Source organism: Pseudarthrobacter sp. efr-133-R2A-89 (assembly GCF_030209315.1).
Lineage (GTDB): Bacteria > Actinomycetota > Actinomycetes > Actinomycetales > Micrococcaceae > Arthrobacter.
The window spans coordinates 1-57,671 of record NZ_JARVSE010000014.1 but is presented as its reverse complement, the minus strand read 5'-3'; the positions used below and the strand labels follow the sequence as shown (position 1 = coordinate 57,671).

Annotated in this window: 51 protein-coding genes and 3 pseudogenes (1 of these 54 running past the window's edge); 35 read left to right on the top strand and 19 right to left on the bottom strand. The window is 65.6% G+C overall.

The window, feature by feature from the left end:
* The 6 genes from QRM95_RS20575 to QRM95_RS20550 all read left to right on the top strand — a co-directional run.
* Nucleotides 1-80, top strand: partial view of a DUF3427 domain-containing protein gene (locus QRM95_RS20575; protein ID WP_285249275.1) — the 3' portion only. 589 nt of this gene lie to the left of the window's left edge; only the last 80 of its 669 coding nucleotides appear in the window; its start codon lies beyond the left edge, outside the window; it ends in the stop codon at nt 78-80.
* A gap of 421 nt (nt 81-501) precedes the next feature.
* Complete coding sequence (locus tag QRM95_RS20570; protein ID WP_285249274.1) at nt 502-1,131, top strand: hypothetical protein; 630 nt, start codon at nt 502-504, stop codon at nt 1,129-1,131.
* A 55-nt stretch (nt 1,132-1,186) separates the two neighbouring features.
* Entirely contained in the window at nt 1,187-3,943 is a 2,757-nt protein-coding gene (locus tag QRM95_RS20565; RefSeq protein ID WP_285249273.1) for a type I restriction endonuclease subunit R, read from the top strand.
* Nucleotides 3,940-5,211, top strand: coding sequence for a restriction endonuclease subunit S (locus QRM95_RS20560; RefSeq protein ID WP_285249272.1), 1,272 nt, complete (start codon nt 3,940-3,942; stop codon nt 5,209-5,211). Before QRM95_RS20565 ends, QRM95_RS20560 begins: the two co-directional genes overlap by 4 nt.
* A 139-nt stretch (nt 5,212-5,350) precedes the next feature.
* Complete coding sequence (locus tag QRM95_RS20555; RefSeq protein ID WP_285249271.1) at nt 5,351-6,835, top strand: class I SAM-dependent DNA methyltransferase; 1,485 nt, start codon at nt 5,351-5,353, stop codon at nt 6,833-6,835.
* Between the two features lie 204 nt (nt 6,836-7,039).
* Nucleotides 7,040-7,720 carry a hypothetical protein gene (locus QRM95_RS20550; RefSeq protein WP_285249270.1) on the top strand — a complete coding sequence of 227 codons (681 nt, stop codon included), beginning with the start codon at nt 7,040-7,042 and terminating at the stop codon, nt 7,718-7,720.
* Between the two features lie 234 nt (nt 7,721-7,954).
* On the opposite strand, the pseudogene QRM95_RS20545 reads toward QRM95_RS20550, so the two are convergent.
* From QRM95_RS20545 to QRM95_RS21180, 3 genes and pseudogenes are all read right to left on the bottom strand, one after another.
* Nucleotides 7,955-8,044, bottom strand: a pseudogene (locus tag QRM95_RS20545) (DeoR/GlpR family DNA-binding transcription regulator); the annotation flags it as partial.
* Between the two features lie 61 nt (nt 8,045-8,105).
* On the bottom strand, nt 8,106-8,600 hold the full coding sequence (locus QRM95_RS20540; RefSeq protein ID WP_285249269.1) for a GNAT family N-acetyltransferase: 495 nt from the start codon (nt 8,598-8,600) through the stop codon (nt 8,106-8,108).
* 2 nt (nt 8,601-8,602) lie between these two features.
* A pseudogene (locus tag QRM95_RS21180) lies at nt 8,603-9,481 on the bottom strand (PfkB family carbohydrate kinase).
* A 56-nt stretch (nt 9,482-9,537) separates the two neighbouring features.
* On the opposite strand from QRM95_RS21180, the gene QRM95_RS20530 reads away from it, so the two are divergent.
* A complete protein-coding gene (locus QRM95_RS20530; protein WP_285249267.1) occupies nt 9,538-10,971 on the top strand; it encodes an MFS transporter in 1,434 nt (477 codons plus the stop codon).
* A 29-nt stretch (nt 10,972-11,000) separates the two neighbouring features.
* Nucleotides 11,001-11,285 (top strand): annotated as a pseudogene (locus QRM95_RS20525) (nucleoside hydrolase); the annotation flags it as partial.
* A gap of 213 nt (nt 11,286-11,498) precedes the next feature.
* Here QRM95_RS20525 and QRM95_RS20520 read toward each other — a convergent pair.
* A complete protein-coding gene (locus QRM95_RS20520; protein ID WP_285249266.1) occupies nt 11,499-12,191 on the bottom strand; it encodes an RloB family protein in 693 nt (230 codons plus the stop codon).
* 2 nt (nt 12,192-12,193) lie between these two features.
* The gene (locus tag QRM95_RS20515) at nt 12,194-13,531 is read right to left on the bottom strand and encodes an AAA family ATPase (RefSeq protein WP_285249265.1); all 1,338 of its coding nucleotides are present in this window, start codon (nt 13,529-13,531) and stop codon (nt 12,194-12,196) included.
* Nucleotides 13,532-13,840: 309 nt separating this feature from the next.
* Here QRM95_RS20515 and QRM95_RS20510 point away from each other — a divergent pair, with 309 nt between their 5' ends.
* From QRM95_RS20510 to QRM95_RS20490, 5 genes are all read left to right on the top strand, one after another.
* The gene (locus QRM95_RS20510; protein ID WP_285249264.1) at nt 13,841-13,981 is read left to right on the top strand and encodes a hypothetical protein; all 141 of its coding nucleotides are present in this window, start codon (nt 13,841-13,843) and stop codon (nt 13,979-13,981) included.
* 85 nt (nt 13,982-14,066) lie between these two features.
* Nucleotides 14,067-14,459: a hypothetical protein gene (locus QRM95_RS20505; RefSeq protein WP_285249263.1), complete on the top strand. Its 393-nt coding sequence runs from the start codon at nt 14,067-14,069 to the stop codon at nt 14,457-14,459.
* Nucleotides 14,434-15,276, top strand: coding sequence for a nucleoside hydrolase (locus tag QRM95_RS20500; protein WP_285249262.1), 843 nt, complete (start codon nt 14,434-14,436; stop codon nt 15,274-15,276). The genes QRM95_RS20505 and QRM95_RS20500 overlap by 26 nt, the downstream gene beginning before the upstream one ends.
* A 142-nt stretch (nt 15,277-15,418) precedes the next feature.
* Nucleotides 15,419-15,622 carry an antitoxin MazE-like protein gene (locus QRM95_RS20495; RefSeq protein WP_285249261.1) on the top strand — a complete coding sequence of 68 codons (204 nt, stop codon included), beginning with the start codon at nt 15,419-15,421 and terminating at the stop codon, nt 15,620-15,622.
* A complete protein-coding gene (locus QRM95_RS20490; RefSeq protein WP_285249260.1) occupies nt 15,619-15,945 on the top strand; it encodes a type II toxin-antitoxin system PemK/MazF family toxin in 327 nt (108 codons plus the stop codon). The genes QRM95_RS20495 and QRM95_RS20490 overlap by 4 nt, the downstream gene beginning before the upstream one ends.
* Before the next feature lie 147 nt (nt 15,946-16,092).
* Here QRM95_RS20490 and QRM95_RS20485 read toward each other — a convergent pair whose 3' ends face one another.
* The 5 genes from QRM95_RS20485 to QRM95_RS20465 all read right to left on the bottom strand — a co-directional run bounded on the left by QRM95_RS20485 (nt 16,093) and on the right by QRM95_RS20465 (nt 23,787).
* Nucleotides 16,093-16,875 carry a GntR family transcriptional regulator gene (locus QRM95_RS20485; protein ID WP_285249259.1) on the bottom strand — a complete coding sequence of 261 codons (783 nt, stop codon included), beginning with the start codon at nt 16,873-16,875 and terminating at the stop codon, nt 16,093-16,095.
* A 181-nt stretch (nt 16,876-17,056) separates the two neighbouring features.
* On the bottom strand, nt 17,057-18,292 hold the full coding sequence (locus tag QRM95_RS20480) for a Wadjet anti-phage system protein JetD domain-containing protein (RefSeq protein WP_285249258.1): 1,236 nt from the start codon (nt 18,290-18,292) through the stop codon (nt 17,057-17,059).
* Nucleotides 18,282-21,689, bottom strand: a complete 3,408-nt coding sequence (locus QRM95_RS20475) for an ATP-binding protein (RefSeq protein ID WP_285249257.1) — start codon at nt 21,687-21,689, stop codon at nt 18,282-18,284. The genes QRM95_RS20480 and QRM95_RS20475 overlap by 11 nt, the downstream gene beginning before the upstream one ends.
* Entirely contained in the window at nt 21,686-22,348 is a 663-nt protein-coding gene (locus QRM95_RS20470) for a DUF4194 domain-containing protein (protein ID WP_285249256.1), read from the bottom strand. Before QRM95_RS20470 ends, QRM95_RS20475 begins: the two co-directional genes overlap by 4 nt.
* Nucleotides 22,345-23,787, bottom strand: coding sequence for a DUF3375 domain-containing protein (locus QRM95_RS20465; protein WP_285249255.1), 1,443 nt, complete (start codon nt 23,785-23,787; stop codon nt 22,345-22,347). Before QRM95_RS20465 ends, QRM95_RS20470 begins: the two co-directional genes overlap by 4 nt.
* A 184-nt stretch (nt 23,788-23,971) precedes the next feature.
* Between QRM95_RS20465 and QRM95_RS20460 the strand changes: the two genes are divergently transcribed.
* The 3 genes from QRM95_RS20460 (at nt 23,972) to QRM95_RS20450 (ending at nt 26,029) form a co-directional block, all read left to right on the top strand.
* Nucleotides 23,972-24,853: a class I SAM-dependent methyltransferase gene (locus tag QRM95_RS20460; RefSeq protein WP_285249254.1), complete on the top strand. Its 882-nt coding sequence runs from the start codon at nt 23,972-23,974 to the stop codon at nt 24,851-24,853.
* 193 nt (nt 24,854-25,046) lie between these two features.
* Complete coding sequence (locus QRM95_RS20455) at nt 25,047-25,553, top strand: SRPBCC family protein (protein ID WP_285249253.1); 507 nt, start codon at nt 25,047-25,049, stop codon at nt 25,551-25,553.
* Entirely contained in the window at nt 25,550-26,029 is a 480-nt protein-coding gene (locus QRM95_RS20450; protein ID WP_285249252.1) for a nucleoside deaminase, read from the top strand. Before QRM95_RS20455 ends, QRM95_RS20450 begins: the two co-directional genes overlap by 4 nt.
* 30 nt (nt 26,030-26,059) lie before the next feature.
* On the opposite strand, the gene QRM95_RS20445 is transcribed toward QRM95_RS20450, so the two are convergent.
* The 3 genes from QRM95_RS20445 to pdxA all read right to left on the bottom strand — a co-directional run bounded on the left by QRM95_RS20445 (nt 26,060) and on the right by pdxA (nt 29,637).
* On the bottom strand, nt 26,060-26,362 hold the full coding sequence (locus QRM95_RS20445; protein WP_141180965.1) for a YciI-like protein: 303 nt from the start codon (nt 26,360-26,362) through the stop codon (nt 26,060-26,062).
* A gap of 53 nt (nt 26,363-26,415) precedes the next feature.
* A complete protein-coding gene (locus QRM95_RS20440; protein WP_285249251.1) occupies nt 26,416-27,189 on the bottom strand; it encodes a DeoR/GlpR family DNA-binding transcription regulator in 774 nt (257 codons plus the stop codon).
* Between the two features lie 72 nt (nt 27,190-27,261).
* Entirely contained in the window at nt 27,262-29,637 is a 2,376-nt protein-coding gene (pdxA, locus tag QRM95_RS20435; RefSeq protein WP_285249250.1) for a 4-hydroxythreonine-4-phosphate dehydrogenase PdxA, read from the bottom strand.
* Between the two features lie 188 nt (nt 29,638-29,825).
* Here pdxA and QRM95_RS20430 point away from each other — a divergent pair, with 188 nt between their 5' ends.
* The 14 genes from QRM95_RS20430 (at nt 29,826) to QRM95_RS20365 (ending at nt 46,814) form a co-directional block, all read left to right on the top strand.
* Nucleotides 29,826-31,400 (top strand): ABC transporter substrate-binding protein, encoded by a 1,575-nt coding sequence (locus tag QRM95_RS20430; protein ID WP_285249249.1) that lies wholly within the window; start codon nt 29,826-29,828, stop codon nt 31,398-31,400.
* 3 nt (nt 31,401-31,403) lie between these two features.
* Nucleotides 31,404-32,339 carry an ABC transporter permease gene (locus QRM95_RS20425; protein WP_285249248.1) on the top strand — a complete coding sequence of 312 codons (936 nt, stop codon included), beginning with the start codon at nt 31,404-31,406 and terminating at the stop codon, nt 32,337-32,339.
* Nucleotides 32,336-33,265, top strand: coding sequence for an ABC transporter permease (locus QRM95_RS20420; RefSeq protein WP_285249247.1), 930 nt, complete (start codon nt 32,336-32,338; stop codon nt 33,263-33,265). The genes QRM95_RS20425 and QRM95_RS20420 overlap by 4 nt, the downstream gene beginning before the upstream one ends.
* A gap of 1 nt (nt 33,266) precedes the next feature.
* Complete coding sequence (locus tag QRM95_RS20415; RefSeq protein ID WP_285249246.1) at nt 33,267-34,220, top strand: ABC transporter ATP-binding protein; 954 nt, start codon at nt 33,267-33,269, stop codon at nt 34,218-34,220.
* Nucleotides 34,213-35,040: an ATP-binding cassette domain-containing protein gene (locus tag QRM95_RS20410; protein ID WP_285249245.1), complete on the top strand. Its 828-nt coding sequence runs from the start codon at nt 34,213-34,215 to the stop codon at nt 35,038-35,040. Before QRM95_RS20415 ends, QRM95_RS20410 begins: the two co-directional genes overlap by 8 nt.
* Nucleotides 35,041-35,075: 35 nt before the next feature.
* Nucleotides 35,076-36,065 carry an aldo/keto reductase gene (locus QRM95_RS20405; RefSeq protein ID WP_285249244.1) on the top strand — a complete coding sequence of 330 codons (990 nt, stop codon included), beginning with the start codon at nt 35,076-35,078 and terminating at the stop codon, nt 36,063-36,065.
* Nucleotides 36,066-36,116: 51 nt separating this feature from the next.
* Complete coding sequence (locus QRM95_RS20400; RefSeq protein WP_285249243.1) at nt 36,117-36,908, top strand: HpcH/HpaI aldolase family protein; 792 nt, start codon at nt 36,117-36,119, stop codon at nt 36,906-36,908.
* 5 nt (nt 36,909-36,913) lie between these two features.
* The gene (locus tag QRM95_RS20395; protein WP_285249242.1) at nt 36,914-38,158 is read left to right on the top strand and encodes a sialidase family protein; all 1,245 of its coding nucleotides are present in this window, start codon (nt 36,914-36,916) and stop codon (nt 38,156-38,158) included.
* Nucleotides 38,155-38,829, top strand: coding sequence for an SDR family NAD(P)-dependent oxidoreductase (locus tag QRM95_RS20390; protein ID WP_285249241.1), 675 nt, complete (start codon nt 38,155-38,157; stop codon nt 38,827-38,829). The genes QRM95_RS20395 and QRM95_RS20390 overlap by 4 nt, the downstream gene beginning before the upstream one ends.
* 156 nt (nt 38,830-38,985) lie before the next feature.
* Nucleotides 38,986-40,017 carry an AAA family ATPase gene (locus QRM95_RS20385; RefSeq protein ID WP_285249240.1) on the top strand — a complete coding sequence of 344 codons (1,032 nt, stop codon included), beginning with the start codon at nt 38,986-38,988 and terminating at the stop codon, nt 40,015-40,017.
* A 418-nt stretch (nt 40,018-40,435) separates the two neighbouring features.
* Nucleotides 40,436-41,278, top strand: a complete 843-nt coding sequence (locus tag QRM95_RS20380; RefSeq protein WP_285249239.1) for an esterase/lipase family protein — start codon at nt 40,436-40,438, stop codon at nt 41,276-41,278.
* 203 nt (nt 41,279-41,481) lie between these two features.
* The gene (locus QRM95_RS20375; protein ID WP_285249238.1) at nt 41,482-42,189 is read left to right on the top strand and encodes a hypothetical protein; all 708 of its coding nucleotides are present in this window, start codon (nt 41,482-41,484) and stop codon (nt 42,187-42,189) included.
* 108 nt (nt 42,190-42,297) lie between these two features.
* Nucleotides 42,298-45,042 (top strand): magnesium-translocating P-type ATPase, encoded by a 2,745-nt coding sequence (gene mgtA, locus QRM95_RS20370; RefSeq protein WP_285249237.1) that lies wholly within the window; start codon nt 42,298-42,300, stop codon nt 45,040-45,042.
* 95 nt (nt 45,043-45,137) lie between these two features.
* Nucleotides 45,138-46,814: a GAF domain-containing sensor histidine kinase gene (locus QRM95_RS20365; protein ID WP_285249236.1), complete on the top strand. Its 1,677-nt coding sequence runs from the start codon at nt 45,138-45,140 to the stop codon at nt 46,812-46,814.
* A gap of 20 nt (nt 46,815-46,834) precedes the next feature.
* On the opposite strand, the gene QRM95_RS20360 is transcribed toward QRM95_RS20365, so the two are convergent.
* Nucleotides 46,835-47,518, bottom strand: a complete 684-nt coding sequence (locus QRM95_RS20360) for a response regulator (RefSeq protein ID WP_285249235.1) — start codon at nt 47,516-47,518, stop codon at nt 46,835-46,837.
* A 253-nt stretch (nt 47,519-47,771) separates the two neighbouring features.
* Between QRM95_RS20360 and QRM95_RS20355 the strand changes: the two genes are divergently transcribed.
* Nucleotides 47,772-48,476, top strand: coding sequence for a hypothetical protein (locus QRM95_RS20355; protein WP_285249234.1), 705 nt, complete (start codon nt 47,772-47,774; stop codon nt 48,474-48,476).
* Between the two features lie 3 nt (nt 48,477-48,479).
* On the opposite strand, the gene QRM95_RS20350 is transcribed toward QRM95_RS20355, so the two are convergent.
* Genes QRM95_RS20350 through QRM95_RS20340 form a run of 3 tightly spaced genes read right to left on the bottom strand, consistent with a single transcriptional unit; the run spans nt 48,480 to nt 50,938 of the window.
* On the bottom strand, nt 48,480-49,244 hold the full coding sequence (locus tag QRM95_RS20350) for an alpha/beta fold hydrolase (protein WP_285249233.1): 765 nt from the start codon (nt 49,242-49,244) through the stop codon (nt 48,480-48,482).
* Nucleotides 49,245-49,268: 24 nt separating this feature from the next.
* Nucleotides 49,269-50,534, bottom strand: coding sequence for a flavin-containing monooxygenase (locus tag QRM95_RS20345; protein ID WP_285249232.1), 1,266 nt, complete (start codon nt 50,532-50,534; stop codon nt 49,269-49,271).
* A gap of 2 nt (nt 50,535-50,536) precedes the next feature.
* Nucleotides 50,537-50,938, bottom strand: coding sequence for a TfoX/Sxy family protein (locus QRM95_RS20340; RefSeq protein WP_285249231.1), 402 nt, complete (start codon nt 50,936-50,938; stop codon nt 50,537-50,539).
* A 353-nt stretch (nt 50,939-51,291) separates the two neighbouring features.
* On the opposite strand from QRM95_RS20340, the gene QRM95_RS20335 reads away from it, so the two are divergent.
* Nucleotides 51,292-51,495 (top strand): cold-shock protein, encoded by a 204-nt coding sequence (locus tag QRM95_RS20335; protein ID WP_009372930.1) that lies wholly within the window; start codon nt 51,292-51,294, stop codon nt 51,493-51,495.
* Nucleotides 51,496-51,680: 185 nt separating this feature from the next.
* On the opposite strand, the gene QRM95_RS20330 is transcribed toward QRM95_RS20335, so the two are convergent.
* Both QRM95_RS20330 and QRM95_RS20325 read right to left on the bottom strand, forming a co-directional pair.
* A complete protein-coding gene (locus QRM95_RS20330) occupies nt 51,681-52,115 on the bottom strand; it encodes a YdeI/OmpD-associated family protein (protein WP_285249230.1) in 435 nt (144 codons plus the stop codon).
* 135 nt (nt 52,116-52,250) lie between these two features.
* Nucleotides 52,251-53,432 carry an MFS transporter gene (locus QRM95_RS20325; RefSeq protein WP_285249324.1) on the bottom strand — a complete coding sequence of 394 codons (1,182 nt, stop codon included), beginning with the start codon at nt 53,430-53,432 and terminating at the stop codon, nt 52,251-52,253.
* A gap of 471 nt (nt 53,433-53,903) precedes the next feature.
* Here QRM95_RS20325 and QRM95_RS20320 point away from each other — a divergent pair, with 471 nt between their 5' ends.
* The 3 genes from QRM95_RS20320 (at nt 53,904) to QRM95_RS20310 (ending at nt 57,538) form a co-directional block, all read left to right on the top strand.
* Nucleotides 53,904-54,857, top strand: a complete 954-nt coding sequence (locus tag QRM95_RS20320; protein WP_285249229.1) for a plastocyanin/azurin family copper-binding protein — start codon at nt 53,904-53,906, stop codon at nt 54,855-54,857.
* A gap of 172 nt (nt 54,858-55,029) precedes the next feature.
* Nucleotides 55,030-55,854: an SDR family NAD(P)-dependent oxidoreductase gene (locus QRM95_RS20315; RefSeq protein ID WP_285249228.1), complete on the top strand. Its 825-nt coding sequence runs from the start codon at nt 55,030-55,032 to the stop codon at nt 55,852-55,854.
* A 121-nt stretch (nt 55,855-55,975) separates the two neighbouring features.
* Complete coding sequence (locus QRM95_RS20310) at nt 55,976-57,538, top strand: CehA/McbA family metallohydrolase (RefSeq protein WP_285249227.1); 1,563 nt, start codon at nt 55,976-55,978, stop codon at nt 57,536-57,538.
* Nucleotides 57,539-57,671 lie beyond the last annotated feature (133 nt).

The window sequence follows — 57,671 nt, the reverse complement described above, 5'->3', positions numbered from 1 at the left end:
GATACAGCCGACGACGAGACCGGGCTGACAGTTCCGTACACCTGCCTGGGGCAGGTGGACTACGTGCAGCACAAGGGTGAGAAGCCGATCGCCATTACCTGGAAGCTGCACCGACCGATGCCGGCGGACGTGTACGCGATGGCGGCGGCGTGAAGCATCGGTTGAGCTCTCCCACGAATAGATATGATGGACGAAATCGGCTCCGACTAGAAGAAGGTGATCTCGCTTGCACGGCTCGTTGAGGAACAAGGGCGACGACGTGGAGTTCCGTCACGGAATAACGTCTGCGAATCAAGGGAAAAAATGAAAGTAGTTGGCCGAGTGGGGGAACCGCCAACTACCTGGGAGCCTCACCGTGGTTGGTTGCTAGCCGAACGAGGCGCCTATACTCTTACGGTCGGAGCGTCACTGTCGGTACCTGTTGTTGCTCTCACTGCCGGAGATCCGGTCTCTATCCCTCTGTCGCTATTCTCTCTGGCAGTGACTTGCTTTGGGGCTGGCGTGGCGGTGACCATCTACCGCATTCAGTCTAAAAAGGCCTACTCAGATAAGCTCGCGCAGACCAAATTGCTTGGTGCCATCGGCAATGCATCGGAGCGTGCAGCATCGCACTCGGAAGCTGCCGCCGTAAGTTCGTTGAAGGCTGAACAGTTTCTCGAACAGATGCAGTCGGCCAGAGCTGCTTCAAATCTTCCTGCTCCGGAAGAGTTATCAGGAGACCCGACCGATCCTGAGTTGGCCTTGCCGGAGCCATCGACCGACGAGCCGGTAGCTGACGACGATCGACTTGAGGAAAAAGACGGCGAGTACCGGCGACCAGCCGCCGTGCCGCTGGGAGTCTTGGCGGATCTTGTTCAGTGGTGGCGTGGTCCGGGTGGTTCCAGCGGCAAATGGAATGTAGGAAACCTGGTTGGAGCGTATAGGCCTTACAACAAAGCCGGCAACCTTCAAGGTGTTCCGTGGATTCTTACCTTTCGACGCTCGAATGGGGAGCTGACCGAGTACCGAATCTCTTACAGTGGTCGGAAGCGACTCGATCAACCGAGCGCGACCCCTAGCGTCTCCAGGTATTCTGCGGACGAAAAGAAGTGGATTGACGGGGAGCCGGCAATCATGGCGGAATCCCGTTGAAACAGGTTGTGGTGGACTTTCGTTTTGGAATGACCTCTGCGAGTAAGGGCAAGAAGTGACCGATGATGATGCCAGTCGGCTAGCAGCGGAAGCCCGCGCACGGGCACTGATTGATCGTCAGCTCGACGCTGCTGGATGGAGGGTTCAGAACAAGAAAGCGATGAATCTGTTCGCAGCCCGGGGTGTAGCCGTACGCGAGATCACGCTCAAGCCCGGTCATGGGCGCGTGGACTATCTGCTCTACGTCGATCAAAAGGTTGTCGGTGTCATTGAGGCGAAGCCCGAGGGTACGCCGCTTTCCGGTGTCGAGTGGCAGTCGAGCAAATATGCCGAAGGCTTGCCTGCCGATGTGAAGCTCGCCGCCCTCACGAAGGACGGACGACTGCCGTTTGTGTTCGAGGCATCGGGCACCGAGACACACTTTACCAATGGCTACGACCCCGACCCGCGTGCGCGCCGGATCTTCAACTTCCCCAAGGCTTCGGCTCTGGCAGGTGTCCTCGAGCTCCGCGACGATGTGCATCCGACCTGGCGTGGCAAGGTCCGTGATCTTCCGACCCTGGACACCAAGCCGCTACGCCCGGCGCAGATCGAAGCGATCACCGGCGTCGAAACTTGCCTGCGTGAGCAGCGCTTCGACCGAAGCCTCGTGCAGATGGCCACCGGGGCAGGCAAGACCTACACCGCTGTTACCCTCGCATATCGGCTGCTCAAGCACGCTGGCTTCAACCGCATACTGTTCCTGGTCGACCGCAACAATCTGGGCAAACAGACGATGGCCGAGTTCGAAAATTACCAGACCCCGGACGACGGCCGGAGGTTCACCGAACTCTACAACGTCAATCGGCTGAGGCGTGGGCCGATGCCTGAGGCCACTAGCGTTGCAATTTCGACCATCCAGCGCGTCTTCAAGGCTCTTCGCAACGAGGAGACCGGCGACACGGACGACCCCGAGCTCGACGGCTGGGTCCCCGATCTGCCGGTGACGGTCGCGTACAACGATGACCTACCCCCCGAGACCTTCGATCTAATCATCGTCGATGAGGCACATCGGTCGATCTACGGCCAATGGCGAGGGGTGCTGGAATACTTCGACGCCCACGTAGTGGGACTCACCGCCACCCCGGGTAAGCAGACCTTCGGATTCTTCAAGCAGAACCTCGTATCCGAATACACCTACCCGCAGTCCGTGGCTGACAACGTCAACGTCGACTTCGACATCTTCCGGATTAAGACCAGGATTACCGAGCAGGGCTCTACAGTGGAGGCGGGCACTGTGGTGCCGAAAGTCGATCGACGCACTCGAGTCCAGCGCTACGAAGCGCTCGACGAGGACCTGGACTATGGCAAGGGCCAGCTGGATCGGGCGGTTACGGCGACTGACCAGATCCGCACGGTATTAGCAACGTTCCGCGATACTCTGTTCACTAAAGTCTTCCCCGACCGTTCGGTCGTGCCGAAGACGCTGATCTTCGCCAAGGACGATGCCCACGCCGAGGAGATCGTCACTCAGGTCCGCGAGGTGTTTGGCAGAGGCAACGACTTCGCCGCGAAAATCACCTACAACGCCCGCAACGCCGACCAGCAGCTCGCAGCTTTCCGCACCAGCGCGGCGCTGCGGATCGCCGTCACTGTCGACATGATCGCTACCGGCACCGATGTGAAGCCTTTGGAGTGCGTCTTCTTCATGCGAGATGTACGGTCGCCGCAGTACTTCGAGCAGATGAAGGGCCGTGGTGCCCGCACCATTCCCGACGCCGACTTTCAGGCAGTCACCCCTGACGCAAAGGAGAAGGTCCGTTTTGTGCTCATCGATGCCGTAGGAGTTACCGAGCACGACTTCGTTGAGCCTCCGCTCAACCGTGTGAAGTCGATCAACCTGCAGAAGTTGCTCGACAAAGTAGCCAACCTCACGATCACCGAGGATGAGACCGCGACCCTCGCTTCGCGCCTGGCCGCTCTGGAAGCGCAGGTCACGGACGACGAACGCGCCGAGCTGGACGCCGTAGCCGGAGGTCCTTTGCGTAACCTGGTCCGTGTCCTCGTGGACGCGGTCGATCCGGATGCCCAGGCCAAGGTTATCGAAGGTGCGGAGGACCCGGCCGAGGCCCGGCAGCAGCTACTCATCGACGCCGTCAAGCCGCTTGCATCCAATCCAGAATTGCGAGCACGCATCCTCGAGCTGCGGCGTGCTCACGATCGCATCGTCGATGAGGTGTCGGCTGACGTGCTGCTCGATGCCTACGGCGTCGTGGACACTGGAAAAGCCAAATCGGTCGTCGAGTCGTGGCGTGCTTATCTCGACGAGCACCGTGCCGAGATCACCGCTATCCAGCTACTCGCAGAGGCAGGTGAGCGCCGGATCTCATTCGACGACATCAAGGAACTCGCTGATCGGATAGCGAGACCGCCGCATAACTGGACCCCTGACATCATCTGGAATGCCTACGTTGCGCTCGACACGAATCGTTACCCGTCGCTGAGCACGCACCGCACTTTGACCGATCTCGTCTCACTGATCCGATTTACGATCGGCGGGGATGACCAGCTCGTGCCGTACGCCGAACGTGTGGCGGAGAAATATGCCGGGTGGCTCGCCCAGCAGAAGCAGGCGGGCCTAACGTTCTCGTCCGCCGAAAGGTGGTGGCTCGATCGGATGGTCCAAGTCATCGCATCCTCGGCCGGCTTGAGCCCCGCGGACCTAGACAACCCACCCTTCATTGAAAATGGCGGCACCGACGGAGCCATCCGCGACCTCGGCGACCGTGCTGCGGTCCTCATAGCCGAACTGAACACGGAGCTGACTGCATGACGGCCCTTCCTGCCGGATGGGACGCAATGTCCGTGGGCGATGTTCTGGGGCTTAAGTACGGCAAAGCCTTAGATCCAGCACTTCGCGATCCCACGGGTCCCGTCCCGGTCGTCGGCTCGGCCGGTCGCATGACCGGGACGCATCAACCGCTCATCAATGAACCGGTCGTTCTGATTGGCCGCAAGGGAAATGTCGGAGCTGTCCAGCTTGAGTCGCATGGTTGCTGGCCGATCGACACCACTTACTATGCGCCGATCCCTGAGCGGTTTGTGCCGAAGTTCCTGCTGCACCAGTTGGTTGCGCTCGACATGAAGAAGCTTGACAGTTCGACCACAACGCCGAGCCTCCGTAAACAGGACCTCGAAGCCCAGACCCTGGCTGTGCCTCCTCGCGACGAACAGCACCGCATTGTCAATATCCTCGAAGACCACCTCTCCCGTCTGGACGCCGCCGAGCACTGGCTTTCAGTTTGTGGCCGTTCGACCACGGCATTGGTTAGGTCTGCGCTGTTCCAGGGTCTGCGCGGGACGCTCGTCAAGAATGACCTCGGTGAGGGGACCGCGGAAGATGCTCTAGGATTCCGGCCAGGCTTCGCGACCCGCGAGGGTGATCGGGTGTGGGCGGTCCCGGATGGATGGCTGTGGACGCGACTCGGTGATGTCTTCGAGGTGAACATCGGCGCGACGCCCTCGCGTGGCGACGCATCGTTCTGGGCAGGAGACGTGCCGTGGGTCTCGAGTGGCGAGGTCGCCTTCTCTCGGATTGACCAGACGCGGGAGCACATCACTCGCGAAGCGGCGGGCAATCCCGCCAAACGTATCCATCCGCCCGGCACTGTGATGCTCGCGATGATCGGCGAGGGCAAGACACGTGGCCAAGCGGCGATCCTGGACATAGAGGCCGCTCACAACCAGAACTGCGCCTCCATCAGAGTGTCGGCAACGAGGGTGCTGCCCGAGTACGTCTATGGGTACTTGGAGGAGCGATATCTTGAAACTCGTCGGGGCGGCGCGGGCGGCGTTCAACAGGCATTGAACAAAGCTGCGATTCAGCGCTTCCCCATCCCGATCCCGCCACTCACTACTCAGCGGAGCCTTGTTGCGGCTTGGGATGATGTCCGGTCGTCTGCGGCACGTCTTGAGAGTAATATGTTGCGTGCTTCTCAGCAATCTTCATCACTCCGCCGCACACTGCTGGCGGCCGCGTTCTCGGGGCGACTAACCGATGGGCCCGATTTGCCAGAGGTGGGGAAGACGAACGACGAGTGACCATTCACACCTAGCGAGTGAGACCCGATGTGTCGCCGCCCGACCATATCAGGGCTCCAGATGCCTGCTTTGAGCGGGCTGGGACTCGGAATGACGCGCGCCTCTAAAACTTTCCCTTCTCTACTGAAAGGCTTGCCACGTGTCTGAATCGAACCGTCTCGTCGCAAAGCTTGTCGCCGGAAGCAACGTACTCCGCGACTCCGGCGTCAACATGTACGAGTACACGGAGCAGCTGACTTATTTGCTGTTCCTCAAGATGGCTGAAGAGCGGGCCACCCGGCCACTGAATGCTGAGCGCGTGGTGCCCGAGGAGTATTCGTGGCATCGGCTGAGGGGACTGTCTGGAGAGGATCTGGAGGACGCCTATAACCACATCCTGCGAGGCCTTGCCAGTCAGCCCGGCGTTCTCGGCGCTATCTATCGAGGAGCGCAGAACAAGATCTCCAACCCGTCGCACCTCAAAACTCTTATTGTCGATTACATCGACAAGGAAAACTGGTCCGCCGCCGGTGCAGACATCAACGGCGACGCCTATGAGGAATTGCTGGAACGCTCCGCGGGCGACACCAAGTCGACCGCTGGCCAGTACTTCACACCGCGAGCCCTTATTCAGGCGATCGTCGACTTGATCCAACCCACTGTCGCTGACCGGGTGGTGGACCCGGCCTGTGGAACGGGCGGGTTCCTGCTCGCGGCTCATGCGTACGCCACGCGCGAGGCGGGAAACCTGACTCCACCCGAGCGCGAGCACCTGCGGACTAAGTTTGTCCACGGTGTTGACATCGGGGCTACTACCTCACGCCTCGCTTCAATGAACCTTCTGCTGCACGGTCTTGGATCAATCACAGGGGAGTCGCTCATATCCAGCAAAGACTCCTTGATCACGGACCCGGGCGAGCGTTGGAGCGTTGTGCTGGCCAATCCGCCTTTTGGTCGAGGCTCTTCCTCGGACATTGGGGGTGAGGACGCGGACGGTGCAGAGATTTACCGCCAGGACTTCGTAGTCACGTCGTCGAACAAGCAGCTCAACTTCCTGCAGCACATCATGACGATCCTCGACATCAATGGTCGGGCCGCAGTCGTCCTGCCGGACAATGTCCTATTCGAGGGAGGCGCTGGGGAAACCCTGCGCCGCAAGCTATTGTCGGCATTCGACTTCCACACATTGCTGCGCCTGCCGACTGGAATTTTCTACAAGCCGGGTGTGAAGGCCAACGTGCTGTTTTTCGACAAGAAGCCTGCTGCCGAGAAGCCATGGACACAGAGGCTCTGGGTTTACGACCTTCGGACCAACAAGCACTTCACCCTCAAGAAGAACCCGCTCCGCCGAAGCGACCTTGACGGCTTCGTCGATGCCTACCGACCCGGCAAACCGCGCGACGAACGGGTCGAGTTCGACCGATGGAAATCATTCACCTTCGATGAGTTGATCGGCCGTGACAGGGTCAACCTCGACATCAGCTGGTTGCGCGACGATTCACTGGAGGACACCGACAGCCTTCCCGCACCGGAGATTATCGCGCGCGAGATCGTGGAGGACCTCACTGCCGCGCTCGTGGAGTTCGAAGCGGTCGCTACTGCACTAGAGATGCGCACGCTGGTTGCAGCCGATGACATCGAATAATCGCGCTATTCGTTGTTCGGCATAACCAGGGAGGGCACCGCGTTGCATCGTCGCCTTCATAGCCCCAGCAGGCATATAACCGGTGCTATGTCACGGCAGCGGTTGAGGTTCGGGTGCACGTGCGCTACCGAGTGAGAAGACGTGCTCAGCGAGGGCCATCACTCAGATTGAGTACCTTCGGCAAGCAATGTATACCCTCGATACATGTCTGTGGATTCTAACTTACCGGCCGCTATTCGGGCCGCAAGCTCACTTGCCAGTGGTCTTGTCAACCCCTCCCTGCTAGTAACCCTTCACCGCGACATAGAAAAACTTGAGGGCAAGGACGGCAAACCGCTCGGACGTTCTTCGAAGCAATACGCGCTTCGATGGGGGATTTTTACGACGACGTATGCGGCTGTCGAAGGCTTCTTTAATGAAGCGCTCTCGCTCGGCTCTGATCGGACGCGTCACCTGCCACTGAACCCGGACAAACTGCGGCAGGCCGGGCAGCGAGCCGGAGTCCAGCTTTTCACAAACGAATGGGGCATTCGCACCAGGACGCCTGGCAGGACTGGGAGCAGCCGATCCCGTTGGAGGGTCTATAGCGGGACGCAAGAACTGCAGGCATACCTCGCTGATATGAAGAATCTTCGCAACATCCTAAGCCACGGGGGAGACCCGCAGCTGACATCGAACGCCTCCGGCGCGCTTTGGCCTCTTGCCGGCGGGAAGTACTCAATGCGGCTTATGGGAGCCGAGGGCTTTATTCAAGCCTCCTGCGATCTAGCGGCGCAGACTGTACTTGCCTTCGGTGGACGAGCCAGCGATTTCCCCCATTGGCCCGAGCCCGAACGCTCTGGGCTTTCCGCAGAGCGCCGTCCTTCCTTGAAGCTGCTGCCCTGATGAGAGCCAGACGTTCTATCTACGCAAACTATTGTTGTAGAGTGCGTAGGCGTCTCGTAGACATCTCCCAGACGAGACGAGCCCCGTCCAAGGGCATTGCGGAGGTGAACTGGCCTCGGAATGTTATCCCAGAGGTTCCAGAGTTGTGTTGGGGTTGCTTGACTGCCCGAGCGTCCAACGTGGCGTCTTCGGGCTGCGACGAGCCTCGTCACGAACTTAGACGCCGTCACCTCTGAACTTGGCGGACAGCTTCTCAACGGAGGCCAGACCGGTGGTCACGGCAAGGTGGTAGATCTCCTCGCGCCGCGCGTTTGCGGTGAGCATTCACGATCTGCTTCCGGTGGCGGTCGTACCCCCTTCAAGTTCTGAGGGTGGTTAAACGGGCTCAACAATGGAGTTGACGCCGGAGCACCCACAGCAGCACGGCCTCGCCTGGGACGTACCAGTCCCGCTCCGGCGCCCGGCAGAAGCTCAGAGACTCGTATAGGCGTTGGGCGCGTTCCATGAACGTGGCGCTGGTGATGCTGATCGCCTCGATGCCGGGCAGCTGCCGGGCGTGCTCCACGATCTCCCGCACCACGGCCCGGCCCACGTTGCCGCCCTGATGCGCCGGGTCCACGGCCAGCATCCGGAACTCCAGCTCTCCGTCTCGCGCGATCTCGCTGTACGGCTGGCCGTCAAACGTTAAAGTCACCGCCGCCACCACTTGCCCCGCGGCCTCTGCCACCCATACCTGGGCACGCTCGGCCCGGTGCTCAACATCCTCCAGCACGCTCATGTTTGGGTGGTCGGCGGCGAAATGGCCGGCCCGGAGGTAGACCTCGCGGGTGATGCGCCGGACCTCGGGGAAGTCGGCCGGCACCGCTCGGCGGAACTGCACAGTTACGAGGAAGCGCCCGAATCAGTAGTAGTCCGCCCGACGTAGTGGCCCAGCTGTGCCAAATCCGGCTGAGACGAAGGATCGCCCACGGCATCAGCGCCCACTGCGTTCGCAACAGAAAGCGCCGCGGCGTAATCAAGTCCCGACCGGAGTGTGCCAGCACCAGGACGGCGCAGAACGTGTCACCCGCGCCGACGGTGTTCGCCACCGTCACCGCAACGGACGGCGCCTGGGCGATCTTCCGGCCATGCTCGAACATCGCCCAGCCGTTCTTGCCGTTTGCCGTACGTTACCGCCACGAGTTTTGACCTAAGCGAGGGCGGGGATCAGGGCGTACTCGCTCTCGTTGACGTCACGAGGTCGCCCCGCTCCAGCAGTTCCGCCGGCAGTTCCATAGCCGGCGCCGCGTTCATCACGAAGATGCCTTTCGTCCGCTGTGCTGCCTCCTCCACCACAGGAAGGCCGATCTCCAGTTGGCACAGCACCGTTTCGTCCGGGCCGAACTCCACCCCTCCAAGCGAGACGTGCGAGTTGGCGCCTGGACACACCACGATCTGGTTCTCACCGTCGCGGTCCACCACGATCAGCGCCGTCCCAGTCGGCTCGGGCAGGACGGCAACATCTGAGGTATCAACGCCGGCGCTAACCAGGGCGTCCAGCATCCGCTGCCCGGACGCGTCCCCGCCGACGCCGACCATCCGGGCACGGCCGCCGCCCAGCCTGGCAGCGGCCGCCGCCTGATTTGCGCCCTTGCCGCCGGGCTGCTCGTACAGGACCGCGCCGCCGATAGTTTCGCCCGCCGTCGGCAGCCGCTCGGCGGTGGCGATCAGGTCCAGGTTGATGCTGCCGACCACGGTGACGGCAGGAAGTGAAGTGTTCAAGGGAAACTCTCTCAGGCGGAGGGCCGGAAGCGGGTCGGGTTTTGAAAAAGTTTGGTGTGAACACCCCAACCCCCGCGGCAACCGCGCCGCCCGCGGACGCATCTGCCGCCGTCGTACTCCCGGACGACGCTGCCAGGCTCTCCGGCCGCCGCGCCGCCCTGCTGATCTCGTCGCTGCTGCTGGGCGTGCTGTCCTTCCAGCTCAACGCCATCATGGTCACCCCGACCCTGCCGCAGATCGCCGCCAGCTTCGGCAAGGGCGCCGACGCCGCAGCCCCGTCCAGTCCATGTTCTTCCCTGGCCGGCGCCATCGCCGGACCGGTGATCGGCCGGTGGAGCGACTTCATCGGCCGCCGCGCCGCGCTGCTGCTGGTCCTGGGCATCATGGCCGCCGGCACCATCCTCTGCATCACCGCGCCCACGCTGGAACTGCTGGTCACCGGCCGGTTCCTGCAGGGCGTCTCCAGCGCCGTCTTCGCGCTCGCCTACATCGTCCTCAGCGAGAACCTGCAGGCCAGGGTGTTCGGCACGTCCGTGGGCATCATCGCCGCCATCAACGGCGGCATAGGGGGAGTGGGCGGCTGGGTGGGCGGACTGATGGCCGAGACCCTGGGCTTCCGGTCCATCTTCGCGGTGGTACTGGTCCTGACGGCGGTGGCCGCCCTGTGCATCCTCCGCCTGGTCCCCGCTGGCCGTCCGCAGGGCATCCGCGGGGCAACGGACTGGTGGGGCGCCGGCTCGCTCTCGCTGTTCCTGACCTACTTCGTGTCCGACGGCTCCTCCGCCGGCTGGGCCTCGCCCACGGCCCTGGCCCTGCTGGCCGGTACTCTCGCGTCTTTCGCCGCGTTCTGGCTGATCGAGAAGCGCCGCCGCCACCCGCTCATCGCCGTGCACCACCTGCGCTCCCGCCAGGTGTGGCCGGTCATCGCCACCACCGTCCTGACCCTCGCCGGCATCTTCGCCGTCATCAACTTCACCGTTGTGCTGCTCAGCCAGGATCACGACGGCGGCTTCGGGCTGAGTGCCTCGGTTTCGGCGTTGCTGTTCCTCACGCCCGCAGCGCTGATTGGCGTATTCGCCGCGCCGTTGGCGGGGTGGCTGGCGGACCGGCGCGGGTGGATCCGGATCCTCCGGCTGGGGACCGGCCTGAGCCTGGTGTGTGCCGTGGTTGCCGCTCTGTTCTCCACTTCTTCTGTGGCGGTGCTGGTTGCCGTTGCCTGCCTGGGCATCTTCTACAACGGACTGTTTCTCACCGCCATCAACGGGCTCTCGGTGCTGCTCTCGCCCAAGGGGGCGCCGGCGGCGCTGCCCGGGATCAACGGGGCGTCCTTCGGGATCGGGGCGAGCCTCGGCGTCGTACTCGTGGCGCCGTTCGCCGCTGTTGGTACGGGCGCCGGGTACGCCACCGCCCTCTGGATCTCCGTGGGCATCACCGCCGCCGCGTTCATCGTCAGCCTCTTCGTCGCCGCCCCCAGGGGCGAGACGCTCTAACCCCTCATCCCCTTACGAAGGAACCTCCTATGACTGCCCCCATTTACCTGGACTGCAACACCGGGATCGACGACGCCCTCGCCCTGGCCTACCTGCTCGCCTCCCCCTTTGCTTCCGTGGCCGGGATCGGGACCGTGAGCGGGAACGTCAGTGCCGCCCTCGGCGCCCGCAACACCTTGGATCTACTGGCGCTCGCCGGGGCCGCCGATGTACCGGTGGCGCTGGGGGCACACGATCCTTTGGCTGCTTCCTTCCATGGCGGGGCGCCGTGGGTGCACGGGTCCAACGGGTTGGGTGAGATTCCATTGCCGCCTTTCAAGAACGCAAACAAGGAGATTGAGTACGCTGGCCGAGACAAAATCTCAGGCGTAAAGGCGGGACTTGCCCTAGCCAGTCTGGTCGTCGGCATCATAGATATTTACTATGTGGTGACCGAACAACGACGCAAGAGCCTCTCCTAAGGGCTCACCAAACAAGGAACCGCCTACCTCATCAGCAAGGTAGGCGGTTCTTTTGCTTCCAACGACTTATAGTATGTGCTCAAAACCGGGGATGCTCTTACAGGCACTATCGATCAGAGCCCGGACAACTTCGTCCACACTTGTTGACGGATTATTTTCGGGGAAGAACTTGTCGTCACGCTGGTGCTGCCGTCTGAGTTGCTGGGAAAAGACCTCGGCGCGGTCGAAGTTGCCGTAAATCTTATCAAACACAAGGTTCTTATTATTGGTCCCCGTGACCATTCCCTTTTTCTTTGCGACCGCCTGAATCTGGGTGGCATCACAGTATTTGGTGTATGACTCATCGTGGAGCACGACGAACACCTCGAAGCACGGATTACTGATAACGAACTCAACGCCAGCCTTCTGTGCTTTCGGCAACAGCCCCATGATTTCCGCTGCAAAGTCGTCAGTGTCGGTGATGACCCAAACCCGCTGATACGCGTTGGCCATATCGTTCAAGCGCTTGCAATCGCGTCGGTCCTCATCCTTCAGCCTGACGGCTTCATCAAGCAGGCGTGCGGGGTTCCTGCCATCTGGAATGAACTCCAAAGTTGCGCCCGATGCGCTCAGGGCATCTTGTACATAGCGAAAGTATTCTTTTTCGGTGGCTATGCCGCCTGAGACCAGCAGATGCCTTGCGCGCCGTTCGCGTCCTCCGACCTTGCGGTTCTGGTTTCGCCTTCCATCGAACTGGCGCTTCCGTGGCTGTACGGGCATCCTTACGAGACCTTGTTTGGGTTAGCGACAGCAAGGGCGTAATCCATGAAGTGCGGATTCGGAATACCGCCGAACCTGCCCAGCAGGTAGCCCCTTTCAATATTCTCCTCTTTGCGGGGGGTGTACTCAGTGAGCGCGATGAGGTGCGAACCACTGTTGCGGTCCTTCTCAACAAAGTAGATTTGATCCCGGTCCAACAGCGGGTTTTGCGCAGTCCCCTTGCTCAGAAGGGAGACATCATGGGTCGTAAAAATTAGCTGGGCCATGAAAGGGTTGGTGGCTCGGCTCTTGAAAAGTTCAATAATCTCAGCCGTCAGAACGCTATGGAGGCTGGCATCGATTTCATCAACGATGACCGTTCCACCCGATCCCAAGGCAACAAGGCACTTGGAAATCAGAGCAAGGAAGGACTTGGTGCCTTGGGATTCCCATGCCATCGGGAAGGGTGTTGAACCAGTCGATGACCGATGGGAAAGAACAATCTCACGCTTTACTGGTCGGGGGTTGTCGTTCGACTTCCGCTCCAGTCGGAACGGTCCAAACCTCAACCCATCCGAACCCCCGACAAGGAGTTCAGAGAAATTCATGTTGAGCGGCATGGCCGTCTCCTTGACTTCGATGCCGTTAATCCCAAGATCTGCCTTTGAGAGAACTGCCAGCAGTGTCTTCTTGAAGTCCGGGTCAGTTGCGATGTTCCTCATGACCGTCATGTGCTCGGTGTCCCAGTGCGCGGAGTCGTAGCACTGGAGCCCGTGCGTCAGCCAAAGATGGGCTGGCACCAGTTGCGATGAAGCACCGATCTGGGCTCCGGCACTCAGGGTCAAGGCATTTGGGCGGGACTTGACCGCTTCCTTCAGTTCCGCTTTTTTACCCTTAAAGGACGGGCCGAACCTGATCTCATCGATGTCATCGCCCAATCCTCGCTCAAAGAGCACAGTGCGGTGGGCGGATTTATAAACATACAGGTTCTCGGTCAGGATGCGCGTTTGGTCGCAGGAGAAGCCATAGACATATTCGAGGCCATCGGAGGCGCGGAACTCAGTCGAAAACTCCGTAGGTTCCGTGATGAACTCGGGATCCAGCAGGAAGGGCATGACAGGAACAGGGCTGTCAGGTTCCCAGCGGGTGTAACTGTCTCTCACGGCGTTCTGAACAGTTCGCACGGCCTCATAGACCGTCGACTTACCACTCGCGTTGCTGCCGAATATCGCCATGATGGAGGACACAGGATTCCAGTCCTCCGGTGCCACACCCTTGGGACGCTTGCCCACGCGGCTCAGGCTCAGTGTTGCGGGATCACGCAAACTTCTGAAGTTGCTGACCTGAAAGTTCAATAGCATCTGACGACCCTTCGTCTCATTGCTTACGGGTCCAACACTACCGTCTTAACCCCACGAAACGCTCTCCTGTGCGGAAAATTCGCAAAATCAGCCCTTTAGTTCGGCTTCTGCTCGAGCGAGCCGGGATCCTTCATATCTGTTGGCGTCGGGGCCAGTCTGACCGAGTGCCGAGCATCAGGGCTCAATCCGAGGACGGGAGCCGGGGGACCGTTCGGAGTCGGGATCGATCCGGTAGAGCGGCAGCCCGGTTAGGAATTTGTTATCCACCAACCGGGGCACAGAGCCCACAAAAAGAAAGAAACCACCGCCATGAACAAGTTCCTAGCCATCATCGCCCTCGCAGTCGTTCTCATTGTTGGCCTCAACATCGTGAGCAAGGTCTTTGAAAGTGAAAGCCACTCTGCTCACACCATCAGCAGCATCAGTGCCGAAGGACTTTCCAGCCACTAAGATATTTGCGGTATCGATTCGAGAATGTCAGTCGCTTCCGGTATGAATGCACCAAAGATTAGCCCCTATCAAGGAATGGTGCGCTTTGGAATATACGGAAGCAGAAAAACAGCGGGTTAGGTATTTCTATTCAGACCGCTTGGCAGTGATGCTGGGCGAAGCCGGTCGCTGTGGCGCAAAGGATCTGGAAGCCATCAGGGACCGGGTGATGATCCAGCAGGATTGGGCACTCTCAAACCACCTGACTGCCGAGGCTGCCAGTTTCGCGGACCTCCAGTATTGGATTCAGGCAGAAACGCTTAAAACTACTGCGGACATGGGGATCCTGACCTTCGCGGTGGAGCATCAGGAAACCGAGGTTCATCAGCAGGCCATCGCCAAGAACCCACATGCCACCCCTGAAATCTTGGAACAGATCATTCGGAAGGGGAACTGTAAAAACTTTGGTGGTCGTGGCTTCCAACCCCAACATCACTGACCAGATGCTCGAGGGTCTCATGGCAACAGCGGACAGGATTCATGGTTCGGTGGCCGGTAAGCAGATGAACCTGTGGTCGCAAAAGACCGGTGATGACCAGCGGGCGGAAGAAGCGATGAACCTGCGGACCGCCGTTCTAAGCGCCTTGGCTGCCGAGTCCGCGGCGGAGATGCTGGTGCGGCTGGCGCGGGAGTACCCGGGGGAGTTGCGGGTGGTGGCGATCGGGCCGCTGAGCAACCTCGCCCAAGCCCTGGAGCTGGATCCCTCGTTGCCGTGTCTGGTGGAGTCGGTGACCGTGATGGGCGGGGCCGCGCTGGCGCCGGGGAACATCACGCCCGTGGCAGAGGCGAACATCTGGCACGACCCCGAGGCCGCCGCCCTGGTGCTGCCCGCCGACTGGGACGTGACCCTGGTGCCGCTGGACGTGACTATGGCGTCGGTGCTGGAGGAGCCGCACCGGCAAGAGCTGCTGGCTTCCGCTGAGCCGGTGCCGCGGGCACTGGGGGAGATGCTGGGCTACTACTTCCGGTTCTACGAGGGCATTTACGGCCGGCCCTGCTCCGCGATGCACGATCCGCTGGCCGCGGCGCTCGCTGTTGGCGCCGTTAAACCTGCGCTGGCACCCGTGGTGCGTGCCGCCGTCGACACCTCCTCCGGGCTTGGCCGCGGCCAGACCGTGTGCGACATGCGCGGGCTGTACGCGGGGTACCCGCCGGTGTCCGGCGCGCGCTGCCGTGTGGTGCTCTCGCTGGAGGAGGACTTCGCCCCGCACCTGGTGGAGACGCTGCTCTCAAGCTCTCCCCGGTGCCCGAGCTGATCTAGACGCCCGCTCACCTTCGGCCGTCATCTCGCAAACCCGCGCTCACCTTTGGCGGCCCGTACACAAATCCCCGCTCACCGCATGACCTGTCTTGCCCAGACCGCTGACAGGGCAGGGCGTTACATGTAACGTTGATGCCATGAGCGTTAGGGACCGTGTAGCGAGGCACCGGATAGCCATGCGTGAGCGCGGGTTTCGCCAGATTCAAATGTGGGTACCGGATGCGCGTACAGACGAGTTCAAGCGTGAGGCAGAACGCCAGGCCCGCGCTGTCGCCGCCTCCGACCGTGTCACGGACGATCAGGATTTTGTTGAACAGATCTCCGAAGATTGGCCGGAGTGAACCGAGGAGAGCTGTGGACCGTCTCTGGCGGAACCTATGCCCAAAAGTCGCGTCCCGCGCTCATCATCCAGGACGACCTCTTCGCGGAATCAGAGTCCGTCACTCTTCTTCCACTGACGTCGCACCTCACGGACGCTCCCTTGCTGAGGCTCACCGTGGAACCCGGCCAGTTGAACGGCCTGGAGCGGGCCAGCCAGATCATGGTCGACAAGCTCACCACCGTGCGCCGATCCAACGTGGGGCAGCGAATCGGTCGGATTGATTCCGAAACGATGGTCGCTGTCGAGCAGTCGCTCGCGGTCTTCCTCGGGCTGGCACGCTGATCGCGGCTGATCATTGGCTACTCATTGGTGGACCTCAGCGGTACGGCTGAGGCGTTCCAACGCCCAGTCCCAGCTGAGCAGTCCCTGTTCAAGGCGGACGGCGGGCCCGAACGTGCCGTTGCGGAGTGCTTCGTAAAGGGAAAATCCTCAGGACTGGAACTGCTGCATCACGGACAGGTGCCCGGCGCGCGCGGACACCAAGCACTTGGCCAGGTAGAAGGGCCGGTTGGCGTGCCGCACGTACTGCGTCAACACCAGCACCGGGTCCGACGCGCGGAGGTCCAGCAGCTTTGCGCGGCTGGGGCCCACCTGGCTGAGGCTGATTTGGCACTCACCCGGCCCGGCCAGCCGGCCCAGCAGGGTGTTGAGCGTGGCAAGCAAGGTGGCGCCGCCGTCGTCCGCTATTTCCAGGGGCGCCGGGACGCTCTTGTCGAAGCTGACCGGCTGGGAGGTGACGTTCTCCTGCAGGTGGGCGATCGCCTCGCCGTCGCGGATCAGGACCGACTCCCAGAGCCAGCATTCCGTGCCAGGCTCCACGCCGATGCCGGGGGCGACGAACTCGGACGCGGCCTGGCGGATGGCCTGGGTGCGCTTGACCTCCAGGGTCTGCCCGGGGCCGGCGAGGACTTCCTCGAAGGGGCGGATGCGTTCGATGCCGATGCGGGGGAGCGTGTCCGAGACGAAGCGTCCGACGCCGCGCCGCGCCCTGATCAGGCCGTCCTCCTCCAGGAGCATCAGGGCTTCGCGGACCACGGTGCGGCTGACTTTCATGTCCGCGCCGAGTTCGGTTTCGGTGGGGATCATGGAGCCGGGGGTGAGGAGGCCGTTGCGGATGGCCTCGGCGATGCGCGAGTACACCGCCACGCGCAGCGGCGAGCCCGGCTGCGCGGCCACCGGCTGGGACAGGAACCGGGCGGCGTCCTGGTGCACGTTTTGCCTCGCTCTTCGGTTGGTTTCTCGGGGGATTCCAGCCTAAGACAAGTTGTACTTGTTTCTTCTACCAGTAGCACTCGTTTGTTGGACAAGTGGTGCTGGTGCGGTGCGTAATGGCCACGGGGATGCCACGACTGTGTTGTCCTTCCCAGCCAATCCTGCTGCCAGCGAGCAGGACTCAAGCCCCCAACTCTTGGAGCGCCCAATCCCAGTTAATCAGTTCCTGCTCCAGGCGAACATTCGAGCCATAGGTGCTCCCGAGGGATTCGTAGAGCGCCGCTTCTGCAGCCGTCATCCTCGCAAGCGCCGCCCGCGAGGGCGATTCTTCCGTACCCCAAGCATCCCTGTGTGCAAGCAGGGTGCGCTCATCCATCAGTACACTCTCCACGTGCGGATGGGCGGCCCGGAGCTGGTCGAGGATTCGGAAGCCGTGGGTGTCGATGTCACCCCAATAGCGGACCTTGCAGCGGCGCAGCCAGTCCGCGTCCCGCAGGGAAGAGAATCCATAGCCGCCCCCAAAAAGTGCCAGCGTCCCTGGGCGGTCGGGAAGCGCCAGGAAATTGACCTGGTTCTCCGTTGCGATGACGGTATCCACCGGCAGCCGCAACCCGCGGAACGCTTCGGCTGTCAATGTGATGTCCCGTGCCCCACCAAACTCGTCAATGTCAGGATCCAACAGCCGAAACCTCACTAACTCCGGAGGGTGCAGGAACCCGTGCCGGCGGGCGAATCTCGCCGCAGGTGTCCTTCCTGCGCTGTCCTCGAGCCCCGCATCATGATTCGAGGACTCCAGCTCGCCGTCACCCGCGGACATTTCCAGGTCGCCGGGCGAGGACTCGACGGAGGCCAGCATTTGGTCAATAACCTGCCGGTGCCGCTCGATGAACTTCGTGTGCACCCCGGGCAGGCCCAACTGGCGGACGTAGATACCGGGCGCAGGGTTGTCCCGCAGCCACAACGCTATGCGCGCCGCAGTCACGGCCGCCGGGCCCAGTTCGAGGAGCTTCATCGGCCGCCTCGCTGCCCAGTCCACCAGCTGGGGATCCAGTCCGGCCAGGCCCTCGGTCAGGGACCGGAAGACGCCGACCTCCCGTGCCTTCCCAACAAAGCCGATCTCGTCCTCAACAGTGGCAAATACAGCCGCGCCGGGAAGGGAATTGGCCCCCACAGTCCGCCGCCCGGTCTCTACCGTTTCCAAAGAGTAGGCACCTGCCCCGGAAAAAAGCTCACCTGCCCACGCGCGGACCGCCGCGTAATCGCTGAGCAGCTCGGCCGCCGTCGGACGCTTCAACGGACGACGGCGCGGGTACAGTCCGCTGGGCTCCAGCAGCTCCCGGAGGAGTGAACCGCTGCTCCACGCCTTGAGCGACAGCGCCCTCAGGTCCGCCAGCGTGGACCACGCCTTAGTGGCCACGCCGGTCCTTCTCCGCGCGGTACTCCTGGATGGTCAGGTTGCGCAGCTGCGAATCGTCGCCGTTGGTGTTCGCCACGAACCCAACGTGCGAGACGTACGGCTCGATCACGTGGATCTTCGTCAGGGGAGTGACGATCAGCAGCTGCAGCTTCATCCGCTGGAACAGCTCCAACCCATAGCGGGCGGACTCGTCCGAGCCGCGGCCGAACGCCTCGTCAATCACCACGAACCGGAAGCTCCTGCCGCTGCCGGCATTCCTGCCCGCTCCCTTGCCGGACCCCAGCCCGAACTGGAACGCCAGGGCCGCCGCCAGGATGGTGTACGCCAGCTTCTCCTTCTGACCGCCGGACTTGCCGCCCGAATCCGTGAAGTGCTCATATTCCTCGCCGGTCTCCGTCCACTTCTCGGACGCCGAGAACGTGAACCAGTTCCGCACGTCCGTCACCTTCGCCGTCCACTTCCGGTCAAGGTCCGTCAGTCCTTCCCGGCCGCGGAACCTGTCAATCAGCCTCTCCACCTGCAGGTACTTCTGCTCGGAGTATTGATCCGTCCCGCCGATGGTCCCCTCCGAGCACGCCCGCAGGTCGCTGCCGAACTCGCGCACGTCCTGGTCCGACGTCGCCTGGTGCTCCAGCTGGATATGCCGGCCCGTGTTGTACGGGATACCCGCCAGCGACTCGTTGATCTCGCCGATCCGGTCAATGATGTTCTGCCGCCGGCTGTCCAGGAACGCATTGAACGCCACCACCTCGCGGATGGTGTTCTGGTTCAGCAGGTCCTTGAACTGGTTCTCGAACCGGGGAAGGTCGTTGCCCACCAGCTGCTCCAGCAGCCGGTTGTAGTCCGCCGCGGCTTCCAGCGAGGCGTCGACATCGGTGGTTTCGTTCGGGTACTTGTTGCGGAAGTCCGCCATCTTGGTGACGGTGCTCTCCGCTGCACGGGCGATCCTCTTGGACAGCGCGTCGATGGTGTCCGTCAACCCGTTCCGCACAGTGCTTTCCACAGCGGCAGTGTTCTTGTAGGTGAGCGGTTTGTCGCCGAGTGCTGCGTCGGTGAGGCGTTCGACGGCGGCCAGCACCTCGGCGTCGTCCGTCACCGCCGTGTCAACCAGGATGGCCCGGCACTCCTCGATCGCCTCGGCGATGTCCCGGGCATCCTTCTCATTGGCGCCCAGCCGCTGTTGCAGCTTGCCTGCCTTATCCTCCAGCCGCTCCAGCCCGTCGGTGACCTCCTGTTGCTTGGCCATGAGCTGCTGCAGGACGTCGCTGGTGGTCTCCAGGGCCTGCTTTTCTGCCTTCAGGTCTTCGATGCTACGGGCCGTGGCCTGCCAGTTGATCTCGCCGAATTCCGTGACGGAACCAACGACGCCGAGCTGCCGGTTCTGCCGGCCCAGCGCCCCCAGCCTGGTGTTGACCCGGTCCAGCTGCCCGGCCACGACCTTCAGCGTGCCCTGTACCTCGTCAAGATCGGCGCGGAACCCGGCGATCTTGTCGTGGTTGTCCCAGCCAAGGACGTAGTTGCGCCTGTCCGCCAGGTCCTTGCGGTCATCCTTCTCGTGCCGGCCCCGGCCGCCTTTAAGCTGGCCGTTGGCCGTCAGCGCCTTGGGGTAGCGGCGGAAATCGGCCAGGTTCTCGCAGCAGAAGTAGTCAAACCGGCTGCTGAGCTCCTCCTGCAGGAAGTCCCGGAACGGGGTGCCCTGCTTAATGGCGATCTTCGCCGCGAGCGTCCCCGGCTCGGCGGCTCTGGGCGCAGGGGACTCGCCGATCCTCAGATACACCAGCCGGCCGCGCAGGTTGTTCGCGTCCACCCAGCTGCTGACCGCGGCATAGTGCTCCGCCGGGACCAGGAGCGAGAGGGCGAACCCGCGGAGGGTCCGCTCGGCAGCGCCCTCCCACGCGGCCTCGCCGTCCCGGACCTTAAGCAGCTCACCCACGTAGGGCAGATCACTGTCCGGGATCCCGGTGCCTTCGCAGAGCCGGCGGCGGATATCCAGCTGGGGGAGCGGGATCAGGTTGCGCCGGGCCTGCAGGCTGGTGAGCTCGGCTTTGATCTCCCCGGACCTGGCCTCGTGCCCTGCCTGCTGGATGCACAGCCTGGTGCGCTCTTCATGCAGCGCCTCGGAGCGCGCCGCCAAGTCCCCTTCCACCCCGGTGAGCCCCGCCCGGTTCGCATCGAACAGCACGCGGTCCTCGGGGGCCTGCAGGCCAAGGTCCGCTGCCGCGGCCGAGTAGGCTTCGAACCGCTGTTTCTGCTCGGCGGACTTGGCGGCCAAAGCGTCAAGTTCGGCGTCGATCGCGGCGAGCCGACCGCCGCCGTTGGTGCGGATATCCTCCTCCACCCCGGCCAGGTCCCGGCGCAGCTGCTTGACCTCGCCGTTCAGTCGAGTCCAGTCTTCCTGCAGCCGCACGCCCGTGCGCTCCAGCTCGGCCTGGTGTTCCAGGCTCAGCTGCAGTTTCCGGTCCGTGAACCACGGATGCAGCTGGTCGCGTTGCTCCTTCGCCAGGCTGTACTCGGCCTCTAGCCCGGCGTGCAGGGCGGCGCCCTCCTTGATGGGTGTCAGCAGGGCGATCTGGTCCTTGGCCCGGAGGACGGCGTCGTGGGCTTTCTTCAGGTCGTCGAAATGGTGGATCAGGTTGGTGATCCGGGTGGCGACGTCATCATCCTCTAGCATGTTGCCGCGGACGAACGAGGTGATGTTCTCCACCTGCTTCATGGACACCGTGCGGTGGAACAGCTCCATGGCCTGGTTGCCGCTGATCCCAAACTGGCGCTTGAAGGCCGCTGCGTACGGATCGAAGGAATCCTGGACCGACACACCGGCGGCGCGTAGCTTCTTCTTCAGCTTCAGCGGGTCCTGGCCGAACTTGCTGAAGTCGGCAGCGATGGACTGGTCCGCTTCCGCGAGCGAGTAGAACCGGTTGGGCTGCCCCGCCTCCTGAGTAGCCCACAACGTGATGCCCAGCGTGACCCACTTGCCGAGCACGGCGTTATGGAAGACGCCCAGCACCACCGTCAGCTGGCCAGTACCGCGCAGCGCCACCGGCTTGGAGTAATACCCGGCGGCGCTCCTGGCGCTCTTATGGAAGCCCCGGACGTACGACAGCAGGGAACGTTCCTTCTTCTGCGCCCCCGCGGCCTTGTTGTAATCGATCTTGTGCGCAGGAAGCAGCAGCGTGGTGATCGCATCCACCACCGTGGACTTCCCCGAACCGATGTCGCCGGTGAGCAGGCTGTTGGCCCCGTCCAACCGGAACGTGCGCACCCCCTGATGGAAGGTGCCCCAGTTGAGCAACTCCAGGCGGTGCAGCCGGAAGCCCGGGGGAGTGCCGCCGTCGGCAGCTGTTTCATCCAGACTGAACAAGCTCTCCTGCAAGTCCGTGGCCAGTTCCGCCGTCACAGGTCCTCCCCAATTGTGCGTGCGGCTTCGGTTGCCCTGGCAGGCTCCGCAGAGGTGGGCGGCTCGCCGGCGAGCGTCCGGCGGTAGTCATCCAGCCGTGCGTCGAACTCTTCCAGCCACTGCGCATCCACGTAGGCCTTCAGGATCCGTGCCACCTCGTACGTATCTGCCTGCCCCCTGAGCTTGCGCAGGAAACCGAGCTCCACCAATTTCTTGATGTCAGCCCCCAGCCGGTCCAGGACCCGGGCCTCGTTGCTGGATTCGGGCAGGAACACCGAGACCATGTCCGCGATCTCCTGTTCGCTCATAATGAGCCGGACCTCGCTGCTGTTGATGTCGAACTCCATCATGCGCCGGCGGAGCAGGGCCAGCAGCAGGCTAACGTTGAAGGTCAGGGAGCGGCGGGCGATGAGCCGGGGGAGCGTGCCGTCCGGATCATCCTTGGACCGCAGGAACGCGTATCCTTCAGACTCGTCCAGCAACAGGTCCAGGCCCAGCACCCCCACGTAGTCGCGCACCTGCGAGGTCAGCCCGAGCAGAGACTGCCAGAGCTTCTCGTCGTTCTCCGCGTAAAGCACGCCCTTGAAGAGCCGGGTGACGACGGCGGGAAGCTCCTCGGGCGCGCGGGTTTCAGTGTCAGCTGTGGCGGGGACGTTCATGCCGGCCTTCCGAAGATGATTTGTTCGATGGTGGCTTCGCGGATGGAGCCGTCCGGCAGCTGCCAGGACAGGCGTTGGGACGTTTCCGGGTTGATGGTGGCCCAGTCCGATTCAGTGGCCAGTTGGTAGTACGCCACCACCTCCGCCAAGCCTTGGGAGAGGGGGTACGCTGCCGTGACTTCGGCGAGGGTGGCCTGCTCGGTCCCGGCCAGAATGGCGTCGATGTTGGCCTGCAGGCGTTCCTTGTCCACGAAGAACTGGCCGAACAGGGCCGAGGCGTCCACATCGGCGTCATCGGCCGTTTCGACGGCGTCGTCCACCAGCACTTTGCGGCTGGGCTCATAAAGGGGCCGTTCAAAGGGCAGCACCACGTCCACGGATGGTGCGTCAATTTCCATGAAAGCGCCCGACGGTGACGCCTCCCGGGTGCCCAGCGCACCGGATTCGATGCTGCGGATCAGCTGCATGATGCGTTTGTTCTCAAGGAACACCTTGTCGTCTAGGAGCCGGCGCATTTGCTGGGAAAGCTGGCGGACGGTGGCCTGGGTCTGTTCAACGGCGGGAAGCCAGTCTTGGTGGAGGTTGGCCAGCGCGTTCAGGCTGTCCGCGTTGGCCAGGGCTTCGATCCGGGTGGCACGCTGAAGCAGGTCCTGCAGCTCGGTCCGGAGCTGGGGCGACATCAGGTAGTCCCAGAACCCCTGGAACGTGCGGCCCTGGAGGGAGCTGCTGATGTCCTGCTGGTTATCGAAAATCGACTCCAGCAGCTCACCCTGCGTGCCGTCCCACGTGGCGATCTGCTCCCGCACCTGTCGGTCCAATTTGCGGAAGTTCTGCTCCACCTCGCGGAAGTCGGAAAGCAGGTCCCTGGCCAGGGCCGTGAGCTGCTGGAAGTGGTCCAACGCTTCCGGGCCAGTCATAACGCGGATGTTGCCGTCGCGGATCCGCTGCATCTCGGCATCGATCCCGTCCCGCTGGCGCTGCAGCTCCCCGAGCCGCACCTCCGGGTCCGTCTCGGACTGCTGCACCAGCCGTTTTAGGACCGCGAAGATGCTGGTGAGCCTGGATTGGGTTGCGACGAAGTCCCGCCCGCGCAGGTTCTCCACCCAGCGGACCACATCCTCCGCAGCCGCCGTGAGATCGTAATGGGGTTCGTCCTCGCCAGGGACGTAATACTTCCTTAGCCATTGCCGGTCGTCGGCCGCCCAGTCATCAAGGTATTCACCTGCGGGACGGGGGAACCTCTCCTCGCCTTCACTGTCGCGGAGGCCGAACAGTACGTCGTCCAGGACGTCGATCAGCTCCTGCCGGCCCAGGTTGCGCTGGTTTGGACCCGTGAACGCGGCCATGAAAAACGTCAGTGCCAGCGGCGCATTCTGGGCACGGAGCAGTGACCAGCCTGCATGGTTCTCCCGCAGGGAATTGATGGCGTAGAAGTCCATTGGGGTCCGATGTTTGGTGCATCACGTCGTCGGCTTTTACTGTAAGCGACACCCCCGACAAACCTTCACCCTGGGAAGTCGACGACGAACTGGTAGGGACCGGTGGACGGACGACGGCGGGACGCACGTGCTGCCGTCGCCCTTCCCCTTCCTTCGCTCTGATGCGCCGTTGTAGGGTCGGGGCGTGATCGTCCCCGATATCTCCCAGGACGCCGTGGCCGTGGCGGATCACTACGACGAGCTCGATCCCATCTATCGCCGGGTGTGGGGCGAACATGTCCACCACGGGCTCTGGGGGACGGGCCGCGAGACACCTGGTGAGGCCGTCGAGGCGCTGGTGGACACTGTGGGCGACCGGCTGGGACTGAAACCCGGCCAGGCGTGCGTGGACATCGGCTGTGGCTACGGCTCCACTGCGCGGCGGCTCGCTGTGACGCGTGGGGTTAGCGTCACCGGCTTCACGTTGTCCGGTGAGCAGTCCCACTATGCCGCCGCGCACCCCGTACCGGGGGTGGACATCCAGGTCCGCGACTGGCTCGACAACGGGCTGCCCGACGCCTCGGCCGACGCCGCGTGGGCCATCGAATCGAGCGAGCACATGGTGGACAAGCCCAGGTTCTTTGCCGCGGCGCACCGCGTGCTGGCGCCCGGCGGCCGGTTCGTCATTTGCGTGTGGCTCGCCGAGACCGATGCGGGCGGGTGGAAGGTCCGCCACCTGCTGGAGCCGATCTGCCGAGAGGGTCGCCTGCCCTCGATGGGCACGCGCGAGGAGTACGAGGCGATGGCTATGGCGGCCGGTTTTGAGATCAGCGGTTATGAGGATGTCAGCCGCCGGGTCGCCCGCACCTGGCCGATCTGCGCTCGCCGGCTGGTGAAGGCCCTGTTCGTGGATCCCGAGATGCGCCGGCTGGCCCTTCGCGCTCGCAACCGCGTCTTCGTCCTCAGCATCCCGCGCCTGATCCTGGCCTACCGCACCGGTGCCATGCGCTACGGGATCTTCACACTCACCAAAGCTGGGGAGGACGGTACGCAAATCGGGCCAAACGCCTCAGCCGAAGCCGACTGACCGAAAGTTCCCGCTCCGGCCCTGGGCTCAGGGCAGCGGCTGACGCTCGCCCACGCTGACCGAGGCCGACGGCGGAAGGTAGTCACGCCGTCGTCGTTCCATCTTCCGCGCCATGTCCTATCCCGGCCCAGGAGTAGTTGTGGCACGGCGGCCGCTATCGGCCGGAGAAGTGCCCGTCTGCAAGGATGGAGCCATGAACCAGAGCAGCCCCCGCCAACACCAGGATTCCGTCACGGTCAGCGCATCAGCCGAGACGCTCTACAGCCTGGTCTCCGACGTCACCCGCACCGGTGAGTGGAGCCCGGTCTGCAAAGCGTGCTGGTGGGACGACGAGGACACCGCCGGCCACGTTGGCGCCTGGTTCACCGGGCGGAACGAGCTCCCGGAACGGACCTGGGAGACCCGCTCGCAGGTGGTGACAGCCGACCGCGGCCGCGAATTCGCCTGGGTGGTGGGCGGCAAATACGTCCGCTGGGGCTTCACCCTGACTCCCGCTGACACCGGAACCGTCCTGACCGAGTCCTGGGAATTCCTGCCCGAGGGGATCGCCATGTTCGGAGAAAAGTACGGCGCCGACGCAGACGCGCAGATCGCCGATCGCACCCAGCAAGCGCTGGACGGCATCCCGAAAACACTTGAGGCAATCAAACGGATCGCCGAGTCCATCGCCGCACAGGACGACGTAAGGTCCCCGCTATGACCCACGAACAGCGCCAAACCGCCGCGCCGGCACTGGACAGCACGGACCTTCCGGCATTCGAGGCCGCCTACCAGGCCGCCCGGAAGAGCCTGGCCGAAGGCGGCATCCCCATCGGCGCTGCGATCGCCCGGGACGGCGACGTCTTCGCCAGCGGGCACAACGAACGGGTCCAGAACGCCGATCCGATCGCGCACGGCGAGATGTCAGCGCTTCGCGCCGCCGGCCGGCAGAAGAGCTACCGGGACACCACGCTTTACACCACGCTGGCCCCGTGTGCCATGTGCGCGGGAACCATTATCCAGTTCAAGATCCCCCGCGTGGTGGTGGGGGAGGCGCGCACGTTCGACGGCGAACTGGACCTCCTGCGCGCACGCGGGGTTGAGGTGCTGGTCCTGGATGACCAGCGCTGCGTGGACATGATGCGCTCGTTCCAGTCCGACAAGCCGGAGCTGTGGGCCGAGGACATCGCCGAGTAGGTTCAGGTCAGTGCGGCCAAGCGCTCACGTCTACGGGTGGACCGGTGAAGCGGCCTCGTTGCCCAATACGGTGGTCCACGGGCTGGCGGTCCACGACGTCACCACACCGTTGATGACGTAGGGGTCTGCGGCGGCAAACGCCTTGGCGGCCTCCAACGGGTTCTCGCCGGTGAAAATCAGCAATCCCTTGAAGGGGCCTTCGCCGGCTGCGCCGCCCAGCAGAAGCTCGCCGCGTTCCACCGCTTCCCACCCCGCCCGGAGGTGGTCGGCGCGGTACTGCTCGCGGCTCTCGAGGTAGTCGTCAGCGTAGGTGTATTCGAGCACGGCGTGCATGGACGTCTCCGTTTCATTCAGGTGCTTGGTAGCAGCAGCGTACCCGGCAGAACCTACGCAGAAACCGCAGCCACCTCAACGCTGACCCCCGCGTCCCGGAACTTCTGCACCTGGGCGTGGTCGGCGCCGTCGTCCGTCACCAACGTCCAGGGAAGCGCCAAGCGGGCCCAGGCGTGGAAAGGCCGAAGGCCCAGCTTTGAGGAGTCGGCCAATACATAAACAGCACGTCCCCGCCGGGCCATCAGCTCCTTGAGGCGGGTCTGGGCATGGTCGGCCTCGCAGATGCCGTCGTCGGCGGTGACGGCGTCCGCCCCCAGGAAGACGCGGTCAAAGCTCATCCGCTCCAGCGCCGCCTCCGCCAGCGGGCCGACGAAACTCTGGGAAACACTGCGCAGCCGGCCGCCCAGGCATTCCACCTCGATGCCATCGCATTCGGCCAGCTCCTGCAGCGTGTTGATCCCCGGCGTCGTGACCGACAACCGGTCAAACCCGCGCAGCTCGTGCGCCAGGGCACCTGCGGTGGAGCCGGCGTCGAGCAGGATACTCTCCCCGGGCTGGATCACCGAGGCCGCCCACCGGGCGATCGCGTGCTTCTGCTCGAACGCCTCACCCGTCCGCTGCCGCAGCGAAGCCTCCGGGTGCGCGCCCAGCGCCATCGCCCCGCCGTAGGTGCGGGCCAGCCGGCCCTGCCCGTTCAGCAACGCCAGGTCGCGGCGGATGGTGGACGCCGTCACCTCGAACTTCGCCGAGAGCTCCTCCACGGACGCGAGGCCGGTGGTCACGGCAAGGTGGTAGATCTCCTCGCGCCGCGCGTTTGCGCTGAGCATTCCCGGTCTCCTTCCCGTGGGCATGGCGGTGGCAGTGGTACCCATGCTAGTCACCGATGGGTTTCGACTGGCTCAACCAACGTGGGCCGGGCGGGTGGCCATCTCCGCCGCCTGGTGCAGCGCCTCCACCATGGACCGGGAATCGGCGATGTTCCTGCCGGCAATGTCGAACGCGGTGCCGTGGTCAACGGACGTCCGGATCACCGGCAGGCCCACCGTGATGTTCACGCCGGCCTCAATGCCCAGCACCTTCACCGGCCCGTGCCCTTGGTCGTGGTACATGGCCACCACCAGGTCGTAATCGCCGCGGCCGGCCAGGAAGAACAGTGTGTCCGCCGGCAGCGGGCCCACCGCGTTGATCCCATCCGCCTGCGCCGCCTTCACTCCCGGCTCGATCTTCTCCGCTTCCTCGCCCTGGCCGAACAGGCCGTTCTCGCCGGCGTGCGGGTTGATGGCGCACACGCCGATCTTCGGGTTGGGAATGCCCGCCCGCACCAGCGCCTCGTGGCCGCGGCGGATGGTGCGCTCCACCAGGTCCGGGTTGATCTTGCGGATGGCATCCACCAGCCCGATGTGCGTGGTCACGTGGATCACCCGGATCTTTGGTGTGGAGAGCATCATGGACACTTCCTCCGTGCCGGTCAGGTGCGCCAGGAGCTCGGTGTGCCCGGGGAAGATGTGCCCGGCGGCGTGCAGCGCCTCCTTGTTCAGCGGCGCGGTGCAAATGGCCTGCACCTTCCCGGCCATCGCCAGCTCGCTGGCCACCCGGATGTATTCGTAGGCGGCGTGCCCGGCCACGGGTGACAGCTGCCCCCACGGCAGGTCCGCCGGCAGCAGCGCCAGATCGATCACGTTCACCCGGCCCGGCGTGAACACAGCATCGTCCACATCCTCGATCGGCTGGATGTCCGCCTCGATGCCCAGGGTCTCCGCGGCCTGGCGCAGCCGCAGCGCGTCGCCGATCACCACGGGCCGGCACTCGGCGTTGCTCTGCGGATCCAGCACGGCGGCCACCACCACCTCGGGCCCCACGCCGGCGCCATCGCCCATGGTCACGGCCACGTAGGGGAGGGGCTGGTTATGCGTTGATTCGTCAGTCATTGTTGCTCCAGATTCTTCGGAAGTCTTGTGGGAAAGGGTTTGGGTGGAAGCTGCGGCGGCCTGGCCGCGGCGCTTCCGGATTTCGTCGTACAGCTGAAGGAGGGCCAGGTGGTCGCCGAAGCTGCCGGGCTTGGTGCCCACCAGCGTCCCGTCGTCCGCGCGGCTCAGCACGGCTCCGTGCTGCACCGCTGCGAGCGGCACCAGGCTAGAGCGGCCGACGGCGTCCAGCACCTCCCGGGCCGTCTCACCGCCGGTGAGGATCAGGTCAGCCCGGGTTCCCTTGACGGCCTCGGCGGCGAACCTTGCCAGCGCCTGCACGATGCGGGGTGAAGCGGACGGGTCCACTTTTTGGGCCGCCAACGTGATGATCACGCGGGCACCTGACCGCAAATCCGCCGAAACCTGGGCCAGTTGGGACACGTAGGCGCCGTCCGCACCGGCGTAGAGCGGGTGCAGCCGGACCACCGTGAACCCCCTGGCTTCAAGGGCAGCCAGTTGCGCCTGCGCGGTCCGTGAAGCGGAGCCGACGACGGCGAGTACCGGCCCGGGTGCCTCCTGCGGTTCCGCGGTGGTTGTGTCAGCCGTTGCCACAGGTTGCGCATTCCGCGCAAGTCGTGTGCTGAGCCGCTGGGCGAGGACATCGGCCGCCCCGCCGGTCCCGACCAGCACGATGCGGCGTCCGCCGGCCCGGAACTCGAGTTCCAGCAGGGCGTCCACGGTGTTCTCCAGGTCCCGGACGGTCTCGCCGTCCAGCACCACGAGCTGCGGCCGGCCGGGTTCGAGCAGCCCGGCGAGTTTCGCAGCCAGGGATCCGGAGCGGACCGCAGCCAGATCAACGGAGCGCACAGAAGACGGATCCGCCGGGGCCAGCAATGAGGGAACATCCGCTGGCGGGGCCAACAGCTCGGCCTGCCAGAGGTCCGTTTCCGCCAGGGGAGTGCCGGCAGCCAGCGGCTTGCCACCGCGTACTGTGCGCTGCAGCTGGGGGAGTGCGCCCGCAATCACGGCGTGGAAGCCAAGGCTGGCCAAGGCCGACACCTCAGCCTGGATGTTGCCGCGCCACAGGGAATCCATCTTCTTGAACTGCACCTGTGCGGCAGAGGCCTCGGGACCGGAGAACGCCTCCTTCACCAACGCCTCAGCCTCGGCCCCGGACAGGCCGCGGGAGTGTGTATCGGCGACCACCACGTCGGTGACCTCTCCCGCAAAGGAGGGGCCGCCGTCGTGCGCTCCGAAAGACGTACCCGCGGCGAGCGTGACCTGCGCCGTCAGCCCATGTTCCACAAAGCAATACCCAACCTCGGCGGCTCCGGAGAAGTCGTCGGCCTGCACAAATACGGAAGCCACGGTGCTCCTCTCGTCATAGTCGGCTGGAACCCGCCAATCAGCGGGAAGCTTTCCATCATCATGACACGGTTGCGCGAATCGCGCTAGGTAGGTTGCGCAATTTGCGCAGGAGTGGCAAAGTGATGGACACAACATTCGGCGCAGCCATTCCGGCAGCCCGCCATCCCCGATCTACCGAGAGGTCAACGATGACCGTTCTTCCTCAAGGAAGTGAGATTTCCCGCCGCCGCCTGCTGCAGTTTGGTGCGGCCGCCGGGTTCTTGCTGGGCACCGGCAGCCTGGCCGGCTGCGCCGGCCCCACCGGACTCCCCGGACCCAGCACCCTGACCCTGGCCCTCAACCGGTCCCTGGTCAGCCTGGACAACAAGCTCAACCAGTTTGACGCAGCCGTCACCGTGCAACGCTCGGTCCGCCAGGGCCTCACCGCCATCGGCCCCGAAACCAAGCCCGTCCTGGTGCTGGCCGAACGCTTCGAGATGACCGGCCCCACCGAATGGACCGTCCGCCTGCGCGAGGGCATCCGCTACTCGGACAACAGCCCCGTCACAATCGAAGACGTGGCCACCGCCCTGAAGATGTACAAGCAGGTCCAAGGCTCCTTCGTGGCCGGGTTCTTCCCCGAATTCCCCGAGGTTGTCCCCGTGGATGACCGCACGTTCAAGATGGTCACCAAGAAGCCGGTCCCCATCCTGGACTCGCTGATGAGCATGATCCTGATAACCCCTGCCGCACAGAACAAACCGGAGGAACTCCAGGAAGGCCTGGGCACCGGCCCTTATGTGGTCACCAAGTACAACCGCGGCGCCGGCACCTACAGCCTGGAGCGCAACCAGAACTACTGGGGCCCCGCCCCGCGCATCGACAAGGTGGAAGTCCGGTTCCTCCCCGAGGAATCCAGCCGCGTCATCGCCCTTCGCTCCGGCGAGGTGGACGTGATCGACTCCATCACCCCGGACTCCCGCTCCCAACTGGCCGGCCTGCCCGGAGTCACGCTCCAGGAAGCCTCCAGCCTGCGCCTGAACCAGATCTTCTTCAACTTCCGCAAGCCCGCCGGCCACCCCCTCGCCGACCCCCGCGTCCGCCAGGCCCTCAGCATGGCCATCGACGGCCAGTCCCTGGTCAAGGACGTCCTGGTGGACTCCGTCACCCAGGCCGAAGGCGTCACCCCCTCCAGCCTCACCGGCTACCACAAGACCGGCGAATACGTGTACGACCCCGAGAAGGCCAAGGCCACCCTTGCAGAACTTGGCGTCAAGGACCTCACCCTGAAGATCATCTGGGAAACCGGCGAATTCGCCTCCGACACCTCCGTGATGGAAGCCCTCGTGGAAATGTTCGGCAAGATCGGCGTCAAGGCCGAACTCCAGCAGTTCGAACCCGGCGGCAACATCATGGCCTGGCGCCAAGGCAAACAGGGCGACTGGGATCTGCTGGCCAACGGCTACCCCAGCCCCACCGGCCTGGCCATCACCATGCTCCAAGGCATGTACACCGGCACCCCGGAAAAGGAAGCCACCCGCGACACCTACCAGGGCTACGTGATCCCCGAGGTCACCGCCAAGATCCAGGCCGCCTCCGCAGAAGCGGACCCGGCCCGCAGGACCCAGCTGCTCAACGACGCCCAACAGGCCGTCTGGGACACCTGGCCCTGCGCCTGGGCATTCGTCCCCAAGTCCGTCCTGGCCCACCGGAACCGGGTCTCCGGCATCAACCTTGCTCCCACCAACTCCTACCCCCTCGTCGACGTCCGGCTGGAGGCCTAAGCAATGGCGAACTACATCCTCAAGCGCCTGGGACAGGGCCTGCTCACCGTGTTCCTCACGGTATCCACGGTGTTCATCCTGATCCGCCTGGCCCCGGGAGACCCCGCCGTTTCCTACGCCGGACCCCTGGCCACCACCGAACAGCTGGACAAGGTCCGCGAACAGTTCGGCCTGAACAAGCCGGTGCTGGAGCAGTACTGGATCTTCATCCAGCAGCTCTTCACCGGCAACCTCGGCCAGTCCTACTCCTTCCAGGCCCCCGCCATGCAGGTGGTCTTCGAACGGCTGCCCTACACCCTGACCCTGGCGACGTCGGCAATCCTGCTGACCGCCGTCGTCGCCATCCCGCTGGGGGTGTGGATGTCCCGCCGCCCCGACACCGGCCGCGAATTCGGCGTCAACGTGCTCACCATCGCCGGGCAGTCCATGCCCGATTTCTGGACCGGCATCATGCTGCTCACCGGTTTCGCCGTGCTGGTCCCCCTCTTTCCGGCCTCCGGCTTCGCCACCTGGGGCGGCCTGGTCCTGCCCACCGTCACCATCGCAATCCTGCAGATCGCGCTGATCTCCCGCATGGTGCGCCGCGAAATGACCAACAACCTGGCCGCCCCGTACCTCACCGTGGCCCGCTCCCGCGGCGTGAAGAACTCCGTGCTCACCTGGCGCTACGCCATGGGCAACTCCGCCATCCCCGTCTTCACCGCCCTGGGCACCAGGTTCGCCGCCATGCTCAACGGCGTGGTGGTGGTTGAAGTGGTGTTCGCCTGGCCCGGCGTGGGCTCCCTGATTGTCCGGGCCCTCGAAACCCGCGACTACCCCCTCATCCAGGCCACGGTCCTCATCACCGCGCTCCTGGCGGTGGGCGTCCAGCTGCTCATCGACCTCGCCTACCCGCTCCTTGATCCCCGCGTTCGTCTTGGAAAGGCGGCCACAGCATGAGCATCGATTCGGCAACCCCCTCCGGCTCCGCTTCGCCGCAAGCCAAGCAGCCCAGCCCCAGCGCCGTCACCAAGGCGGACATCGCCAAGGCAGGCGCCACCCGGCGTCGTAAATCCGCCCAGTGGAAACTGGTGGTGGGGACCATCTGCACCCTGCTGGTGATCATCCCCATCATCCTGGCCAACGTGCTCCCGCTGCCGGACGCCAACTTCCAGGACCTCGCCGCCCGGCGCCTGCCGCCGCTGACGGACGGGCACCTGTTCGGCACCGACCAGCTGGGCCGCGACCTGCTCTCCCGCGTCCTCCACGGCGGCCAGGTCTCGCTGACAATCGGCGTGCTGGCCGTGCTGGTCTCCGGCGCCATCGGCGTGATCCTCGGCTCCGCCGCCGGCTACTTCGGCGGCTGGGTGGACACCATCATCTCCCGCATCCTCGAAGCCCAGATGTCCCTGCCGCTGCTCATGATGCTGCTCCTGGTGGTGGCACTCTTCGGCCCGTCCATCCCGGTGATCACGTTCGTGATCGCCATCGCCCAATGGCCCGAAGTTGCCCGCCTCACCCGCTCCATGGTGCTGGTGGAACGCGAAAAGCCGTACGTCTCCGCCGCCAGGATCCTGGGCCTGCACCGCATCCAGATCCTAATCCAGCACATCATCCCCAACGTCATCAAGCAGGCAACCCTGGTGGTGCTGCTCCTGCTGGCGCAGGCCGTGCTGCTCGAATCCGCGCTGTCCTTCCTGGGCGCCGGCCCGCAGCGGCCCTTCGCCACCTGGGGCCGCATCATCTCCGACGGCCAGGACTACATCACCACCTCCTGGTGGATGGTCACCCTGCCCGGCCTGGTGATCGTGCTCATGGTGGTGGGCGTCAACCTGCTGGGCGACGGCCTCCGCGACCGTCCCCGCCGCAAGAAGAAGGGTGCCTGACATGGCTTCCTCACCCGAGACCCCGAAGTTCACCGAACAGCCCCTGCTGGAGGTCCGCGACTTCCAGGTGGAGCTCATCACGGACACCGCCATCATCCGCGCCGTGGACGCCGTCAGCTTCAGCATCCACCGCGGCGAAACGGTCACCATCATCGGCGAGTCCGGTTCAGGCAAGTCCACGACGGCGATGGGCATCCTCCGCCTGCTGCCCGAGGACCTGGCGGTACTGTCCGGCACCGTGCTGATTGACGGCGTCGATATCTCGGCCGACCCCAAAGCCATCGACAAGGTGCGCGGCAGGACCCTGGCGCTGATCCCGCAGGACCCCATGACGGCGCTGAGCCCGGTCCATTCGATCGGCAGCCAGCTGTTCGAAGCCATCCGGATTGCCGGTGCCGCGTCCGCCAAGGACAAGGCGGCCCTGCAGGCCCGGGCCGTGCGTCTGCTGGAGCAGGTACACATCCCCACGCCGGAGAAGCAGCTGAAGAAATACCCTCACCAACTCTCCGGCGGCATGCTGCAGCGTGTGCTGATCGCGATTGCGCTGGCCAGCGAGCCGCAGTTGCTGGTGGCAGACGAGCCGACGTCGGCGCTGGACGTCACCGTGCAGGCCGGCATCCTGGACCTGCTGCTGGAACTGCAGGAACAGCGCGGCATCGGCATCCTGATGATCACGCACGACCTCGGTGTGGCCCGGCTCATTTCGGACCGCATCCACGTGATGAAGGACGGCTCCTTCGTCGAATCCGGCGAGGTCCAGCAGATCGTGGACCGCCCCGCCACCGAATACACGCAGACCCTGCTGGCCGCCGTGCCCGTGCTGGGGGAGTGGGACGAAACGCCCGCCGCCACCGGCCGCCGCTCGGCCGCCGGTGCCCCAGGCAGTCCTGCCGCCGGCACACCCGCAGCCACCACTGACCCAGCCCTCACCCAGACCGGAGCACGCAATGACTAAGCCGTTCCTCGCCGTCGACAACCTGGTGGTGGACTACCACGTCCCCGGCGGCACGTTCCGGGCCGTGGACAATGTCTCGTTCTCTGTGGACAAAGGCAAGACGATCGCCGTGGTGGGTGAATCCGGCTGCGGCAAATCCACCATCGCCAAGGCCCTCATGCGGCTGGTGACCCCCACCAGCGGGTCCATCAACCTGGACGGGACGGACATCGCGGCCATGAGCGAAGCGAAGCTGCGGCCCATGCGCTCCAAGTTCCAGATGGTGTTTCAGGACCCGTACGGTTCCCTGGATCCGCACATGACCGCCCAGGAAATCGTGGCCGAACCCCTCAAGCTGCAGGGCATCCGCTCCAAGGCCGAACGCCACGCGGCGGCGGCGAAGCTGATCGACCAGGTGGGCCTGCCCGTCCGGTCCCTGGACAAGCACCCCGGCGAGTTCTCCGGCGGCCAGCGCCAGCGCATCGGCATTGCCCGGGCGCTCGCGTCCAAGCCCGAACTGCTGGTCTGCGACGAAGCCACCAGCGCCCTGGACGTCTCCGTGCAGGCACAGGTGCTGCGGCTGCTCAAATCCATCCAGGACGAAACCGGCATCACGTACGTGTTCATCTCGCACAACCTTGGCGTGGTGCAGGAGATCAGCGATAGCGTCATGGTGATGCAGCGCGGCAAGCTCGTGGAACACGGCAGCACCGCGTCCGTCCTGACCGCCCCCAAGGAGGACTACACCCGCAAGCTCCGCCGCGCGGCCCTGGACCCCTCCACCATGACGGGCCTGAAGCCACGGCACATCGTCCGCTCCCTGGCCCTGTCCAACCAGTAACTCTTACCGCATCCGCAACCACGAGGAATCAACGCATGAGCACGCAGCCCGAAGGCGCCCAGGTGGACGGCCTGAAACTCCCCATCTCCCGGCTGGTCCTGGGAACCATGACGTTCGGCGACACCGTTGACGAGGCCACCGCCGGCCGGATGGTGTCCGAGGCGCTCGACGCCGGCATCACCACCATCGACACCGCCAACGCCTACGTGGGCGGGGTCACCGAGGAGATGCTCGCGCGCCTCCTGAAGGGAAAGCGCGACGGCGTCATCCTGGCTTCCAAGGCCGGCATGCCGCACGCGGACCACGGCTCCAATACGCCGCTGTCTCCTGAGGGGCTCCGGGCCAGCGTCGAGGGCAGCCTGCGCCGCCTGGGTGTGGACAGCATCGACCTGTTCTACCTGCACCAGCCGGACCGGGCCACGCCCCTCTCTGACACTTTGGCCACGGTTGCTGAGCTGGTGGCCGAGGGGAAGATCGGCGCGCTGGGTGTTTCCAACTTCGCCGCCTGGCAGATCGCCGACGTGATCCACACGGCGCGTGAAGTGGGGGCGCCGCAGCCCGTCGTGGCGCAGCAGCTCTACAACGTGGTGGCCCGCCGGTTGGAGGAGGAATACCTCGAGTTCGCGGCCACCCACAACGTGCACACCATGGTCTACAACCCGCTGGGCGGCGGCCTGCTCACCGGCAAGCACAGCTTTGAGGCTAAGCCCACCGAGGGCCGCTACGGCGACTCCAAGCTCGCCGCCATGTACACGCAGCGGTACTGGGACAAGCAGCTGTTCGACGCGATCGGTGAGCTGTCCCGGATCGCCGTCGACGCGGACGTGACCCTCGCGGAACTGTCGCTGCGCTGGCTCGCCTACCGCTCCGGCGTCGGGTCCATGCTGCTGGGCGGGTCCAAGGTGGAGCAGCTGCGCGCCAACATCGCCGCCGTGGCCAACGGGCCGCTGCCGGCCGACGTCGTGGAAGCCTGCGACGCCGTGGGCAGCTCTCTGCGCGGCCCGATGCCCGCCTACAACCGCTGACGCTTTCCTGACTTTTCGCACTGACTGAACCGAACTGACTGAAGGACTCTGATGACCTCCGAACTGGCCCTCGAATTCGCCCGCAAGATCCGCGCCCGTGAGCAGGCGGTGGGCTATTGGGCGGTGCTGGACGCGCCCGTGGCCACCGAACGCATCGGCCGGCTCGGCTACGACTACGTGGCCCTGGACGCGCAGCACGGCCTGCTGGGCTACTCCGGCGTGCTCAACGGGCTGATGGCCATCGACGCCGGGCACACCGCCGTCGGCATGGTCCGGGTGGAGGCCAACGACTTCACCGCCATCGGCAAGGCACTGGACGCCGGCGCCGTGGGGGTCATCGTTCCGCTCATCAACAACGCCGAAGACGCCGCCGCGGCTGTGGCGGCAGCGAAGTACCCGCCGCTGGGCGGCCGCTCCTACGGCCCCATGCGTTCGGCCTTGCGCATCGGCCCCGTCCCGGCCGAGGCCAACGCCACCACCCTGGTCTTCGCCATGATCGAAACCCCTGAGGGCCTGGCCAACGTCAAGGAAATCTGCGCCACCCCGGGCCTGGACGGCATCTACGTGGGCCCGTCCGACCTCGCGATCGCGGTGGGTGGGGCATTCCCCGGGGACCCCGCCGTCGAGACCGAATTCAACGCCGCCCTGGAGACCATCGCCGAGGCAGCGGCCTCCGCGGGGATCGCCGCCGGCATCCACACGGCCGCCGGCACAGTGGCCAACCAGCGGCTGCGGCAGGGCTACACGTTCACCACCGTGGCCTCGGACCTGACGCACCTGGAACAGATCGCCAAGTCCCACCTCGACGCTGCAACTTCCGCTGCCGGAACCAAAGAGGACTGATTCCTATGCCCAACACCACCACCGACGCGTACAGCACCATCACCCCGGACGGGGCGGTCAAGACGGCCGACGGCGCCGACTTCGCCTACCTGCCCGCCCCCACCGTGCAGAGCCATGCGGCCAACCTGCTCACCCTTCCCGACGGCCGTTTAGGCTGTGTGTGGTTTGGCGGCACCCAGGAAGGCGTGCCGGACATCTCCATCTGGTTCTCCACCCTGGAGCCCGGCAGCAGCCAGTGGTGCGACGCCGTCCAGCTTTCGAATGACTCCACCCGGTCCGAGCAAAACCCCATCCTGTTCGTTGCGCCGGACAAAGCCCTCTGGCTCCTGTACACCGCGCAGAAGGCGGGCAACCAGGACACCGCCGAGGTCCGCCGTCGTATTTCCCTGGACAGCGGCCGCACCTGGGGCGACGTGGAGACGTTGTTTGCCGCGAACGAAACCGGCGGCGTCTTCGTCCGCCAACTGCCCGTGGTGCTCCCGTCCGGCCGGCTGATCATCCCGATCTTCCGCTGCATCACCACCCCTGGCGAAAAGTGGGTGGGCAACAGCGACGACAGCGCCGTGATGATCTCCGACGACGCCGGCGCCACCTGGAGCGAGCACGTGCTTCCCGGCAGCCTGGGCTGCGTCCACATGAACATCCAGCCCGTGGCCGACGGCTCCCTGCTGGCCCTGTTCCGCAGCCGCTGGGCCGACGCCATCTACGAATCCCGCTCCACGGACGACGGCACCACCTGGAGCGAGCCGGTCCCCACCGAGCTGCCCAACAACAACTCGTCCATCCAGTTCACCGCGCTCGCGGACGGCCGCCTGGCCCTGGTATACAACCACAGCCGGGCGGGGGAGGGCACCGAACGGCGCCTGTCCCTCTACGACGAAATCGACGACGACGGCCTGGCCGGGGAACAGGGGCAGGTGGCCGAGCCGGACGCCTCAGCTTTCCCCGAGGACGACGGCGTGAAGCGCGCCTTCTGGGGGACGCCGCGCTCGCCGATGACCCTGGCCATCTCCGAGGACTCCGGCCGGTCGTGGCCGATCCGTAGAAATCTGGATGTGGGGGACGGATACTGCCTGTCCAACAACTCCCGCGACGGACTCAACCGCGAATACTCCTACCCGTCCATCCACCAGGGCCCGGACGGTGCACTGAACATCGCGTACACGTACTTCCGGCAGGCCATCAAGTTCGTCCGGGTCGACCCGCAGTGGGCGTACCAGGGCACCACCACGCCGGGCGGGGACGCATGACCCAGCACGCGGTGGTCACTGGCACCAGCTCGGGGATCGGCAAGGCGATTGCCGCGAAGCTGCTGGATGACGGGTGGGCCGTGACTGGGCTGAGCCGGACCGAGTCTTCGCTGGTCGGGAAGTTCGCGTGGCTCCAGGCCGATCTCTCGGATCCCGAATCGTTGCCGGATGTCCTGGCCGGGCTGGAACCGGCTGATGCCCTGGTGCACGCCGCCGGGTTCCAGCGGACCGCCCATATCGGCTCCCTTGACCCGGCCGCGTTGGCGGGGATGTTCACCGTCCACGTGGCGGCCGCGTCCGTTCTGGCGAACGAACTGGTGCCGTCCATGCCCGACGGCGGCCGGATCGTCCTGCTGGGCAGCCGCACCTCCACGGGGATGCCGGGCAAGAGCCACTACGCCGCGACGAAGGCCGCGCTGATGGGGCTGGGACGGACGTGGGCGCAGGAGCTGGCACCGCGGGGGATCACCGTCAATGTGCTCTCCCCGGGACCCACCGACACTCCGATGCTGAATGACCCCGGCCGCGCCGCCACCCCGGTGAAGCTGCCGGCCCTCGGCGCGCTGGTGGACCCGGAGGACGTCGCCGCCCTGGCCGCGTTCCTCCTGGGTCCGCACGGCAAGTCCATCACCGGCCAGAACTACGTGATCTGCGGCGGCGCCTCCCTCTGAAAAGCGCCCTGCCACCCTTCGACTCGCCGCCAAATCGCCGGAAGGGTGCCGGGACGCCGGAAAGGGACGGCGAGCCGGCACCTTTCCGGCGGTTTCAGCCCTGGAACTGGTGGCGCCGGGCCGACGCGCGCGGGGAGCAAGGTCTACAGTGGAGCCATGGCTCTCAGCCGCAATCCGCTTGACGACCTGCGTGAAACCATCGGCCACCTCGCCGATCAACTCAAGCTGCCTGGTTCGGAACGCGTCGACGATCTCGTCGGCGACCTCATGGGTGCCAGGCCCGGGCCGGCGCGGCCGCTCTCCGAGCTGCAGGCCGAGCTCGACGCGCTGGTGGGACTGGAAACCGTCAAGGAACAGGTGCGGGCCCTGGTCGCACTGCTCCAGGTCCAGGCGCGGCGCAAGGCGCACGGCCTGCCGGAAGTGGCCACCTCACAGCACCTGGTGTTCCTCGGAAACCCCGGCACGGGCAAAACCACCGTGGCCAGGCTCCTGGCCGAGATGTACCGGGCGGTGGGCCTGCTGCAGAAGGGCCACCTCGTTGAGGTGGACCGTTCGAGCCTGGTGGGGCAGTACGTCGGCCAGACCGCGATCAAGACCGACCGGGTGATCCGGCGTGCGCTGGACGGCGTCCTGTTCATCGACGAGGCCTATGCGCTGGCCCCGGAGGACGGCCGGATGGACTTCGGCCCGGAAGCCATCGAGGTCCTGCTTAAACGCATGGAGGACCACCGCCATCGCCTGGTGGTGATCGTGGCCGGGTACCCGCGGCTGATGGAGGCCTTCCTGCTCTCCAACCCCGGACTCCGCTCCCGGTTCGCCCGCGAGATCACGTTCCCGGACTACTCCGTGGACGCACTCCTGGCCATCTTCAGCCAGATGCTGGCCCAGCACGAGTACATCCTGGAGCCGGAAGCGGACCAGATGCTGCGCCGCATCTTCACCGGGCTCCACGCCGGTGAAGACTCCGGCAACGCACGGTTCGCCCGCACGCTATTCGAGCAGGCGCTCAACCGCCAGGCGCTGCGGCTCTCCTTGGACGAGGAACAGAGCCTCGACGCCCTCGACCGGGAGGCCGTCATGACGCTCACCGCTGACGATCTCGTCCAGGCCGCGATGGCCTTGGGCGAGGAGCCGGAACCGGCGCCGCCACCCGAGCAGCCACGCTGGAAGCGCTGGCTGCTGGCCTGACTCTGATTTCGCCCGGCCCGATTCAGCCCGCCCGTATTCCGCCAGCCCTCGAAATCGCCGGAACGCTGCGAGCCCGCCGGAACGCTGCGAGCCCGCCGGACCGCTCCGGCGACCCGGACACCGCTCCGGCGATCTCGGCGCGAGCCGCAAACTGCACATTCGTGCAAACGCCCCTGGGAGCCCGTCCACGCCGCGGGCGGGCCAAAAATATCTACTCACCAGTAACAATACCTGTGCTGTGGGTCACATCCGGCGTGGTCCGCGGCTAGGCTGGGACGGGATTTTGGCCGCACATCCGTGCAGATCCGCTGTGCCGGGAAGGCATCGCTGCAAGCATGGAAAACCTCAGCCGGTGCTCATGGGTCCCCCAAAACCATGAGGCCCGGCGCCCCGCAGACAGACGAACAAAGAGGTTTCCATGTCATTCCTAACCCGGGCCCTGTCCGTTGCAGCAGCCGCTGTACTTGCCTCCTCCCTGGTGGCAGTCCCAGCCCAGGCCGTTGATGTCTCCCCGCCGGGCGCCAACGACTGGACGTGCAAGCCATCTGCAGAGCATCCCTATCCGGTCATCCTTGTTCCCGGCACGTTCGAGAGCATGGAGAAGAACTGGTCCACCATGTCGCCCTACCTCAAGAGCCAGGGCTACTGCGTCTTCGCCCTCAACTACGGCGCCACCAACGGTGTTTACGCCACCGCTCCGGTCAAGGATTCCGCCAAGGAACTCGCCCCGTTCGTGGACTCTGTCCGCTCTGCCACCGGCGCCAAGCAGGTGGACCTGGTGGGCCACAGCCAGGGCGGCATGATGCCCCGTTACTACATGGGCTTCCTCGGCGGCGCCAAGTACGTCCACCAGCTCGTCGGCATCGCCCCGTCCAACCACGGCACTAAAGGCGTGATCCTCCCGCCGCCGGACCTGGTTCCTACGCCTGACTACACGGCCGCCGGCTGCGCCGCCTGCGCCGACCAGCAGGCAGGCTCGCCGTTCATGCAGGAGCTCAACTCCATCGGCGATACCGTGGCCGGTCCTGCCTACACGGTCATCTCCACCACCCACGACGAGGTGGTCATCCCGTACAACAGCCAGTACCTCAGCGGTTCGGCGCGGCAGGTCACCAACATCACCATCCAGGACAAGTGCCCCGCGGACGTCATCGAACACGACCAAACGCCCAATGATCCCGTGGTCCACCAGCTCGTGGGCAACGCCCTGGGCCAACCGTCCGGCCCCGCCGACCCGGCGTTCCAGCCCGTTTGCCTCTGACCCCTGAAGCAACGCCTGACCCCTGAAGCAATTGACGACGGCGGGTGGCCGGCACCCACGCCGGCCGCCCGCCGTCGTTCCCGGTACGTACGGCGCCGGGGCCGACATCCCGCCGGACTTTAGTCCCTGTTCTGGAGTAACCCCCGGGAGTACCGTCAAAAGTGGATCCTGCGCCTGCGGGAGCCGCGTCAGTAGGGGGCATCATGGCCAAGGCCGGGCTTTCGGTTCTCAGTGTTTTGGGGCTAAGCGCCGCGATCGTGCTGACAGGGTGCTTTGGCCCGCCGGCCCCGTCCCCCAGCACCAGTTCCGCGGCACCAAGTACGACGACGGCCCCCACCTCAAGTGCCACGGCAAGCCCTTCCGCCGCGCCAACCTCCACGGCCCCCACCACAACGCCCGCCACGACGGCACCCGCGCCGGGCACTACCGCTGCCGCGCCGCCGTCGTCCGCCCCTGCCAGCCCGACGGCTACGCAGGAACCGGGCCCAACCGGCCTCCCGGAGCAGGTGGGCCCGCTGACCATCTACTACGTGGCCGTGGGCGACAACGGCGTATCCGGTCCCAAGATCGGCTGCGGGGACAGCCTGGTGGCCACCACCACCGGCCCCGTCCGCTTCACCGACCAGGTGGGCCCCAGCGTCGGGACCCTGCTCGCGAACAAGAACCGTGACGTGGGGATGTCCGGGCTGATCAACGTGCTGTACCAGTCGAGCCTTACCTATGTTGCCGGTGAGCTCGACGGCAGCACCATCACCATCTGGCTGACCGGGCAGTTCATGCTGGGCGGCGTGTGCGATATCCCGCGGGCGAAGGCCCAACTGGAGTACACCGCCATGGCCGCCTCCGGTGCCACCAGCGCGCAGGTGTTCGTCAACGGCCGTCCCATCGATGAGGTCCTCAGCCTCAAGTAGCGCTGTCGGGCCCACTGCCTGAAGGCAAGGGAGCAGGTGCAGCGCCACTGTCGGTCCGGCGTCGTACTCTTGGATCCATCCACTCCTTAAGTGTGCGAACGGACCTACATGCCAGAGCTGAATGTGCAGGAACGGACATCCCTCCTGCTGCCCATTACCGAGGCAGCCGGCCTGACTGCGGACCAGGCGCTCGCACGGCTCGGGTCCGGTCCGGGCGGGCTCACCGGCGAGGAAGCTGAACGGCGCCAGGCGGAGATCGGGCCCAACGCCGTCCGCACCCACCGGGCCAACGGCTGGGCCGTGCTGGGCCGCCAGTTCGCCAGCCCCATCCTGATCCTCCTGCTCATCACCGCCGGGCTGTCCCTCTTCCTGGGGGACGCCACCAACTCGATCGTCATCGGCGTGATCCTCCTGGTCAGCGTGGGACTCGGATTCACCAACGAGTTCCGGGCTGAGCGCGCGTCCGAGGCCCTGCACGACCGCGTCACCCACCGTGCCGTGGTGCTCCGCGACGGAGCAACCACGGAAGTGGACGTCACCGCACTGGTGCCCGGTGACGTCGTCCATCTCTCCCTGGGGGGCATCATCCCGGCGGACATCCGCCTCCTGGCCACCGGCAACCTCCTCTGCGACGAAAGCATCCTGACGGGGGAGTCCCTGCCCGCCGCCAAGGACCCCGCCGCCGTGCAGGCCGGCGCGGCCCTGGCGGACCTCTCCTCCTGCGCGTTCATGGGCACCGTCATCCAGTCCGGCAACTGCACCGGCGTGGTGGTGGCCACCGGCGGCCGTGCCGAATTCGGCCGGATCGCCCTGGGCCTGGGCGAACGGCAGCCGCAAACCGAATTCCAGCTGGGCCTCAAACGGTTCTCCTTCCTGCTGCTCCAGGTGGCCATCGGACTCACCACGCTCATCTTCATCGCCAACCTGCTGCTGCAGCGCCCGCTGATCGAATCGCTGCTGTTCTCCCTGGCCATCGCGGTGGGCATCACGCCGCAGCTGCTCCCGGCCGTCGTCAGCACGTCCCTGGCCACCGGCACCCGCCAGCTCGCGAAGCGGAAGGTCCTGGTCAAGCGCCTGGTGTGCATCGAGGACCTGGGGGACATGGACATCCTGGTCACGGACAAGACCGGCACCCTCACCGAAGGGAAAATCAGCTTTACGGCCGCCCTTCCGGCCACGGCGGAGTTGCCCGGCGACGCCCTGCTCACCCTGGGCCTGCTGGCTACCGAGGCGGACTACACCGAGGCGAAGCTCACCTCCGCCGGGCAAAACCCGCTGGACGCCGCCCTCTGGGACAGCCCGGGCGCCTCCGGGTTCGACCCCGCCCGTTACGAGCGGCTGGACATGATCGGCTTCGACCACCAGCGCCGCCGCACCACCGTGCTGGTGCGGGACGCCGGCGGGCCGCCGCAACTGGTCACCAAGGGCGCCCCCGAGGACGTCCTGGCCCTGTGCGGTCCGGTCGCCCCTGCCGTGCAGGCCCTGCTGGATGAACAGTTCGACGCCGGCTCCAGGGTCGTGGCCGTCGCCACCCGCCAGGCCGACGGGCAGGGCACGCTGACCGCGGCCGATGAACGTGGCCTCACCCTGGCAGGCTTCCTGGTGTTCCTGGACCGGCCCAAGGCCAATGCCCGGCAATCGCTGGACCGGCTGGAGGAACTGGGCATCTCGGTCAAGATCGCCACGGGTGACAACGCCAAGGTGGCCGAGAAGGTCTGCGCCGACCTGGACGTCATCTCCGGCGGCACCCTCACCGGGGCGGACATTGACGCCCTGTCCGACGCCGACCTTGCCGCCTCCGCCCGCACGGCCACCATCTTCGCCCGGGTATCGCCCGAGCAAAAAGCCCGCATCATCGCCTTGCTGCGCCAAAGCGGCGGGTCCGTCGGATTTATGGGCGACGGCGTCAACGACGCGCTCGCCCTGCACAAGGCGGACATCGGCATCTCCGTGGACAGTGCCACGGACGTCGCCAAAGACGCGGCCGACGTCGTCCTCCTGGACAAGGACCTCGGCGTCCTGGCCGAAGGGGTGATGGAGGGCCGGCGGATCTTCGCTAACACCATCAAATATGTCCTGATGGGCACCTCCAGCAACTTTGGCAACATGTTCAGCGCCGCCGTTGCGTCCGTGGTGCTGAGCTTCCTGCCCATGCTCCCCGGCCAGATCCTGCTCAACAACCTGCTGTATGACAGCGGCCAGCTGGCCATCCCGGGCGACCGTGTGGACAAGGAACAGCTCCGCGCCCCCTCGCACTGGAACATCGCCTTCATCCGCCGGTTCATGTTCCTCTTCGGGCCCATCAGTTCGCTGTTCGACTTCGCCACGTTTGCCCTGATGCTGTTCGTATTCGATGCCGTACCGGGGGAGTTCAGGGCCGGCTGGTTCATCGAGTCGATCGCCACCCAGACCCTGATCATCTTCGCCATCCGCACCCGGCGCGTGCCGTTCGTGCGGAGCCGGCCATCCGCCGGGCTGATCACGGCGTCCCTTGGCGTGGTGGTGCTGGGCATCCTCCTGCCCCTATCGCCGCTGCAGGGCGTGCTCGGGTTCGACCCCCTGCCCGTCCCGTTCTTCCTTGCGCTGCTGGGCATGATCGTCCTGTACCTGGTGCTGGTGGAGATCGCCAAGGCATGGTTCTTCGCCCGCGCCGCCCAGCAGGTGCCCACTGTCCCGGTCCGGCGCCGGGCGGATACCCACCACATCGCCCGCCGCGCCTTCCGATTCAGCATCCCCGTCAAGGTCCCCCGGATCACGGCCGGCCCGGCAGCAATCCGGCCTCCCGGCGGGCGCCGGCGCCGGGTCCAACCAATTTCCCCTGGCCAGGGTCCGGTGCGGCGGTCCGGGGGTTAGCATGGCAGGGAGAGGGTCTTGGACTGTCTTACCCGGATTCAGGGCGATGAAGCCCGCCGTGGATCATGCTGGTCAACCGACCGAGGTGTCTTATCGTGTGGCGTGAACCTATCAGGCGGCGGACCCGCGAACTCCTCCGCGAGTTCGTGGACCGGGCAGACGAGCTGGTGCGGACCCAGGAGCATGTGGAGGGCCTGCTCGGCGCGGTGGTGTCCCTCGCGGAAGACCTCAGCCTTGAAGCGGTCCTGGACCGGGTGGTGCAATCCGCCTGCGAACTCGTGGGAGCGCGCTACGGCGCCTTGGGCGTCATCGGCGACGACCAGCAGCTCAGCCACTTCATCACCGTCGGCATTGACGACGACGGCATCCGCGTCATTGGTGACCTCCCCACCGGCCACGGCGTTCTTGGGCAGCTGATCCGCGAACCCAAGCCCTTGCGGCTCCATGACCTGGGCGAGCACCCGATGGCCGTCGGCTTCCCTGCCAACCACCCGCCCATGAAGACCTTCCTTGGCGTTCCGGTGCGCGTCCGGGACACCGTCTTCGGAAACCTCTACCTGACCGAGAAAATCGACGGCCAGGACTTCACCGCAGAGGACGAGGACCTGGCCGTTGCCCTCGCCTCGGCCGCGGGCGTGGCGATCCAGAACGCGCGCCTGTACGAGGACAGCAGCAGCCGCCAGCGCTGGCTGGAGGCAGGGATGGAAGTCAGCGACCGGCTGAAGGCCAACCCGCGGTCCGATACGGAGAATTTGGAAATGATCGCCGAGGCGGCAATGCACGCCTCGGCCTCGGCCTTGTCCCTGGTTGCGTCTGTTGCCGATGACGGGACCCTGCGGTGCCGGACCTCCATGGGCGTCCAGTCGGTACCAGCCGGGCAGGAACTGCCCGCATCACCCGTGGTTGCCGAGGTTCTTGCGTCGCGGCAGTCCAAGACCCTGACCGATCCCCGCCAGGTGTTTGAGCCGGCGTCGGGGGAAAAACTTGGTCCGGTCCTGGTGGCCGCCCTGGGCAGCGACACGGATGGCGAGCGCGACAGCGTGCTGATCCTGGCCCGTTCAGCCGGCGGAGCAGGTTATACGGACCTGGACGTTGAACAGAGCGCGGTGTTCGCCTCACGGATAGGGCTGACGCTTGAACTCCTCAAAGCGAACCAGCTGCGGGAAGAACACGCACTGTTCATCGACCGGGAGCGGATTGCGGCGGACCTGCATGACCTCGTCATCCAGCGGCTGTTCGCTGCCGGACTCAGCATCCAAAGCCTGCGCCGCTACACCTCCGACCCGGATGCCCATGAACGCCGGATTGCGGGCATCACCGCCGAGCTGGACGACTGCATCCACCAGCTCCGTGACACCATCTATTCGCTCCAGGCCCGGCAACCTGACCGGGAGCTCCTGAGCGGCCGCGTCCTCCGCGCCGTCCTGGAGGCTGCCAATGCCGCAGGGTTCCTGCCGAGGGTCCAACTTTCCGGACCCGTTGACCTGGTGGGCGACGACATCGCCGAGCAGCTGCTTCCGGTGCTGACCGAAAGCGTCAGCAACGCGGTGCGGCATTCGGGATCGGAGGATATCCATGTGGTGCTGGCCGCCCTGGACAGCGAGGTTGTCCTGACCGTGCGCGACCATGGGCGGGGCTTCGAAAATCCCGGACGGGTCAGCGGACTGGAGAACATGAAAATCCGTGCAGCCCGCCTGGGCGGAAGTTGCGTTATCGACAGCACTCCCGGCGAGGGGACGAGGGTGACCTGGACGGTCCCCACAACTATGTGAGGGTGTCCGCGTCCGGGCCGTCAGGACACCACGTCCCAGGCCCGCGGGATGGGAAACGGGATCAGCGGGTCCCGGCGCCGGAAACCCAGTTTCTGCAGGACAGAGGACACGCTGACGATCACGGCGTCCTCAGGCAGCCGCATCTCCTGCCCGATCTGCCGGTTCGTCAACCCCCGCGCCATGAAGGCGAGGATCTTCCGTTCCATATCAGTGAGGCTCTTCAACCACGAGGCAGACGACGCGGCGTAGAGGCTTTCGGCCACCCGGTCCCTGATCTCGGAGGTGAACAAGGTGTCCCCGGCGGCGGCGCGGCGGATGCGGTTCAGCAGTTCCGTGTGGTCCCTTACCTGTTTGAGGAGGTACCCGGAGGCGCCTGCCAGAACCGTGGCACGCGCCGCATGCTGTTCGTCCCAGCTGGTCAGGATCAGGGATTTCACCGCCGGGGCTGTGGCCCGGAGGTCCCGGCAGACCTCTATCCCGGTACCGTCCGGCAGCCTGTCGTCCAAGACCGCCAGGTCCGGGCTCAGGCCGGGGATGAGGCGGCGTGCCTCTGCGGCCGAACCGCTCTCACCGGCAACCGCGAAGCCATCATTTTCGAGCAGGTCCCGGAGGCTCCTCCGCACGGGTTCGTGGTCGTTGAGGATGAAGATCCGCGCGGACGCGGGGGGCCGGAACACATCCCGGGGTGCTGCGGGTGTTTCCATCTGAATGCTCTCGTCGGCTCGTGGCCCTTCCCGGCCGCCGGTTTGACTCAGCCGCCCCTTGTGGAAGGAACCTCAAACAATCATCCCGCAGCACCTTCCCCGGCTGGCAGGGTCCAAAGTCCGTAGCCAGCTTTTGCGCGGATCAACAGGGCGGGAGGCGGGGGCTTTGTGCCCTGTTCCGCCTTGGACGGCCGCCCTAGCCTGAATTAGGCAGAGCGGATCCCGGCCGCCTGCCGTACCCGGGAGGCGTACCGTGAAATCGACAAACGCGAGCATCATCGCAGGCATCGTCCTGATCGCGCTGGGTGGGCTGTTGCTGCTGGACCGGCTCGGCGTCACGGACAGCGGGGCCTTTGTGGCACCACTGATATTCGCGGCGGTGGGGGTCCTGTTCGCCTCCCTGTTCGTCCGGCGCCGGGAAAACTGGTGGGCCGCCATCCCGGGTTCGGTCTTCCTTGGGCTGGCGGCCGTCATCGTCGCGACCCAACTGACGGACGGTGCCTGGGGCGCGGCGTTCCTGTTCCTCTTCATGGGGGCCGGCTTCGCCGCCGTGTACCTGCGGGAGCGCGCCAACTGGTGGGCCCTCATTCCATCCGGAGTCATGTTCACCCTGGCGGCCATCGTGGCCCTGCCGCAGGCGATGCAGGGCACCCCCACCGCCGCCGTGCTGTTCCTCGGCCTGGCGGCCACGTTTGGGGTGCTGTCCCTGGTTCCGGTCCATGAAGGCGGCCCTGCCGGCAATCAGGCGGAGCGGATGAAGTGGCCGCTGGTCCCGGCCGGCATTCTGGCCGCCATGGGCGCAATCTTCATCCTCCAGTCCGCGGCGGTGCTCATCCCGTTGGACTTCGCGTTCCCGGCGGTCATGATCCTGGCAGGGCTCGCCTTGATGGTCTACGCCTACCTCGCCCACCGCGACGGACGGCAGAAGGCGCACAGGCCCGGGCCTTCGGCAGGGTAAGGCTCAACCGGCATTTTCGGCCCGCCCCCAGTGGGCGAGGAGCAGCCCGGCGACCCGCCCGGGTTCCGCCCGGTGCGGCGGGTCGAAGTGATGGCGCCCGGGAAACACTTCCAGCCGGTAATCGCGGAAGACCCGGGACAGCCTCTCCGCATTGTCGCCCTGCTCGTCCGGGCTGCTCATGCCGCCCAGCACGAACAGCACCGGTTTCGCGAAGGCGGCCAGGCTGCCCCGGTCCAGGTCATAGGTGCCGAACTCGTGCAGGAAGGCGCCGATTCCGGCCGGCCGCTTGGCCATCCAGGGCGGTGGCGGGCCTGGCGGCGGAGGCGGCAGGACGGCGTCGGGCTTTACCTGGAGCTTCATGAAGGCTGGCAGGAACTCGTCCTGCGGCAAGTTGCTGAGCTCGCCATAGCGTTTCCACAACTCGGTGTGCGCCGGGCTCCAATCCCAGTTGCCTGCCCAAGCCGGCTCCAGCAGGGCCAGGCTGCGGACCCGGCCGGGATGGGAGGCTGTGAGCGCCAAGGACGCCGCGCCGCCGCCGGAATAGCCCACCAGGTGGAAGGTGTCCCAGCCGCGGGCGTCGGCCTCGCCCAGCACCCCGTCCGCTTCCGTGTCCAGGGTCCAACCCGGTGGCGGGGCGTCGCCGGCATACAGTTCGAGGTCCTTGGCGATCGCGTCCGCGTCCGGGCCGAGGGCTTCCAGCAGGCCGTCATAGGCCGGGCCGGCGGGGAGGACGCTTCCGGGAAGCAGGATCACGCGGAACGGTTTCACAACTTGACCTCCGTTGGGTGCCGGTCAGCCCCGCGCTGCCAGGTGTTCAGTCACGTACTCGGCGTCGGGGCCCACCCCCACCAAGGTGGCCGAAATATGCCGGGTGAGCCAGGGAAGCCCGACGGCGTACAGGCCCGGGTGCTCCGTCACGCCTTTGCTGTGGCGCGGGTAGTTCCACTCGTCCAGGAGCGGAAGGTCCAGCATGCTGAAGTCCAGCCCATACCCGGTGGACCAGATGATGGAGGTGACTCCTTCTTCCCGGAGGTCCAGCCGGGAACCGGGCCCGTCGGGCTGCCAGCTGTCCGGTTCCGCCGGCTCGGCCTCGGGGGCGTCGATCCCCGCGGCGTCGATATAGGCGTCAAAGAGCTTCTTGAACCGCTGGCTGAACCCCGCCTCCGCGGCGGCCAGGCGCTGGGCGAGGTCGTCGGTGAAGACGGGGACGCCGTCGTCGACCCCCTCGAACCGGCCGTGCAGCCGGACCCCGCGCCGGCCCAGTGCGCGCAGCCGGACGCTGTGCCCGCCCCCGGTGCCGGACAACAGCGGGTTGCACAGGAACCGCCCGGCGGGGGAAGGCAGCTGGTCCACCAGCAGCGCGTTGATGCCGTAGTCGGGGCCATGGACGTTCACCTCCCGGATCCAGTGGAAGATGTCCTGGCCGCGGTAACGGCGCGGGGCCTCCGGGCAGGACGACACGGACAGGTGCACGGTCCGGCCGGCGTCGAGCAGGTCCTCGGTGATCTGCCCGCCGGACTGCCCCGTTCCCACCACCAGGACCGCCCCGGGCGGCAGTTGATCCGGGTTGCGGTAGTCGTGGCTGTGCAGTTGCAGGACGTCCGGGGAGATGCCGACGGCGGCGGCAGGGATCCGGGGGCGCTGGAACGCGCCGCTGGCGAGCACCACATTCCGGGCTGTCCAGGTGCCTTGGCCCGTGAGGACGGTGAAGCCCTCTTCCGTCGGGGTGATCCGGGTAACCCCGGTGTCCAGTTCCACCGGGGCCTGGATGTCCCTGGCATAGCCGCGGAAGAACCCGATGGTGGCTTCCTTGGTCAGGAACCCGTCCGGGTCAGGCCCTGCATAGGGGGACCCCGGCAGGGCGACGGAGAAGTTCGGCGTGTTCAGGTAGAAGGAATCCCACCGGTCCTGCCAGGCACCGCCGAGGGCGGGCCGCTGCTCCAGGATGCGATGTTCCACGCCGCGCTGCGCCAGCCAGTAGCTGGTGGCCAGGCCCGCCTGGCCCGCACCCACCACCAGGGTGTTGGTGTCCCGCCGGGGAACTGCGGAGGCGGACACGGCTACCGCGCCGCTGTCCCGCGGCCGCCGGTCCGGGGCGCCCGGATTTTGGGTTCCTTGGGCGGCAGGGTGGCCACGTAGTCCAGGGCTTTCCCGGCCCAGGCACGCGCCCGGGTGTTGTCGCCGTCGCCCTCTTCGTTCCAGACGTCAGGCAGCCCGGTGTAGCCGCCCATGGGCCGCTCCGCGGGCCCGAACGGCACTGTCCGCTCGGAGGACTCCAACAGTTCTTTGTCCTCCCGGGAGAGCTTCAGCCCGATGGTGGAACCGAACAAGCCCGCGAACATGTTGCCGTTGACGAACGCGCCGAGGTTGCCGAACATCGGCTTCACCACCACGCCCGGATGGTCCGGCACAAGGCGCCGGAAGCGTTCCTTTTCTTCCTCCGTCGCTTTGGGCATTTCCATGGCGTGACCTCCCGGTGGCAGCGTGGTTGTCAGCTGATATGGATGCAGGATATGCCTGTTTGGAACAGTGGGCGAGGGGCGGCTGCCCTCCGTTCCGGCCGGCCCAACTCTCCGGGACATTCCGGCAACAGTCCGGTGCCGGATGACGGCGCACGGCGGTGGCCCCTGCTTAATTAGGCGTGGGCCGAATCTCCTGTAGTGTTGAACCTGTTGTTGTGTTTATGCAGTTGGTAGTTCAGGCAGTACGCGCGGTCGAAAGTCCGTGTTCTTCTGAAGTAGCGGTTTTTGAACACCCCACACCGGAGGGCCCGAAAGTCGGGATTTTCCCTCCACCTTCACGAAGGACAAAAATAATGGCTACTGGTACCGTCAAATGGTTTAACGCTGAAAAGGGCTTCGGCTTCATCTCCCCGGACGACTCCTCGCAGGATGTTTTCGCGCACTACTCCGCGATCAACTCCAACGGCTTCCGCTCCCTCGAAGAGAACCAGAAGGTTTCCTTCGACACCGAGCAGGGCCCCAAGGGTCCCCAGGCCACCAACATCCAGGCTCTCTAATTTCCTAGGGTTCCGGGACCGTTAGGTTTCCAAGCAGGGCTTGCCGTCACCGGCAAGCCCTGCTTTTTGTTAACCCGGCTGTGCGAACTCCCTGTGCCTTCTGGTCACCCATGCCGGCCTGGCCGCAGGGCCGCGCGGGCCGGCGGGTCCGCCAGGCCGGCCGTGCAGTCCGGGGCTGCGGTAGGTTATCCGAGTTCGGCGAGGACCGCGGCAATCCTGCGGGAACGCGTTTCCTCGGTGCGCGCGCCGGTCACCGCGAGCACATGGCGCCGCTGGTTGCTGTAGGAGAGGGACTGGAAGCGTTCCGCCGCGGCTGTATCCGCAGCGAGGGCGGCAGCCAGGTCCCCAGGAACATCCACCGATCGCGGCTTGTCGTCCGGGACGAGCTCCACCGTGACCTCGTCGCCGGCCTTGATGCCGGCGAGCTTGCGGATCTCCGAGCTCACCGGGACCTTGGGCTCGCCCTTCAGGGTGGCCACCGTGCTCGGGTACTCAACACCGTTGATCGTGACCTGGACGGGGGAACGCTTGCCTCCGCCGAGGGCGGCGACCACGTCGTCGGGGACGCGGATTCCGGTGGCGGTGGCGCCGTCCAGCTGGAGGATGGTGGTGAACTTCATGGCTGGCTCCTGTCAGGCTTGCGGCCGACGAATGCTGCGGGGAACAAGTTCAGCATGGACCACGCCGCCATCGCCATCAATGTCCACGCTTTTCAAGAATTGGTTGCCGCCGAGGCCGGCGCCGGGCCACGCGGCTTACGGTGCCGGCCTGCGACGCGATGATTCCCGTGTACCTGCCGGGTAGCCGCCCTTGCGGCTCGCTGCAATGATGGCCAGGGCCGCAGCCACCGGGATGGCGGCGGCGTACGGCACCAGGGCGGCACCGAGGGTCGTGAACGCCAGGCCGCCGTAGGAGGCGCCGACGGCGATGCCAAGCTGGATGGTGACAACCGTGACGCTGTTGGCGGCGTCCCGGTGCTCGTCTCCCGCGCGGAGGATTGCTGCCTGGTTGTAGATGCCTATGGCGCCAAACGCTATTCCCCACAGTGACAGCAGGACCATGGCCCCGGGCCAGGTGGCGCCCAGCAGCGGAAGCAGGCCGAAGACCGCCAGCAGTCCGGCCACCGTGATGAGAAGGGACCGCCGTGGCAAGGAATCGGCAGTGATGCCCGCGATCCAGATTCCCACCAGGCTGGCCACTCCGATGACGGACAGCGAAATGCTGACCGCGCCGGCCGGCAGCCCGGAGGCCAGCAGGAACGGCGCGATGTAGGTGAACAGCGTGAAGTGCGCCAGGACCAGGAGCGGCCACGCGACGGCAACGGCAACCACCCCGCGCACGGCAAGGGCCGCACGCAGCGACGGCCGTGCTTCCCGCCCGGAATCCGTGACCGCCGGCAGCAGGTACATGGCGAGCAATGCGAGGAGGGCCGCAACTCCGGCCAGGGCCAGGAATGAGCTGCGCCAGGACAGCACGGCACCCATCGTGGTGCCCAGCGGCGCACCGATCGCCAGGGCGATGCTGTTGCCGCTGAACACGATGGCCATGGCCTTGCCTACGGAATGCGCCGGCACGATTCTTGCCACATAGGGCGCCATGCTGGACCAGAGGAGCCCGTGGGCCACGCCGCCAAGCAGCCTGGCAGCAATGGCCAGCGGCAGGGTGGGGCTGGCCGCGAGCAGCACGTTGCTCAGGCCAAACGCCAGGATGGTGGCGATCAGCAGCGTCTTCCGGGGGATGCGACCGGCGAGCAGCCGCGAGAGGGGGAGCGCCGTGAACACGATGACGGCAGCGTAAACCGCTGTCAGTGCGCCCACGGCTGATTCCTGGACGCCAAGGTCACGGCTGATTTCCGGCAAGAGGCCCGAGGGCAGCAGCTCGGTGGTGACCGCGGTGAAGCCTGCCGCGGACAGCACAAGAAGCCCCGCGCGGGGGATCCTCGCGGGGCGCCCCGGGACGCGGGCAGCCGCCGGCCCGGCGTCCGGTTCCGCTGCTTGCCCTGCGGATGTTTCGGTCTGCAACTCGTTGTCTTCCTTGGGGACTGCCACGCCTACAACCCAACCAGCTCATGCGGCAGCGGTGGGAGTCCCTGCTGGAACCCCCATCCGCCGCAGGTTTCCCTTCTCGACAAAGTTCGGCTGAAGGAGCAATCTAAAAGGTGCGGGCCTCCGCCGCGTGGCAAGCCATGGCGGCGGCGCGTGGACAACCAATATTCAACCTCTGCGACACCAGTTGGGGTGGTGCATGTCCGGCGTATTCTTACGCCGGAACCGGGGCCCGGGCTCCCCAGCCCGGGCGTCCGGCACCCTTTACTCCGAAATCAGTGGCCTGTTTGGCCCGTGGGTTGAGTTGAACCGGCCACCGCTGCATCGGCCTTTCGGCCGAATACCGTTCAAGAGAGCGTTGCCATGAAGCAAAACCGGGGAAACACCACAAGATTCAACAAACTCGCATTTATTGTCGCCTTCGCCGTTGCGCTGCTGGCCTCACTGGCCGCTGCCGGTCCGGCATCGGCCGACGGCTGGGGCCATCGGACCTGGCAGGTCCAAGTGGGCTCCGAGTCCCGCGACCAGGAAATCCAGGGGATGTCCTTCCTCCCTTCGGAGATCTTCATCAATGAGCATGACACCATCAACTGGGCGGCAAACGCCGCCGAGATCCACACGGTGACATTCCTGGCGGCCGGCCAGTCGCTGCAGCCGTTCAATCCGTTCAACGAGGATGAACTGCTCAAGCGCGGAGGGGACAGCTACGACGGGCACTCGTACTACAACTCGGGCCTCCTTTCGAACGTGGAGGTGCCGGGGTTCCCTGTCACGACGAGCTACAGCCTGACCTTCCCGCAGGAGGGCGACTTCACCTACTACTGCCTGGTCCACGGCGAGATGATGAAGGGGACGGTCCACGTCCGGGAGCAGGGCACGGATTATCCCTACAGCCAGGCGGACTACAACAAGGCATCATGGGCCCAGGCGAGGGCCATCCTCCGGGACGGGCACCAGCTTGACGCGTCGCTGGCCCAGCAAGCCAGCAACCACAGGGTCCTGGCAGGCGGTGACGACGGCGTGGCAATGGTCATGCGCTTCGTCCGGCCCAGCGTGACGGTACATGTCGGCGAAACAGTGGTGTTCGCCAATACCGGCATGGGAGCACCCCACACGGTCACCTTCGGCACCGAACCGGCGAACATCTTCGCACCGTCGGGAACGCCGTCCAACTTCACCGGTGGCGACCTCAACTCCGGCATCATTCCGCCGGGCGGGGAGTTCTCGGTGACCTTCACGACGGCAGGCACGTTCAAGTACATCTGCGCACTTCATGACTTCATGGGCATGACGGGCCAGGTGCGGGTAGTCGACTAACAGCAACAGCGGCGATGGCCCGGCCGAAGCGAAAGCCTCGGCCGGGCCATCGGCGTCCAGGCAGTCCGGGAAATCACCTCACCAGCCGTCAGGGGAACACCTGGCGCCCCGCCGTCGTTGTTTCCCTTGGTGTGCCCTCCCGGTGCGCCGCCCGCCGACCGAAGGACACCCCTTGACTCCTCGCACCATCGTGATCACCGGCGCCAGCGACGGCATCGGCGCGGCAGCCGCCAGGACGCTGGCCAAGGCAGGGGAGCGGGTGGTCGTCGTCGGCCGGTCTGCGGAGAAGACCCGCGCCCTGGCCGCAGAAATCGGCGCAGACCACCACCTCGCCGACTTCGCCGACCTGGCCCAGGTCCGTGTCCTCGCCGACACCCTGCGCTCCACCTACCCGCACATCGACGTCCTGGCCAACAACGCCGGGGGCATGATGGGAAAGCGCACGCTCACCGTGGACGGCAACGAGCTGACATTCCAGGTCAACCACCTGGCGCCGTTCCTGCTCACCACCTCCCTGATGGACACGCTGGCCGCCAGCCAAGCGAAGATCATCAACACCGCCAGCGCCGCCAACTTCTCCGGCAAGGTGGACCTGTTCGACCTCAACGCCGAGCACGGATACCGCACCTTCCGCGCCTACGGCACTGGCAAGCTCGCCAACATCCTTTTCACGTCCGAGCTCCACCGCCGCTTCCACGACCTGGGGATCACGACGGCGGCCTTCCACCCGGGCGTGGTCCGCACCAACTTCGCGGCGGGTTCCAACAGCCCGTTCCGGCATTTGTACAAGAGCGTGGCCAACCGCTTCATGCTCAGCCCGGACCAGGGTGCCGACACCATGCTGTGGCTCATTAACGGGACGGCAGGCACCGACTGGATTTCCGGCGCTTACTACGCCAAGCGGGCCTTGGCTAAAGCCAACCGCCAGGCGTACGACGCCGACCTGGCCCGCGGGCTGTGGGAGAAGAGCGAAGAGCTGGTCAAAGCCGCCGCCTGATCCGTGCCACGGGCACGGGGGCCCGGAGATCTGCGAGGAAGCTCCCAAATAACCCCTCCGGTTCAGGCGTGGTTGGCCGGACCGTCGGCCCCGGTTCACCCGCTGTCGCAAGGCTCTCTTGGTGAGTTCACCATGCAAAGCCCACGAGGGCGAAAGTATTTCCCTGTCCCCTTCCCGCCGCGGATTCCTGGCGGCAGCGCTGGCCGGCGCTGCCGTATCGCTGGCCCCCATGTCATTCGCGGCCGCGGATGCGGGCACCAGCAAGACCCAGACCATCACCGGGCACCTGGATCCGGGTGCCGCCGACTTTGTGTACCTCCCGGTGCAGGTCCCGGCCGGGGTCAACAAGATCAGCGTGTCCTACAGTTACAGCAAGCCCACGGTCGCCCCCGGGCTGCTGTCCAACGCCTGCGACATCGGCGTCTTTGACGAAAAGGGCACCGACCTTGCCGGCAAGGGGTTCCGTGGCTGGTCGGGCGGTTTCCGGACGGAGTTCTTCATCAGCGCGGCCGAAGCCACCCCCGGCTACCTTCCGGGACCGGTCGGCAAAGGCACCTGGAACATCGCCTTGGGCCCCTACCAGGTGGCCGAGCAGGGAATGGACTACACCGTCAACGTCACGCTCGAATACGGTGCGGACGGAGCGGCTTTCCGTCCGCAGTACCCGCCAAAGCAGGCCACCGGCCGGGGCGCGGCCTGGTACCGGGGTGACGCGCACCTGCACACCATCTACTCGGACGGCAAGCGCACCCCCGCCGAGGTTGCGGCCGGCGCACGCGCAGCGAAGCTCGACTTCATGATCAGCACCGACCACAACACCCCCGCTTCCCATGGCGTCTGGGGCCCCTTGGCCGGTGACGACCTGCTCATCCTCACCGGTGAGGAAGTCACCACCCGCAACGGACACTACCTGGCCCTGGGGATCGAACCCGGAGACTGGATCGACTGGCGCTACCGGGCCCGGGACAAGGGCTTCGAACAGGAGGCACAGCACATCCATGCCTCCGGCGGCCTGGTGGTGCCGGCGCACCCTTACTGCCCGTACGTCGCCTGCCGCTGGAAGTTCGGCTATGACGACGCGGACGCCGTCGAAGTGTGGACGGGTCCGTGGACCGCCGATGACGAGTACGCCATCAACACGTGGGATTCCATGCTGGCCCACTCCGTCCGCACCGGCGGCCGCTGGGTCCCGGCCATGGGCAACAGCGACGCGCACAGCGAACCCCAGGTCATCGGCCTTCCGCACAATGTGGTCAACGCCGCAGCGCTCTCCCATGACGCTGTCCTGGAGGGCATCCGCAACGGGCGCAGCTGGATCGCCGAGTCCGCCGCCATCTCCCTGGACTTCACCGTGTCCGCCGCCGGGCGGAAGGCAGGGGTCGGGGAGCGGCTGGACGTCAAGGCCGACTCACCGGTGACGGTCAGCATCGATGTCACCGGCGTCCCGAATGGCGTTATCCGGATCATCACCGACGAAGGGCAGACCCAGCAGGTCACCCTGCCGGCATCGGGCCAAGGAACCCATACCTGGCTCACCACCGCGCAGCTCTCCGCCTATGTCAGGGCCGAAGTGCGCCACCCCATGGCAGACGGCAGTGCCAGCAACGGCACCAACATGGGCACGACGCTGCTGCTTGGCCCCATGGCCGCACTGACCAACCCGATCTTCCTCGGCGGAAAATAGGCATTATCCGCAAACACCAGGGGCCGGGCCGCGAAATTCGCGGCCCGGCCCCTGGTGTTTGCCTTGAGGACGGTCAGTGGCCGGAGTTGTCCGCTCCGCCGCCCTGGACCTTGCCGTTGTGGCTGATGGAGGC

What these genes read in the sequence shown, in the direction of transcription:
- QRM95_RS20560 (WP_285249272.1), top strand. Translation starts at nt 3,940, where the DNA reads ATGACGGCCCTTCCTGCCGGATGGGACGCAATGTCCGTGGGCGATGTT.
- QRM95_RS20550 (WP_285249270.1), top strand. Translation starts at nt 7,040, where the DNA reads ATGTCTGTGGATTCTAACTTACCGGCCGCTATTCGGGCCGCAAGCTCA.
- QRM95_RS20520 (WP_285249266.1), bottom strand. Translation starts at nt 12,191, where the DNA reads ATGCCCGTACAGCCACGGAAGCGCCAGTTCGATGGAAGGCGAAACCAG.
- QRM95_RS20515 (WP_285249265.1), bottom strand. Translation starts at nt 13,531, where the DNA reads ATGCTATTGAACTTTCAGGTCAGCAACTTCAGAAGTTTGCGTGATCCC.
- QRM95_RS20510 (WP_285249264.1), top strand. Translation starts at nt 13,841, where the DNA reads ATGAACAAGTTCCTAGCCATCATCGCCCTCGCAGTCGTTCTCATTGTT.
- QRM95_RS20495 (WP_285249261.1), top strand. Translation starts at nt 15,419, where the DNA reads ATGAGCGTTAGGGACCGTGTAGCGAGGCACCGGATAGCCATGCGTGAG.
- QRM95_RS20470 (WP_285249256.1), bottom strand. Translation starts at nt 22,348, where the DNA reads ATGAACGTCCCCGCCACAGCTGACACTGAAACCCGCGCGCCCGAGGAG.
- QRM95_RS20465 (WP_285249255.1), bottom strand. Translation starts at nt 23,787, where the DNA reads ATGGACTTCTACGCCATCAATTCCCTGCGGGAGAACCATGCAGGCTGG.
- QRM95_RS20455 (WP_285249253.1), top strand. Translation starts at nt 25,047, where the DNA reads ATGAACCAGAGCAGCCCCCGCCAACACCAGGATTCCGTCACGGTCAGC.
- QRM95_RS20450 (WP_285249252.1), top strand. Translation starts at nt 25,550, where the DNA reads ATGACCCACGAACAGCGCCAAACCGCCGCGCCGGCACTGGACAGCACG.
- QRM95_RS20445 (WP_141180965.1), bottom strand. Translation starts at nt 26,362, where the DNA reads ATGCACGCCGTGCTCGAATACACCTACGCTGACGACTACCTCGAGAGC.
- QRM95_RS20440 (WP_285249251.1), bottom strand. Translation starts at nt 27,189, where the DNA reads ATGCTCAGCGCAAACGCGCGGCGCGAGGAGATCTACCACCTTGCCGTG.
- QRM95_RS20430 (WP_285249249.1), top strand. Translation starts at nt 29,826, where the DNA reads ATGACCGTTCTTCCTCAAGGAAGTGAGATTTCCCGCCGCCGCCTGCTG.
- QRM95_RS20425 (WP_285249248.1), top strand. Translation starts at nt 31,404, where the DNA reads ATGGCGAACTACATCCTCAAGCGCCTGGGACAGGGCCTGCTCACCGTG.
- QRM95_RS20420 (WP_285249247.1), top strand. Translation starts at nt 32,336, where the DNA reads ATGAGCATCGATTCGGCAACCCCCTCCGGCTCCGCTTCGCCGCAAGCC.
- QRM95_RS20415 (WP_285249246.1), top strand. Translation starts at nt 33,267, where the DNA reads ATGGCTTCCTCACCCGAGACCCCGAAGTTCACCGAACAGCCCCTGCTG.
- QRM95_RS20410 (WP_285249245.1), top strand. Translation starts at nt 34,213, where the DNA reads ATGACTAAGCCGTTCCTCGCCGTCGACAACCTGGTGGTGGACTACCAC.
- QRM95_RS20405 (WP_285249244.1), top strand. Translation starts at nt 35,076, where the DNA reads ATGAGCACGCAGCCCGAAGGCGCCCAGGTGGACGGCCTGAAACTCCCC.
- QRM95_RS20400 (WP_285249243.1), top strand. Translation starts at nt 36,117, where the DNA reads ATGACCTCCGAACTGGCCCTCGAATTCGCCCGCAAGATCCGCGCCCGT.
- QRM95_RS20395 (WP_285249242.1), top strand. Translation starts at nt 36,914, where the DNA reads ATGCCCAACACCACCACCGACGCGTACAGCACCATCACCCCGGACGGG.
- QRM95_RS20390 (WP_285249241.1), top strand. Translation starts at nt 38,155, where the DNA reads ATGACCCAGCACGCGGTGGTCACTGGCACCAGCTCGGGGATCGGCAAG.
- QRM95_RS20385 (WP_285249240.1), top strand. Translation starts at nt 38,986, where the DNA reads ATGGCTCTCAGCCGCAATCCGCTTGACGACCTGCGTGAAACCATCGGC.
- QRM95_RS20380 (WP_285249239.1), top strand. Translation starts at nt 40,436, where the DNA reads ATGTCATTCCTAACCCGGGCCCTGTCCGTTGCAGCAGCCGCTGTACTT.
- QRM95_RS20375 (WP_285249238.1), top strand. Translation starts at nt 41,482, where the DNA reads ATGGCCAAGGCCGGGCTTTCGGTTCTCAGTGTTTTGGGGCTAAGCGCC.
- mgtA (WP_285249237.1), top strand. Translation starts at nt 42,298, where the DNA reads ATGCCAGAGCTGAATGTGCAGGAACGGACATCCCTCCTGCTGCCCATT.
- QRM95_RS20360 (WP_285249235.1), bottom strand. Translation starts at nt 47,518, where the DNA reads ATGGAAACACCCGCAGCACCCCGGGATGTGTTCCGGCCCCCCGCGTCC.
- QRM95_RS20340 (WP_285249231.1), bottom strand. Translation starts at nt 50,938, where the DNA reads ATGGAAATGCCCAAAGCGACGGAGGAAGAAAAGGAACGCTTCCGGCGC.
- QRM95_RS20335 (WP_009372930.1), top strand. Translation starts at nt 51,292, where the DNA reads ATGGCTACTGGTACCGTCAAATGGTTTAACGCTGAAAAGGGCTTCGGC.
- QRM95_RS20330 (WP_285249230.1), bottom strand. Translation starts at nt 52,115, where the DNA reads ATGAAGTTCACCACCATCCTCCAGCTGGACGGCGCCACCGCCACCGGA.
- QRM95_RS20320 (WP_285249229.1), top strand. Translation starts at nt 53,904, where the DNA reads ATGAAGCAAAACCGGGGAAACACCACAAGATTCAACAAACTCGCATTT.